Below are 47,949 nucleotides of genomic sequence, written 5' to 3'. Positions count from 1 at the left end.
GGTGGCGGACTACGGTGGTGGGCAGCCCCGGCGCGCCGCGTGAGAGGCGGCGCGCCGGGGTCCTGCTGCCCCCGCGGTCCGTGGGAGGTGCCTTCTTGCGGGCACGGTCGAACACGCCGAAGAGCAGACTCCCCCCGAGTTCGGCGTAGACGCTCGTCCGTGCGGTCTGTGGGTGTTACTTGAGCGCGCCGGAGGTCAGCCCGGCGCGGATCTGCCGCTGGAAGAAGACGTACGCGAGCAGGACCGGCAGGATCGCGATGATCAGCCCGGCGAACAGGCCGCTCCAGTCGCTGCGGTAGCCCTGGCTGACCGCCAGCTCGGCGAGGCCCTGGGCGAGCACGTAGTGGTCCGGGTCCGGGTTGAGCACCTTGGGCAGCAGGTACTGGTTCCACAGGCCGAGGAAGTTGAAGATGCCGACGCTGACCATGCCGGGGCGGGCCATCGGCAGCATGACCCGGAAGAACACCCCGGCGTGCGACGCGCCGTCGATGAACGCGGCCTCGGCGACGGCGCCGGGCAGCGAGCGGAAGAAGCCGTGCAGGAAGAACACCGTGAACGGCAGGGCGTACGCGGCGTACACGAGGATCAGCCCGTGGTAGGTGCCGAGCATGCCGAGGTTGTCGACGACGAAGAACAGCGGCACCAGGGCCAGGAACACCGGGAACAGCATGCCCGCGATGAGCGTGTAGTACAGGAACCGGTTGCCCGGGAACTCGTAGCGGGCCAGGCAGTACGCGGTCAGCGCACCGAGCAGCATGGTCAGCGCCAGCGCACCGCCCACCACGATCAGCGTGTTGAACAGGTACTGCCCGATCGAGGCCTGCTCCCAGGCCCGCGACCAGTTGTCGAAGCGCGGCGACGCGGGCGGCGTCCACGGGCTGTCGAAGATCTCGGCGTCGGTCTTGAACGACGACATCAGCGCCCACAGCAGCGGCAGCGTCACCAGCGCGGCCCACAGGGTGAGGAAGGCGTGTTTGACCCTCATGCCAGCTCGACCCTTTCCCGCTTGGTGACCCGCAGCAGCAGCACGGCGATGGACAGGGTCAGGAAGAAGATCGCCACCCCCATCGCCGAGGCGTAGCCGAACTTGCCGAAGGTGAACGCGGTCCGGTACAGCCCCAGCCCCATGACCTCGGTGCTGTTGTCCGGGCCGCCCGGCCCGACCGTCATGATCTGCACCAGGGCGAACCCGTCCAGCGCCGCGATGCCCAGGTAGATCCAGCCGACCTGCACGCTCTCCCAGATCAGCGGGAGCGTGATGCGCCGGAACACGGTCATCGGGCCGGCCCCGTCGATGGCGGCCGCCTCCATGATGTCGTCGGGCACCGACTCCATCGCGGCCGAGAACAGCACCACGTAGAAGCCCACCGACGACCAGATCATCACGGCCATCACGCACCACAGCGCCAGGTCCGGCTCGGCCAGCCAGGACTTGCGCCAGGAGTCCAGGCCCACCGCCGACAGCGCGCCGTTGAGCAGCCCGCTGTTCGGGGTGTACACGAACTGCCAGAGCACCGCGATGATCGCGACACTGAGCAGCTGGGGGAAGAAGTACACCACCCGGTAGACCTTGGTGCCCTTCGTGGCGGCGGCCAGCGCCAGCGCCAGCACGATGACGGCCAGCGGCACGACAAGCAGCATCAGCCCGTTGTGGCGCAGCCCCGCCAGGAACAGCGGGTCATCCAGCAACCGGACGTAGTTGTCAAACCCGGTGAACTCCGGTGCGCTGTCGACCCCGTTCCAGCTCGTGAACGACAGCTGGAACGCCTGCAGGTACGGCGACAGCACGAACACGCCGTACAGCGCCAGAGGCACGATCAGCGCCCCCACCAGGAACCGGTACTTGCCGTGCCGCATGGCCGATCACCGCTGGTGCTTGACGATGGAGCTGTCCTTGGCGACCGCGTCGGCGGCCTTCTGCACCCGCTCGGCCCACTGCTGCGGGTTGATCCGCTTGGTGGCCAGCTCGCCGGTGGCGTCGTCGAGCGCCTTGCTCAGCGGGGCGTACCAGGTCCGGAACTTGTAGCTGAACACGTTCGGACCGGCCGCCTTGACCGCCTCGGCGACCGAGCCCAGGCCGCTGCTCAGGCTCAGCCCGTCGGTCGCGCCGGTGACCACCGGCAGCGCCTTGGCGCTCTCGGCGAAACCGCGTGCCACCTTCTGCGAGAACAGGTGCCGCAGGAACTCCAGGCCGCCGGGCACGTTCTTGGCCTTCGCCGGCACGATGAACGACTCGCTGCTGGCCGCCATGACCGCCCCGTTGGGCAGCTTGTCCGAGCCGGTCAGCGCGGGCACGGTGCCCATCACCATGTCGAACCCGGCCGGGGTGACCGCCTGCTGCTCACCCTCCAGCCACGACCCGCACGGGATGAACGCGACCTGGCCCTTGCACCAGGCGTTCTGCGCCTCGGTGTGGGACAGGCCCTCCGAGCCGGGCATGATGTGCCCGCGTACCGCGAGCTGGTGGACGGCTTCGGCGGCGGCCAGCATCGCCGGGCTCTGCCACGCCCCGGGCTGCAGGTTGTCGATCGACTTCACGAGGTCGAAGCCGCCGGCCTTGGCCGCCAGCGACACCAGCGGGTCGTTGAGGTACTCCGGGTACTTGCCCTGCCAGGTCCACGGGTGCAGGCCGGCCTTGGAGATCTCGTCGTTGAGGGTGAGCATCTCGTCCCACGTCTTCGGGAACGTCCACCCGTGCTTGGCGAACAGCGACTTGGAGTACCAGACGCCCCACAGCACCGACGAGTAGTTGAGCACCAGCGGCTTGCCGTCGAACGTGCCGTCGGAGATCACACCCGGCATCAGGGTGTCGCGGACCTTCTTGGCCGGGTCGTCCAGGCTCGGCGCGTCCAGCAGCGACGTCAGGTCGGTGAGCTTGCCGGCCGAGACGAGCGTGGCCAGGTCGAGGCGGCCCGCGCCGCTGTTGTCGACGACGTCCGGCGGGCTGTCGGCGACGAAACGGGGCTGGAGCACCTCGCCGACGCCCTGGATGCCCTTGTGGTCGACGGCGACCTTCGGGAACTTCTGCTTCAGGCTGGTGCCGGCGTCGATAGCGTACTGGTCGCCGTACCCACCTTTGAAGATCACGACCTCCAGCGCGGCCTCGCCGGAGACGCCCAGCGGGTTCTCCGCGCTGGTGTCGCCCTGCTTGACCCTGTCGCCGTCATCGCCGCCCGCGGTGGCGCAGGCCGCCAGGCCCGTGCTCGCCGCGACCGCGGCCACGCCGGCCAGCGCGGTGCGTCTTGTAAGGTTCATCGTGTCGCCCTTCATGCACTTCAGGAGGGGTTGATGGGTTAGGCGATACGCCGGATGCGCCCGGCGTATCGCGCTTCCAACTGCTGGTTGTGCTCATAGCCGCCCGCGATGTTCGCGGACAGGTAGATGGGCGGGGTCTGCCCCGCCTCCGAAAGGCGCCGGACCACCTCGGTGACGACCATCTGGGCCAGCACGGCCGCGGTCACCGACGACACCGCGCCGGACTGGTTCTCCAGGATCACGTCGCCGTATGGAGCGCCGTTGTCCAGCACCACGTCGGCGATCTCGCTCAGCCGCCTGCCGGACGGGTGCCGCGGCTCCGAGCGCGCGGTGTGCTCCAGCGACGTCACCGCGATCAGCCCGTGCCCGCGCTCCTTGATCAGTAGCGCCAGCTCGACCACGACCCCGTTGATGCCGGAGTTGGAGGCCAGCACGAACACGTCCGCGGGCTCGATCGGGGCCAGTTCGTAGAGCCGGTGCGCCACCTCGGTGCGCCGCTCCAGCAGCTGGTCTTCGAGGACCTCGACCGGCTCGCCGCCCCACAGCACGATGTCGCGCAGCGCGATGCGGTTGGTCGGCACCAGCCCGCCGGCCCGTCCCGCGATCTCCATCGCGAGGGCCTCGGAGTGGCCGCTGCCGAAGGCCTGCACCACCCCGCCCGCGTTCAGGCTGTCGGTGATCAGGTCCGCGGCCCGCTGCACGTTGCCGGCCTGCTCGGTGCCCACCTTGCCGACCAGCTCGGTGATGGCTTCCAGGTACGTCTGCGCGTTCATCTCGCTCCTTCGTTGTGCTGTCTTGCCCGGTCGCCCCACCGGGACCGGTCCGCCACGCGGCCGCCTGACGTTCTCCCCCGGCGGCCCCGGTCCCCGGCGGCCCGGTCCCGGCTGTCCGCCCGCGATCAGTCCGCGGCGCTGCGCGGGACGACCGGCCGCGACAAGTCCGCGGCCTCCCGCGCCGCGCGGCGGCGGTGCGAGGTCGGCTCGTCGTGCAGCCGGTGCGCCTGCACGGCACGGGCCGTGACCTCGAAAGCCTCGGTGGTACGCGCGTACGTGCGCTGCGCCACCGCGACGTAGATCAGATCGAGGGCCACCAGCTGGCCGTGTAGCGCCGACAGCGCCGCGAGCCGGAACGTGGTCTCGTGCACCGCCGTGGTCAGCACCACGTCGACGGCCTCGGCCAGCGGCGACTTGTCGAACGAGGTCACCGCGACGGTCAGCGCGCCCTGGTCGGCGGCCTCGGCGAGCACCTCGATGACCTCGCGGGTGCGCCCACTGTGCGACAGTCCGATCGCGACGTCACCCGGCCCGAGCAGCGCCGCGTTGGTCAGCGCCTTGTGCGCGTCCTCCCGGTGCCAGCAGGGCACCCGGATGCGCTCCAGCCGGAAGGCCAGCTCCCGCGCGGCGGTGCCGCTGCTGCCGAGCCCGAACAGCTCCACCCGGTTGGCCCCGGCGATCGCGTCGGCGACCCGGGCCACCTGGGCCAGGTCGAGCCGGGCCGCGGTCTCCTGGATGGCACGGGCGTCCGCACTCGCGATCACCCCGAGCACCCGGTCCATCGGGTCGTCGGGCTCGATCTCCCGGTCGATGTCGGTCTCCCAGCGCGCCTGCGCCTCGCGCCCGCTCTCGGTCGCGATGGCCACCCGCAGCGCCGCGTATCCCTTGAACCCCAGCACCCGGCAGAACCGGGTCACCGTCGCGGTCGACGTGCCCGCTCGCTCGGCGAGGTCCACGATGGAGGCCTGCGCGGCGATGGCCGGGTCTTCCAGGATCTGCTCCGCCACCCGCTGCAACGCGTCGGGCAGGTTGGGCAGCTCCATCCGCATCCGGCCGATCACACCCTGCACAACAATTCCCTTCATCGCGGTCCGTTGATGAAGAAAATTACGACCCACACTCCAAAGTGTCAATCCCACCCAACAAAAATTTTGACCCCCAACCCCGTTACACCCCAGCAATAATTTTGACCACCACTCGCGACGGGACCCACCCCGCGCCGCAACTCTTAAAGACTTGCGCCCTCAGGACGGTCCTGAGGGCGCAAGTCTTTAAGAGTTGTCGCAGGTGGGGCGGGCGGCGGGGCGGCCGGTCGAGGCGGGTAGTCGGGGTGGGGCGGTCGGTCAGATGCGGACGAAGCCGATCATGGCGGAGCCGATGCCGGCCTGGAGGACGGCGGCGGAGAGGACGACAGCTGCGGGCCAGAGGCGTTCGGTGCGGGCGCAGAGCCAGGCGGCGGCGATCTGGAGGTACACGGCCAGGAAGATCCAGAGGCGGACCGTCTCGCCGCGGTTGATGCCCCACAGGTCGAGCACGATCAGCACGGCGACGCCGGACAGGGTCAGCACCGCGGCCGGGTGCGCCGACCGGCTGCGTACCGCGTCCCAGGTCGCGGCCGCGAGCAGCACGCAGGACGCGATCCCGGCGGCCAGCGCCAGGTACCACAGGTTGCGGGTGACCCACATGCCGTACGGCCGCCAGCGCGCGTTGAAGTCGTTGGCGTCGGCCAGCACGTACGCGAAGTTGTCGAACAGGTCGTAGCCGAACAGCCCGCGCATGGCCACGTAGCACGCGGCGAACCCGGCCAGCGCCGACCCGACCAGGCGCAACGTGTCCCGCCAGCTCAGCGTGCGCTGCCGCAGCGCGACGCCGAGCAGCGCCGCGAACACGATGCCCAGCACCAGCGGCAGCGCCTCGAAGAACACGACCAGGTACAGCGCCCCGCCCAGCCCGAGCGCGTACCCGTACCGGTGGGTCTTCAGGAAGCGCACGTGCAGCCACAGCGCGAGCAGGATCGGCACCGGGGAGACGGCGTTGAGCACCGGCGCGAAGTACAGCACGCCGGGCAGGAACAGGCCCAGGACCAGGGCGTACAGCGCGATCCGGCGGTCGCCGGTCAGGTCGCGCACGATGAGCCACAGCAGCACGGCGGACACGTTGGCCAGCGCCAGCACGGCCACACCCATCGCGGCCGGGCCGAGTCCGAGCGCGTCGAGCAGGAAGTACAGCAGCGTCTTGCCGGGCATGTTGGTGCGCGCGTGCGGCGGGAGCTGCTCGACCAGCCCCATGTAGTTCCCCATGAACTCGCCGATCCCCCAGCGCTGCGACGGGGAGTAGAACGAGTTGGCGCGGTCGCTGGCCACGATGTCGCCGAGCGAGGGCAGCGCGTACACCCGCAGCAGCAGCTGCAGCGGGATCACCGCGAGGAACCACCCCGCGACCACGGCCCCGTCGAAGCGCTCGGGCAGACGGCGCGACAGCCAGAGCAGCCCGAGCGCGACCGGCGCGACCACGAACGCGGGCCACACCACGTGCCACTCCCCCGCCGCACGGTCGTACGGGTACGTCCACCCGGCCAGGCGCGAGCCGGTCGGCAGCCGCCGCAGCAGCATCGCGACCAGGGCGAGCACGGTCAGGCCCGCTCCGGCGAGCACCGCCCAGGCCACCAGGCGCGGCACAGCCGGCGTGACCGGGGACGTGGTGCCGGCGGGCCGCTTCTCGACGAGAACCCTGTTCACGTGTCGCCTCTCCTCACCCGTGCGTGCAGTCCGCAGGGGCTAACGAGTCAGCAGGCGAAGATGGCCCCGACCGAGGTCGGGGCCATCTGTCAGCAGGTATTCAGGTTCGGCGGACGGCAACGGGAGCGACACTGCTCCCGGCCCGGATCACCCACGCGACGGCGGGGTGCTCCACGGACTCCGGGGCGACTTTCGCGGCACGCCCCGTCCGCCATGTGCCTTGATCGTTTCCACGTCCACGCCGGCGGCCGATGCCGGCGCGGGTTCTGCGGAGGCCCGCAGAGAGAAGGCGAACATCGCCTCGGTACGGACGGCCGGGGTCACGCCGGCACGACCTGGGTCTCGCTCACGATCGAGAGGATCTCCTCGATCGAGACGTTTGCCCTGCTCGCCACATGTTCGATCGGAACATTGCACGCGATGGCCTCACGGATCGCGGAACGCCACACCTTGTCGGCGTCGTCGGCGCGACCGGCAGATGCCTCGTCCACCAGACACAGCGCCAGATCAGAGTTGACGTACACAGTCGATCTCCTCCTCCATGGGCGCCCGGGGTCTCGGAGCGCCCGAGGGCCGCCCGGCTGACCGGGTGCCCTCACCTGAACAAGACTCCGCCAGCCGGGGGTCCGAAACATCCGCCACCACGCGGAAAGCCCGAACCGGAAGAACCGGATGAATCACCCAGTCAGGCCCGATCAACCTCGCGAGATCATCAGAATTGCCCGGCAGGTGGGGGTATTCCGCACCATGATTCGCACATCTGCCCGGCAAGTCGGACGATCTTCGCGGCGCGACCACGACGGGCGGGAACGGTACAGCGTGGGACAGGTACGTCGGGGGTGGCGGTTAGGCTCCGGCGCATGGTCGATGATCAGGAACTCGCCCTGGCCCGCGCCCGGGGCGACCGGTGGCTGCCCGAGACCAGACCGGAGACCGTCGAGGACGCGGGCCGGTTCGTCGACGGCGTCGGGTGCGCGCTGCTGTTCCCCGCCGCGAACGCGCTCGCGCCCTCGTTGTACGAGACCGTCGCCGACGAGGACGCCGTGGCCTGGGCCGACGGCATGGGCGAGGCCGAGTCCACCGTCTGGACCTGGAAGGACACGCTGCCCGAGGCCGGGCTCGCCTGGTACGGCAAGTTCCTCTTCCGCCGCGCGAGCCTGCTCTCCCCCGACCTGCTCCGGGCGCTGTACACAGGCCCCGGCGAGCCCGACGACCACGAGGACCTGGACCTGCCCCGCGAGGCGCACGAAATCGCGCGGGCACTGCTCACCGGGCCGCTGACCTCGCGCGCGCTGCGCGAGCTGATCGGCGACCGGGCCGCGTACGAGCGCGCCATGACCGACCTGCAGCGCCGCCTGCTGGTAACGTCCGCTGGCGTGCGCGAGCAGCGCGCCGGCTGGCCGGCCTCCATCGTGGACCTGACCTGCCGCCGTTTCGACGTCGGCGGCGGGCACGATGCCCCCGCGGCCGCGCGCCGCTACCTGGAGACCGCCGTCGAGGCGAGCCCGGGGCAGCTCGCGCGGGCGTACGGCTGGACCGCCGCCGTCGCCCGGTCCCACCTGGACGCCCTGGTCGCCGCCGGACAGGCGCGGCGGCGGGGCAACTCCTACCGCAGCCAAGGAGCACCCGATGTGCCACAGTGACGACAGCCAGGCCCCGCAGGCCCCGAACGCGGGCGCGGTCGCCGGGCACGGCCCGCTCGAACTGCACGCCGAGGACGGCAACACCCTCGCGGCATACCGGGCGATCCCGCAGACCCCGAACGGTATGAAGATCGTCGTGCTGCCGGACGTACGCGGCCTGCACCCGTTCTACGTGGGGCTGACCCAGCGTCTGGCCGAGGCCGGGTACGAGGCGATCGCGATCGACTACTTCGGCCGCACCGCCGGGGTGTCCCAGCGTGACGAGAGCTTCCCGTTCATGGAGCACATCCCGCAGGTCACCCCCGCGCACGTGCGCGCCGACACGGCGGCGGCGATGGCGGTGCTGTGCGAGTCCGAGCCGGACGCCTCGGTGTACACGATCGGCTTCTGCTTCGGCGGCAGCCACTCGTGGCGGCTGGCCGCCTCGGACCTCGACCTGGCCGGGGTGATCGGCTTCTACGGCAAGCCGGAGCGGGTCGCCGACGTCGTCGACGAGGTGGACAAGCCGATCCTGATGCTGGTCGCGGGTGCGGACTCGACGCCGGTGAGCGAGTTCGAGAAGCTGGCCGCGCAGTTGGAGGAGGCCGGCGTCGCCCCCGAGATGCACGTCTACGAGGGCGCTCCGCACTCGTTCTTCGACCGCTCGTTCGCCCAGTGGGCCGACGCGTGCACGGACGCGTGGAACCGCATCATGTCCTTCACCACCCGGCATCGGCACTGACACTCTGAGCCATCGATACCGGCCCTGTGAGAGCGCTCTCACATGGCCGGTATTACGTTATGCCGTCCCGCGACCGTCACGCTCCGTCCACGTCGCGGGATTAACTCAGATGCCATGGCCCGGAAACATTGACGTATCGAGGGGTTGCCCGATAGTTTGCGCGCAGAGAGCGCTCTCACAGTGTTCTCCGCACACCGTTCCTCCGCTTCTCCCGCCATGCCAGCCCCAGCCCCGGAGGCCATGCACATGGAACCGTCCATCCGGTCCGTGACCCCAGGCGTCGCACGCCGCGCGGGTCACCGACGCCACTCCTGGGCGCGCCACCGCGCCCTCGTCCTCGGCGCGGTCGCCGTCCTGTCCGCCGCCCTGTTCGGCATCGCCGTCGCGCAGACCGCCCAGGCGGGCACCGTCGGCGCCGGCAGCTACCTCGACAGCCTGCCCGCGGGCCGCTCGCTGCCCGTCGGCTGCGGATCGCTGTCGACCAACCCGCGGCAGTACGTCACCGCCAACGCCCCGGCCGGCGGCGTGCCCACCAACGACTGGTGGTCCTCGCTGCTGTTCAAGAAGTTCGACTGCAGCTACAGCGAGCCGCTGCACGCCCACCCGATCTCCTACGACACCCTCGCGGGCGGGCTCGGGTTCTCCTACAACACCACCGCCGCGATCAGCGGCAGCGCGACCGGTCCCGGCGAGTTCCACTACCCGTACGTGCAGGACATGCTCGTCGGTGTGGCCGGGCTGAACTCCCCCGACACCAAGGTCGACGGGTGGAGCGACTGGACCGTGACGCCGTACTGGAGTGACGGCGCGCGGACCATGAAGGCCACCATCGGCCACGGCCTGCCGTTCGCGTACTTCCAGATCACCGGCGGCAACGCTCAGCTGACCACGGCCGCGACGCCGACCGTGTGGTCCAACAGCGGCGGCCAGATCGGCTTCAACGTCAACGGGCGCGACTACGTCGCGTACGCCCCGACCGGTTCGACCTGGACCGTCAGCGGCACGTCGATCAGCTCGACGCTGAACGGCCAGGGCTTCTTCTCGGTCGCGGTGCTGCCCGCCGGAGCCGACCGGGCCGCGCTGGCCACGACCTACGGCCAGTACGCCCACGCGCACGTCACCGGCACCCGGGTGTCCTACAGCTACAACCAGGCCGCCAGCACGCTGAACACCACGTACACGTTCACCACCACGGCGCGGCAGGGCTCGCAGACGGCCACCGTCGCGGCGCTGTACCCGCACCAGTGGAACAGCCTGACCGGCGCGTCCCCGCTGGCGAACACGTACACCAGCGCCCGCGGCCAGATGAAGATCCTCACCGGGATCGGCTCGTTCACGACCTCGATGAAGTACACCGGCGTGCTGCCGGAGATCCCCGCGGTCGCCGACAGCTCCGGCGCGGACCTGACCACGATCACCAACTACCTCAACGCGGTCGCGGGCAACCCGGCCGACTTCCGCGGCGACGACACCTACTGGACCGGCAAGGGCCTGGGCCGGGCGGCGCGCATCGCGGAGATCGCCGACCAGCTCAACCTGACCTCGATCCGCGACACCGCGCTGAGCACCATCCGCACCCGGCTCAACGACTGGTTCACCGCCTCGGCGGGCAAGACCACCCGGGTCTTCTACTACAACAGCGCCTGGGGCACCCTGCTCGGCTACCCGGCCTCGTACGGCTCCGACCAGGAGCTCAACGACCACCACTTCCACTACGGCTACTACGTGGCCGCCGCGGCGACCCTGGCCAAGTTCGACCCGACCTGGGCCACCAACAGCCAGTACGGCGGCATGGTGGACCTGCTGATCCGCGACGCCAACAACTACGACCGCACCGACACCCGCTTCCCGTACCTGCGTGACTTCGACATCTACGCCGGTCACGACTGGGCGGCCGGGCACGGCGCGTTCGGCGCGGGCAACAACCAGGAGTCCTCGTCGGAGGGCATGAACTTCGCCAACGCCCTGATCCAGTGGGGCCAGGCCACCGGCAACGCCGCCGTGCGCGACGCGGGCATCTTCATCTACACCACGCAGTCCGCGGCGATCGCCGAGTACTGGTTCGACGTGCGCAACCAGAACTTCCCGGCCGCCTTCGGGCACAACACGGTCGGCATGGTCTGGGGCGACGGCGGCGCGTACGCGACGTGGTTCTCCGGCGAGCCGGAGATGATCCAGGGCATCAACATGCTGCCCATCACCGGCGGCCACTTCTACCTCGGCGACAACCCGGCCTACGTGCAGACCAACTACAACGAGCTGGTCACCAACAACGGCGGCGCGCCCACGGTCTGGCAGGACATCCTCTGGGAGTTCCTGGCCCTGGGCAACGGGCAGACGGCGCTGAACAACTTCAACGCCAACAGCGGCTTCACCTCCGAGGAAGGCGAGTCCAAGGCGCACACCTACCACTGGATCCGCAACCTGGCCGCGCTCGGCAACGTGGACAACACGATCACCGCGAACCACCCGCTGGCCAAGGTGTTCAACAAGAGCGGCGTGCGCACGTACGTCGCGTCGAACATCGCCAACACGGCGATCACGGTGACCTTCTCCAACGGCACCACGCTGAACGTGCCCGCCTGCAAGACGGTCACCTCGGGGGCGTTCACCTGGACCGGCGGCAACGCCTGCGGCGGCGGCAACCCGTCGCCGTCGAACCCGCCGTCGTCGCCGCCCGCCTCGCCGAGCCCGTCGCCGTCGGCTCCGCCGTCGCCGAGCCCGTCCACCTCGCCGAACCCGCCCGGCACCTTCGCCGCCACGCGTTACCTGGTCTCCGGCGGCGGCCTGCCCGGCACCGCGGGCGGCGCGGGCACGGCCACCGTGGCCGCGGCCAACGGCAACTGGGACGGCGTGCCCACCAACCCGCAGGTGTTCACCGCCACCGGCCTCAACGCCACGCACAACGGCGGCGCCACCAACTTCGACATGTACGTCGACGCGGGCGCAGGGGTCGGCAACGCCACCCAGGTCCGGGTGTCGTACGACTTCACCGGCAACGGCAGCTGGGACCGGCTGGAGACGTACAACTACTTCCCCACCGACCCGGTCGCCGGCTACGAGCACTACACCCACGCGTCGGGGGTGAAGACCAGCACCGGCTCGTTCGCCGCGCTGGCCAACGGTTCGGTCCGGGTGGAGGTGTGGAGCGCCATCGGCAACGGGGCGACCACCCTCGGCATCGGCAACCAGTCCCGGGTCGTGCTGCCCTACACCGGCACCACGAGCCAGCCCTCGGTCAACGTGGCCCTGAACAAGCCGGTCGTGGTCTCCAGCACCGAGAACGCGAACTTCCCGGGCTCGGCGGCGGTGGACGGCAACACCACCACCACCCGCTGGTCCAGCGCGTTCTCGGACCCGCAGACGATCCGCGTCGACCTGGGCCAGACCTACTCCATCAGCCGCGTGCGCCTGGTCTGGGAGGCCGCCTACGGGTCGGCGTACCAGATCCAGACCTCGCCCGACGGCAACACCTGGACCACCATCCGGTCCGTCACCGGCGGTGACGGCGGCGTCGACGACCTCACCGGCCTGACCGGCTCCGGCCGCTACGTCCGCGTCAACGCCACCACCCGCGCCACCGCCTGGGGCTACTCCCTCTTCGAATTCGAGGTCTACGCCCCGTAGCAGTTGGTGAAAGGCAAGGAAGGGCACCTTCTTATCGCTACGCGTATAAGAAGGTGCCCTTCTTCACGCCCATTGCGTGTGACCTGCGCATAGGGCGCGGCCATAGCCGGGGGTGCGGGGGTGGGCCAGCGGCGCTGATGCGGCCCTGACGCCACCGTGACGCCCTACTCGGAACCTGTTGTCACCGCTCCATTCGACACAGGAGGAATCATGCGAAAGCTCCACCGGGCCGCGATGGTGATCGCAGCGTTCGCGATCGTCGGCCTCACCGCCCCGGCCGCGCCCGCCACCGCGGCGGAACCGGTCGACAAACACTGCGTCGCCCGCGCCAACGTGGCCGAGCCGCAGGCGATCTGCTTCGACACGTTCGACAAGGCGCTGCAGTTCGCCAGCGGCGGCGTGCTCTACGACCTGCCCAAGGGCAGCAGCGTCGCGGCGAAGGTCGACGCCCTGAACGCCAAGTTCGGCGTCAACGTCGTCAACACCGTAATCAGCATCGAGTACACCGGCAGCAACCACACCGGCTCGGACCTGATCTGGGTCGGACAGTCCGGCAACTGCAGCACGTCGACCGGCAACACCGACTACACCATCTCCAGCATGCCCGCCGGCTGGGACAACGTCATCACGTCGTACCGGGCCTACGCCAACTGCTGGATCAAGCACTTCGAGAACACCGGCCACGGCGGCGCGGTGGTCGGCTACGAGGGGACCCGGTCGTACATCGGCGGGGCCTTGGACAACCGCACCAGCTCGCAGCGCTGGAGCTGATCGTCGCAGCCGAGATCCGGGGCAGCTTCGCCGGCGCGGAGCTGCCCCGGCTCAGTACGACGGATGCACGGCCACGACCATCGCGGTCGCCGCCCAGTCGGACAACTCGTCGCCTTCCCGCCAGTCCTGGTAGCGGGCGGCGAGCAGGCGGCGAGGTGAAGCATGCTTGAGGTCAAGGCGCTGTGACGCGGAACAACACCGCGTCTCCGAAGTGGTCGGTGCGCGCCTGCGGGTAACGGCGGCGCAGCAGCGATCCGAAGAAGTCCGGGCTGGTCAGCGCGGGCACGTCGGCCGTGAACGCCTTCTCCGCCGGCCCGCCGGTGTAGACCAGCACCACCTCGCGCGCCTGGCGCAGCGCCAGCCGCAGGAAGCGCGACAGCTCCCGCTGCTCCATGAACCGCCACACGTCCACGCTCACCACCGCGTCGAACCTGCCATCCGGGTACGGCGACCACACCCCGAGCAGGTGCAGGTTGGTCGCCGACTCCGGCCGCCCGTGGTCGTAGGTCGCCGACCCCTCCCCGAGCGCCACCTCTTCGGTGCCGAACGCCTGGCACAGCACCGCCCCGGCCAGCTCGGCGGCCAGCAGCGACGACACGTCGGGCAGCCGGCCGAGCCCCAGCTCGGCGCAGCACGCCAGCGCCCGGCGGTAGTGCCGGATCTTCCGGGTGACGTCGCTGGGCGCGGGCATGTCCACCAGCTCGGCGGCCAGGCTGCGGTGCTTTCGCCGGAACAGCTCCAGGTTCTCCTGGTAGTCGCCCGCCAGGTTGGTCAGGTCTCGGACCGCGGGCACGTGGAACCCCGCGGCCAGTCCGTCGTAGCCGAACCCGGCGTCGCCGAGCACGTGGTGGATCCGGTACGCCAGGTCGGTGTCCTCGAACCCCCAGCGCGCCCCGTACGCCTCGTCGAACAGGCCCGCGTCGAGGACCACCTGCCGGGGCATGGACACGTTGTTGGTCAGCGCGAACACCCACGGCGCACCGGCCAGCCACTGGTCCGGCTCGCTGTCGCGGCCGGGGACCCGGAACCGGAAGTCCTCGTGCACCGGCCGCACCAGGTCGAGCGTGAGCGGTTCACCGGCCTGCGCGGCGGCAAGCACCGCCCAGTCGCCCTCGTAGCGCTTGCCGATCAGCACCGAGGGTCCGTCGCGCCCGTCGTGGAAGGCCAGGTGCCGGGCCAGCAGGTGCGGCTCGGCCAGCACGTCGCTGTCGAGGAAGCAGACCAGCTCACCGGTGGCAAGCCGCACCGCCTGGTTGCGCGCCGCGGCTCGCCCCAGGTTCGCGGGCAGGCTGTCGAACCGGAACCCGAAGGGGTACGCCGCGGCGGCCAGCTCGGCATACGGCGCCGGATCGGAGCCGTCGTTGACGACGACGACCTCGAACAGGCCGGGGTCCAGGGTCTGCGCGCGCAGCGTGGACAGGGTCAGCGCCAGCGTGTGCGCGTCGCCGAACGTCGGGATGAGCACACTCAGCCGCGGAACTCCGCCGGACATGTCACTCCTTCAGCGGCGGGGCCGCGCTCTCACGGGGCTTACCGTCCGATCCTGAAGGTTTCGGGAGAGCGCTTCAACAACTACTCATCCAGTGGAACATGTCGATAGGTCGACATCGAAAACCATTTCGCGGGCAGGACCGCCCGGTGCTACCTTGACGGCGTGATCTTCTCGTCGTGCCAGGTGATGATGCCCCGCTTCCGGGGCTGCTGACACGCGCGTTCACGACCGCGAGGCCCGAGTCCGGGGCCTCGGCACGGGTCGACGCTCCGGCTTCGTACAAGCCAGGAGGAAACCATGACCCGCTTCTACCTCACCACCACCATCCCGTACGTCAACGCCGCCCCGCACCTCGGTTTCGCCCTGGAAGCGGTGCAGGCCGACGTGCTCGCCCGGCACCGGCACGCCCTCGGCGACGAGGTCAGGCTGCTCACCGGCACCGACGACAACTCGCTGAAGAACGTGCTCGCCGCCGAGCAGGCGGGCGTGGGCGTGCAGGAGTTCGTCGACGCCAACGCGGCCGCGTTCGCGGGGCTGCGCGAGCCGCTCGCGCTGTCGTACGACGACTTCATCCGGACCAGCCGCGACCCGCGCCACCGGCCCGGCGTCGAACGGTTCTGGCGGGCCTGCGCGCACGACCTCTACCGCGACACCTACACCGGCCTGTACTGCGTGGGCTGCGAGCACTACCTGACCCCCGACGAGCTCGACGGGGCCGGGCACTGCCCCGAGCACGGGGCGCCGCCGCAGCGCATCGAGGAGCGGAACTGGTTCTTCCGGCTGTCGAAGTACGCCGCGCCGCTGCGGGAGGCGATCACGAGCGGGCGGCTGCGCATCGAACCGGAGTCGCGGCGCAACGAGGTGCTCGCCTTCATCGACGCCGGGCTGCGGGACTTCTCGATCTCGCGGTCGCAGCAGCGGGCCCGCGGCTGGGGCATCACCGTGCCCGGCGACCCCGACCAGGTGATCTACGTCTGGTGGGACGCGCTGGGCAACTACCTGACCAGCCTGGACTACGGCGGCGACGGGGAGGCGTACCGCACCTGGTGGGAGGGCGCGGACCGGCGGGTGCACGTGATCGGCAAGGGTGTGCTGCGCTTCCACGCCGTGTACTGGCCGGCGATGCTGCTGTCCGCCGGGCTGCCGCTGCCCACCGACATCCTGGTCCACGACTACCTCACCGCCGACGGCCGCAAGATCAGCAAATCGTCCGGGGCGACCGTCGACCCCGTGGCGCTCGCCGAGACCTACGGCACCGATGCGCTGCGGTGCTGGCTGCTGCGCGAGGTGCCCCGGGTCGGCGATGCCGACTTCACCGTCGACCGGCTGGTCTCCCGCGCCAACGAGGACCTCGCGGGCGGCGCGGGCAACCTGGTCAACCGGATCGTCACCATGGCCCACCGCTTCCGCGCCGGCCGCGTCGACCTCTCGGTCCCCGCCGCCGCGGACGCGAAGAACCTGGTCGCCGCCTGCACGGACGCGCCCGCGCTGATCGCGGCGGCCCTGGAGGACTTCGACTTCCGCCGCGCCACGGCCGCCGCCTGGGCCGTCGTCGAGGAGGCCAACCGCCACATCGACCGGGTCCGCCCCTGGGACCTGGCCAAGGCCGAACGCGGCGGCGACCCCTCCGCCGGACCACAACTCGACGCCGCCCTGTCCGTACTGCTCGGCGCGTGCCTCACCTTCGCCGACCTCCTGGCCCCGTTCCTCCCCGGCGCATCCGCACTCATCACCGCCCAGTGCACCGCCGCCCCCAACGGCCCCCTACCCCCGATCACCCCCCTCTTCCCCCGCCTGGATTCCCCCTGATCCTCACCCACGCCCCACCGCGTTGATCATGAACTTATGGCACGGCTCGGCGGCGTGTCCTGCCCACAACTTCATGATCGATCCGCCGGGCCGGTGCCCATGGGACAGGTGGGGCGCGGAGCGGGGCGGCAGGAAGTGACCGGCTGGTCGGACAGGCAGAAAGGCGCCGAGGCCGTCGGGCGGGCCGTCGGAGATCGCTGTTTCCGGTCAGAACCTTCAGCCAGGCCACAGATCCTGACCGGAAACAGCGATCTCCACCCGACCACCGGGCAACACGCAGATCGATCATGAACTTGTGGACGCGACACGCCGCCGAGCCGTGCCATAAGTTCATGATCAACGCGGTGGGGGCGTGGGTCGGGGCTGGGCGGGGTATGCGGGGAGGGTGGGCGAGATCCGGGTGGGGACCGCTTCGTGGACGGACAGCACGCTGCTGGCGTCGGGGTGGTATCCCGAGACGGCCAAGACGCCGGAGGAGCGGCTGCGGTACTACGCGCGCAAGTTCCCGCTAGTGGAGGTGGATGCGACCTATTACGCGTCGCCGGCGCAGAGCACGGTGGAGCTGTGGGCGGCGCGTACGCCGAAGGACTTCGTGTTCAACATCAAGGCGTTCAGCATGCTCACGGGGCATCCGACCAAGGTGAGCGCGTTGCCAAAGGATCTGCGTCCGGAGACCGACAAGGCCAACGTGTACCCGGACGGGCTGACGGCGCAGGCTTACGAGGAGGTCTGGAGCCGGTTCCTGTCCGCACTGGATCCGCTGGTCGAGGCAGGCAAGCTCGGCATGGTGCTGTTCCAGTTCCCGCCGTGGTTCACCATCCGCCGCGACAACAAGCAGTACCTGATCGAGGTCGCCAAGCGCTGCGCGCCGCTGCGGGTGGGCATCGAACTGCGCCACGAGTCGTGGTTCAAGGGCGACAACGCCGCCGAGACGCTGGACTTCCTCCGCGAACACCGGCTGCCCTACGTCTGCGTGGACATGCCGCAGGGGCACAAGAACTCGGTCCCGCCCGTGCTGGCCGCCACGGCCGACCTGGCCGCGGTGCGCTTCCACGGCCACAGCGACAAGTGGACCAGCAAGGACATCCACGAGAAGTTCGGCTACCTGTACTCGCCGCGCGAGCTGAAAGACTGGGCGCCGAAGCTGCGTGAGCTGGCCGGCGAGGCCGAACAGACCCACGTGCTCATGAACAACTGCTACTCCGACTACGCCCAGCGCAACGCGTCCCAGCTCATCGACCTGCTCGGGGCGAAGTGACCGTCCGCAAGCAGTGCAAGGAATTGACGAATGTCGGTTAAGAACAGAATGTGCACGGTGTAAAATACTTAGATCTATGATAGACAATGTCCTATGGACATTGCCTTCGCCTTCGACGAGGCATACGCCGACCACGCCCAGGTCGCCGTCGAATCCGTGCTCGACTGCCACCCCGGGCGCGACGAACTCACCTTCTGGCTGCTCACCACGGCCGACGTCGCCAAGGAGCGGGAGCCCGCGCTGCGCCGGCAGCTCGCCGGACGCGGCAGGCTGCGGCTGCTCACCACCGGCGACGACTTCCGCGACCTGCCCGTCGTCGACGAGGACTGGCTCGCCTACGTCAGCACCGGCATGTACCTGCGGCTGCTCCTGCCCGACCTGATCGGCGACCAGGCGCGGCGGCTGCTCTACCTCGACGCCGACGTGCACGTCTGCGGAGACCTGTCGCCGCTGTGGGAGGTCGACCTCGCCGACGCGCCACTGGCCGCCGTACGCGACGCGTTCACCGCCACGTTCGCCACGCACGGCGGCGTGCCCGGGTCGGGTCCGGAGCACGATCCCGACGCGCCCTACTTCAACTCCGGGGTGCTGCTGATGAACCTGCCCGTTTGGCGGCGCGAGCGGGTGTCGGCGCGCTGCATGGACTATCTGGCCGCGTACGCCGGCCGGTTGCGCTTCCCGGACCAGGACGCGCTCAACCTCGTGGCGTACGGCCGCTGGCTGCGCCTGCCGCACCGCTGGAACAACATGCGCAGCTTCCTGCTGGAGCAGTCCCCGCAGCCGGCTGACGCGGACGTGCGCATCATGCACTTCGCGGGCCCCCGCAAACCGTGGACCGAGGGCTTCCGGCCCGGCTTCCGCCAGCAACGCCACCACGCGCTGGCCGCCAGGGTGGCCGGCTACGCGTAGCGCAGCGCTCAACGGTCGAGGATGCCACGCACGCCGTGGCTGACCAGCAGGACACCGAAGACCACCAGCAACCCGGCCATGACCAGCAGATGGTGCTTGGACAGCCAGGTCTTGAGCCGGTCGAGCCGGCGCGCGGCGCGGTCGCCACCGGCCAGGTAGAGCACCACCGGCACCGCCACCGGCAGGCACGCCACCACCGCGAAGACGCTCAGCGCCGTCGCCGCGACGATCGTCGACGCCGCGGCCAGGCTCTTGGCGGCGCCGACGCACAGGGCGAGATTCTTCGGGTCGACGCCGTACATCAGCAGCGCCAGGATCGCCGCCTTCACCGGTGACCAGCGGTCGGCGCTCGCCATCCACTTCGGCATGGCGTGCTGCCCGTTGCTGCGGCGATGCCGGACGACGTGCAGGTATGCGGCGAACAGCAGCACCAGCCCCAGCGCGATGCGCACGACCTGCGAGACGGTGCCGCCCTGGTGTTCGCCCTCCAGGTAGCCGTAGCCGGTGAGGATGTAGACCGCCGCGCCGACCGCGATCACCCCGGCCAGCGCCCCGGCCAGGAAGGCGGGCCCGGCGATCCGGGCCCGGTCGGAGAACAGCACGAGGATCACCGCGATGATCGGCAGCGGGCTCGCCGCCACCCCCAGCGCGTACGGCACCACCCCCGCGACCGCCCCGCCCACACCACCATCCTGGAGGGACTCCGCCCTGGCCGCAGGCGGTTCCCTCTGACGATCTTGCAGGTCAGAGGGCGGAGACGGCCGTGACCTTCCAGGCGCCACCGGTGCGGACGAGGGTCAGCACGACGCGGTTCTGGTCGACCTTCTCGCCGGTGATGTTCACGTTGCGCCGGTACTGGTTGACGAACAGCAGCAGCTCGACACGGTCGGGCGCGGCGGTCACCACGCTGACACCGGTGACCTGCGCGGTCACCACGGCCTGCTCCTTGACCGCCGCCTCCTTGAGCGAGGCGGTGGTGCGGGCGTACTCGTCGGCGAACGCGCCCGCCGCGAAGGCGCGCCCGCTCGCCGCGCTCTCGTCGAAGGTGCGGTAGTCGTACGAGAACAGCGCCACCGCCGCCGCCGGGGCCACGGCCGCGCACTCCCGCGCGGCCGTCTCCGCCTCGCCTGCCCGCTGCTGGTCGAACCAGAGGAACCAGCCGACGCCCACGACGACCGCGATCGCCAGGGACAGCGCGAGCACCGCCCGACGCGGGCGGCGCGCCGGCTCGTCGCGGGACTCGTCGCCCGGCGCGTCGTCGAGGTGCACGTCCGTCACGGCCATGTCCATGGTCACCGTCTCTCCCCTATCCCACGAACTGCAGCTTGGCGACCAGCCACGTGCCGCTGCCCGCGTCGCGGGCCAGGTCGAGCTGGATGCGGTAGTGGGCCACCCGGCCCTCGGGCGCCTTCACGTTCTTCACCGTCGCGTCGGCGGCGACCAGCACCACGGCCGAGTCGGCGTCCGCGGACACCAGCCCCGCGCGCAGCGCCGAACCGGTGGACTCGACCTTGTTCTCCAGCACGGCCGCGCGCACCGCGGGCATGCCCTGCTGGAACTGCTCGCCGAACTCGCCGGTAGCGGCGACCGCGACCCGGGCCAGGTCCTGGTCGATGGTGGCGGCGCTGACCGACACGAAGTCCACGACGAACTGCCGGGCCGCGGCCACCGCCTGCTCGCGCGCCCGCTCCTGCTGCTGCGCCTCGTACCGGCGCCAGCCCAGCCAGCCGGCCGCGCCGAGCGCCACCACCAGCACCGCCACCAGCACCGCGGTCAACCTGTGCCTCATCGTCGTCTCCTCCATCGGCCGGTCAGGGCGCGAGCCCGTTGAGCAACAGCAACTTCCAGGACTGCCCGCCGGCCGTCGCGGCCTGCCCGCCGGTGCCGCCGAACTGCAGCGGCAGCCCGTCCGGCCCGATCACCAGCCCGGTCACCGGGTCGTACCCGGCGACGGTGGTGCCGGGCGCCGGCGCGATGGGGCTCGCGCCGACGCCCGGGCCCGCGGGCGCCGCACCCGCGCCCAGAGGCGCGGGGGACGGAGGGGCACCACCCCGCGGGGCTTGAGTGGAGCTGCGTACGCCCGAACCGCGTCCCAGCTCGGCATTGGTGCACCGCAGGGACTGCCCGGACTTCGTGTAGTTGCACGCCGCCGGGTCGCCCACGTTGAGCACCAGGCCCAGGTGCGCGGTGCCGTCGCCGGGCGCGACGGTGAACCCGCCCGCGACCACCAGCGGGTACGTCACCAGGATCTGCTCGATCCCGTTCAGCCGCCGCACGGCGACCCCGTTGACCGTGATCAGGTTGCCGAGCAGCGGACCGAGCGACGGGTCCACGTCGCGCAGCAGCGCCAGCAGCTCCGCCGAGGCGGGCGGGCCGTTGACCAGCAGCCGGCGCAGGTCCGGGTCGGCGGCGCGCACCGTCGCCGACAGCTGCGCGAGCGCCTTGGCGAACCGGCGGATCTCGTCGGCGGAGCGTGCCTGGGTCTCCAGCACGGTGGCCGAGTCGCGGATCAGCGCGAGGGTCTGCGGCAGGTACCGGTTCGCGTCGGTGAGCAGAGCGTCGCCGGAGTCGAGCAGCGTGCGCAGCGCGCTCTCGTTGCCCGCGAACGCCGTGCCCAGCTCGTCGACCAGCACCCCGAGCTGCTCCGGGTCGACGGAGGCGACGAGCGCGTCCAGGTTCGACAGCAGCGTCTCCACCGGCAGCGGCACCCCGGTCCGGTCGGCCGGGATGACGTCCCCGCCGGCCAGGTACGGGCCGGCGTCGGTGTTCGGGCGCAGGTCGACGTACTGCTCGCCGACGGCGGAGCGGTGCGCCACCACCGCGCGCAGGTCGGCCGGCACCCGCGTGCCGCCGTCCAGGCGCAGGTCCACGCGCACTCCGTCGCCGTGCAGCCGCACCGCGTCGACCCGGCCCACCGGCACCCCCCGGTAGGTGACCGAGGCGTTGGCGAAGATCCCGCCCGCCACCGCGAAATCGGCGTGCACGGTGTACTTGCCGGTCAGCCCGTCGCCGACGCCCACGTAGCGGACCGCGACGTAGCCGACGCCGAGCACCGCCACCAGCGCGAACACCAGCAGCTGCAGCCGCGCGAGCCGAGTGAGGATCATGCCTGGCCTCCGCCGGTGGCCGGGCCGCCGGCCGTCGGGAACTCTCCGGCAGCGGTCAGCAGTTCGTTCAGGCCACCGCTGACGCGGACCACCTCGCCCGTCGCCGGGTCCCAGCGGCCGTCGCGGCTCGCGGCCAGACCGAGTGGTAGCCCCGGCAGGCCCGGCAGGATCCCGCTGGGCAGTGGGAGCGGCAGCGACGGCAGCGGCAGTGCGGGCAGGCTGGGCAGCGGCAGAGGTAGCTCCGGCAACGGCAGGCCGGGCTTGGTCGGTGTGCCCGGCGTGGACGGGCCCGCGGCGAGAGCGTTGGCCAGGATCGAGGCGGCGTCGAGGTCGAGCGTGGCGTGCAGGCGTACGAAGTCGCCCGCGATCGCCTTGCCCGCGTTCGGCGGGAACGGGTAGGACAGCGCGAAGTCCAGCCCGCGCGGCAGCGCGTCACCGGCCTTGACGAGCTGTTCCAGCAGCGGTTGCAGGGCGCGCAGCGAGCGCAGCGTGTCGTCGCGGCTGTCGGCGATGACGCGTTCGCCGACCGCGCCCAGGTCGCGCAGCGCGGTCAGCATCGCGGTGAGCTGCGGGCGCTGCTCGGCCAGCACGGTCAGTCCCGGCTCCAGCGCGTCGACGGCGCCGGCCAGCGTCCCGGTCTGCTCGGCCAGCCGGGCCGAGAATCGGTCCAGCGCCTCGATGGCCCGGACGATGTCGTCCCTCTGCGCGTCCAGCCCGGCCACGAACCGGTCCAGTTCCCGCAGCGCGCCCTTGGCGTCGCCCTCCCTGCCCGACAGCGCCTTCGTGACCTCCGCGTTGATCGTCTTGAGCTGCCCGAGGCCGCCGCCGTTGAGCAGCAGCCCCAACGCGCCGAGCACCTCCTCGACCTCGGCCCCGCGCCGGGTCCGGGCCAGCGGGATGGTGTCGCCGTCGGACAGCGTGCCCTGCGCCGCCTCGCCCTGCGGGCCGGCCAGCGCCACGAACTTCTCGCCGAGCAGGCTCGACTGCCGGATCGCCGCCGTCGCGTTGTCGGGCAGCGCGACCGTGTCGGCGACGTCCAGCCGCACCACCGCGGTCCAGCCGCGCAGCTCGATGCCGGTGACGCTGCCGACCGTCACGTCGTTGACCTTCACCGCGGCCTGCGGCACCAGGTCGAGCACGTCGGCGAACTCGACGGTCACCCGGTAGGACGGCCCGTCCGGCCCTCCACCGGGCAGGCCCACGTCACAGCCCGAAAGCAGCGCCAGCACCGTCAGGGCGGTCGTCACCCGAACCCCGGCCCTCATTTCTTCACCACCGCCTTGAGCAGCTGCTGCAGTTCGGCGGTGAGCGGCAGCTTCGCCGTCTGCAGCGCCTTGGCCAGCTCCGTGCAGGCGGCGGGCACCTGCGCCACCGGGACGCTGCTGACCAGCAGCGAGCACACGAAACTGGCCGGCTCGTACGGGCCGAGCGCGTTGTCGCGGGTGTCGATGGTGCCCGAGCGTGGGTTGTAGGCCAGGTTCAGGTTCGACAGGGCCAGCGGGGCCACGTCCAGCACCTGGGCCAGCGCCCGCTGCTGGCGGGCCAGCACCCCGGTCAGGTCGGCCAGCGCGGCGACGTTCGCCTTGAGCTCGGCCCGGTTGGCCTTCACGAACTCCGACACGTCGGCCAGCGCCGGTGACAGCGCCCGCACGGCGGCGGCGAGGTCCTCGCGCTCGGCGGCCAGCTGCTCGGCGACGTCGGCCAGCCGGTCGTTGAACTGGCGCACCGTGGCGTCGCTCGCGGCCAGCATCGTCGTGAACTGCTGCAGGTCGGCGACGGAGCCGAACAGGTCGTCACGCCCGGCCGACAGCGTCGACATCGCCTGCGACAGCCCGGACAGGGTCTGGTGCAGCTCGTCGCCGTTGCCGCGCAGGTTCGCCGCGCCGGTGCGGACCAGGTCGCGCAGCGCGCCGTCGGCGTTGGCCCCCTGCGGCCCGAGCGCGGTGCTCAGCTCGTCCAGGGACCGGTAGACCTCGTCCAGCTCGATCGGCACCGAGGTGCGCTCCATCGGCAGCTCGGCCCCGTCGGCCAGCTTCGGTCCGCCGGTGTAGGCCGGTGCGAGCTGCACGTACCGGTCGCTGACCACGCTCGGCGGGACGATCAGCGCGGTGGCGTCGGCGGGCACCGGCCAGTCGGGGTCGTAGCGCAGCTCGACGCGTACCCCCTTGCCCTGCGGGGTGACCGCGACGACCTCGCCGACCTCGACCCCCAGCACCCGCACCTCGGATCCGGCGTGGATGCCGACCGCGGCCGGGAAAAGCACGGTCAGCCGCAGCCGGTCCGGCTCCTGCCGCACCACCAGCGCCGCGGCCGCCACGGCCACCGCCAGCACGGCCGCGCCCGCGATCCGCCGTCCTCGCCGGTTCATCGGCGACCTCCCGTCGTCGGGGTGAAGCCCTGCACGAGCCCGTCCACGTACGAGTCGAACCACCGGCCGTTGCCCGTCACGTTCGCGAACGCGGTGACGAACGGGGCGAGGCTGGTCAGCGTCGCCTCCAGCCGCGTCCGGTTGCGCTGGAGCACCCCGACGACGGTGCGCAGGTTGCGCAGCGCGGGGCCGAGCGTGTCGCGGTTGTCGGCGACCAGCCCGGACAGCTGCTTCGACAGCTCGACGGTCGCCTCCAGCAGGGTGTGGATGGCGTCGCGGCGGCGCTGCACCTCGGCCAGCAGCAGGTTCGCGTCGCCGAGCAGTCTGCGGAACTCCTCGTCGCGGTCGGCCAGCACCTTGGTGACGCCGCGGGTGTACGACAGCAGCTCGCGCAGCTGCTGGTCGCGGGAGGCGACGGTCTGCGAGAGCCGGGACAGGCCGGACAGCGACGCCTGCACGCTGGCCGGGGTGTCGGCGAACGTCTCCGACAGCACCGTGAACGCCTGCGCGAGCTGCCCGGTGTCGATCTGCTGCAGCGTGCCGGCCAGCCCCTCCACCGCCTGCATCACGTCGAACGGCGACGAGGTGCGGGTCAGCGGGATCTCGGCATCCTCGGCCAGCCGCCCGTCGCCCTGCGGCGCGAGCGCCAGGTACTTCTGCCCGAGCACCGTCTTGATCCGGATGGTCGCGCCGGTGTCGGCGCCCAGTTCGGCGTCGCGGACCCGGAAGGTGACCCGCACGTACGGCCCGGACTCGCCGCGGGCCAGCGCCACCTTCGTGACCTTGCCTACCTTGACCCCGGCGATGCGCACCTCGTTGCCCTCGGCCAGCCCGGACGCGTCCCGGAACGCCGCGTGGTACGTGTCCCCACCGCCGATCAGCGGCAGGTCGTCGATCCGGAACGCGGCCAGCAGCAGTCCCGCCGCGACGGCGAGGCCGACCGCGCCGACCAGCGCGGGCCGGGGCCTGCGCGGCGGCCTGCCGGTGCGCCGCAGACCCCCGCCGATCGCGCGGGCGGCCGCCGCCCGCAGGCGGGTCAGCGGCCGGGTCGGGAGGAGGCGCTTCACCGCCCACCGCCGGAGCACTTGGCGGAGGTGCCGTTGAGCGTCGCCGGGTTGAGGGTCTGTCCGGCGGCGACGACGCGGCCGTCGAAGTCGCACAGGTAGAAGTTGAACCAGGACCCGTACGAGGCGGTGCGGGTCAGCGCGTCGAGCCGGCCGGGTGCGGTGGCCAGGGTCTGCTCGATCACCGCCGTGTTGTCGATCAGCGTGCCGGCCAGCTTGTTCAGCGCGGCGATGTCGGCGGCGACGCTGGGCCGGGCGTCGCGCAGCAGCGACGACGTCGCGTCGGCCAGGCCGCTGAGGTTGGTCAGCGCGTCGCCGACCGCCTTGCGGTCCCCGGCCAGCCCGGACACCAGCAGCTGCAGCTGCTTGACGGTCTCCGACAGGCGGGCGTCGCGCTCGTCGAGCGTGCCGAGCACCGTGTTCAGGTTGGTGATGACCCGGCCGATGACCTCGTCGCGGTCGGCGAGCGTGCCGGTCAGCGACGCGGTGCGGCGCAGCAGGTCGGCCACGGTGCCGCCCTCGCCCTGCAGCATCTTGATGATCTCGTACGCGAAGCCGTTGACCTCGTCCGGCGACAGCCCGGCGAACAGCGGCCGGAAGCCGTTGAACACGACCGTCAGGTCCAGCGCGGGCGTGGTCTGCGCGAGCGGGATCAGCCCGTGCTCGGCCAGCGGGGCGGTGCCGCCGGGCCCCTCGGCCAGGGCCAGGTAGCGCTGGCCGACCAGGTCCCGGTAGCGGATCTTCGCGCGTACGCCCGCGGCGACCACGACCTGCTCGTCCACGGTGAACTCCAGCTCCGCGACCGTGCGGTCGACCAGCCGGATCGCCGTCACCTCGCCGACCTTCACGCCCGCGACGCGCACGTCGTCGCCGACCAGCAGCCCGGTCACGTCGGTGAACCGGGCGCGGTAGGTATGCCGGCCGCCGAACCCGAACGAGCCCAGCGTCTGCGCCAGCGCGCCGGTCAGCACCAGCGTGACCGCGGCGAACGCCAGCAGTTTGAGCAGCGGACCCCGCACGCCCGTCATGACGCGTTCACCACCGTTCCACGCAGCAGCGGGCCCCACAGCAGGACCGCGACATCGGGGACCTGCTCGGGCCCGGCCCCCTGAGCCAGGCCGAGCAGGGGTTTGAGCAGCGCCTGCTCCTGCGCGGTGCCGGCCGAGCCCATGTCGGCGTACGGCAGCGGCGAGCGCTTCGCGCCGTATTCGTAGCCGTCGTCGATCGGGTGCTGGGCCGCCGGGACCTTCGGGTCGGGCAGGCCGCGGCACTGCGGGCCGTCGTCGGCGCCGTAGACCGGCCGGTCGGCGGCGGTGTACTTGCCGTTGTCGCGGCCCACTTCGAGGGTGATGTGCATGCGCCCGGTGCTGAACACCTTCTCCACCCGGGGCTGCAGGGCGACCAGGCCGCGCAGCAGGCACGGATACTCCGGGGCGTACGCCGCCAGCAGTTCCAGCACCGGGCGGCTGACCTGCCCGACCTGGACGATGCGCGCGTCGTGCCGGTCCAGGAACTCCCGCCCGCGCCCGGCCAGGTCGGTGGTGTCGGCGAGGAAACGGCTCAGCTCCGCGCGCTGGTCGACGACGGTCCGCGCGGTGACGGTGACGTCGCGCAGCAGCGCCAGCAGGTCCGGCAGCGCCCCGTGGTAGACGTCGAGCACCTGCGCCAGCCGCTTGACGTCGGTCGCGATGACCGGCATCTGCTCGTTGAGCGCGGCCAGGTACGCGTTGGCGGTCGTCAGGTTCCGGCCGAGCTGGTCTCCGCGGCCCTCCAGGGCGTACGCGAGCGCGCCGAGGGTCGCGGCGAGCTTGTCCGGTTTGATCGACTGGAGCACGGGCAGGGCCCGGTCGAGCACCTGCTCCAGCTCGACGGCGCTCGCCGACCGGTCCTCATCGATGACGGCCCCGGGGCGCAGCCGCGGCCCGGCGGGAGCCGCCGGGGACACGAGTTCCACGTAGCGCTCGCCGAACAGCGTCTTGGGCAGCAGCCGGGCCGTGACGTCGGCCGGGACGAGGCCGATCAGCGCCGGGTCCAGGGCCAGCCGCAGCGTGGCCGCGTCGCCGTCGGCGCTGACCTCGCGCACGTCGCCGATGACGACGCCGCGCAGTTTCACGTCCGCACCCTCGGACAGCTGCATGCCGACGTGGCCGGTGCGCAGCGTCACCCACTCCACCGGCGTGAACGCCCGCTGATACACCAGCACCGACAGCGCCAGGGCGCTCACCAGCCCCAACACGAACCCGGCCCCCAGCAGCCGTTGACGCATCGCCGTCACCCCGCGATCCGCACGGTCGTGCCCGCGCCCCAGATGGCCAGGGACAGGAAGAAGTCGACGACGTTCACCGCGACGATGGCGGTGCGCACCGCGCGACCGACCGCGATGCCGACGCCCGCCGGGCCACCGGTCGCGGTGAACCCGTAGTAGCAGTGGATCAGCACCACCAGCACGCTGAACACCAGCACCTTGCCGAACGACCAGAGCACGTCGCCGGGCGGCAGGAACAGGTCGAAGTAGTAGTCGTAGGTGCCCGGCGACTGCCCGAAGTACACGGTGGCGATGCCGCGGGTGGCGATGTAGCTGGCCAGCAGGCCGAGCACGTACAGCGGGATCACCGCGACGAAACCGGCGATCATGCGGGTGGTGACCAGGAACGGCACCGAGGGGATCGCCATCACCTCCAGCGCGTCGACCTCCTCCGAGATCCGCATCGCGCCAAGCTGCGCGGTGAACCCGCAGCCCACCGTCGCCGACAGGGCCAGTGCCGCGACCAGCGGCGAGATCTCCCGGGTGTTGAAGTAGGCGGAGATGAAGCCGGTGAAGGCGCTGCTGCCGAGCTGGTTGAGCGCCTGGTAGCCCTGCAGCCCGACCTCGGTGCCGGTGAAGAAGGTCAGAAAGCAGATCACGCCGATGGTGCCGCCGACCACGGCCAGGCCGCCGGTGCCGAAGCTGATCTCGGCGAGCAGGCGGGCCACCTCCCGCTTGTACCGGCGCAGCGTGCGCGGCGTCCACGCCGCCGCCTTCAGGTAGAAGGCGAGCTGACCGCCGAGGTCGTCCAACAGCCGCCACATGTCAGGACCCCTTCTGCGGGACGACCTGGAAGTACACCGCGGTCAGCACGAAGTTCAGCGCGAACAGCAGCATGAAGGTGATCACCACGGACTGGTTGACGGCGTCGCCGACGCCCTTGGGCCCGCCCTTCGCGTTCATCCCCAGGTACGTCGCCACCAGCGCGGCGACCAGGCCGAAGACCAGCGCCTTCAGCTCCCCGGAGATCAGGTCGGGCAGCTGCCCGAGTGCCTGGAAGCTGGCCAGGTACGACCCCGGCGTGCCGCCCTGCATGATCACGTTGAAGAAGTAGCCGCCGGACACCCCGACGACGCTGACCACGCCGTTGAGCAGTACCGCGACCAGCATCGACGCGAGCACCCGCGGCACGACGAGCCGGTGCACCGGGTCGATGCCCAGCACCCGCATCGCGTCCAGCTCCTCGCGGATCTTGCGGGCGCCGAGGTCGGCGCAGATCGCCGAGCCGCCCGCCCCCGCGATGATCAGCGCGGTGACGATCGGGCCCGCCTCGCGCACCACCGCCAGCACCGACGCCGCACCGGTGAACGACTGCGCGCCGAGCTGGCGCACCAGCGACCCCAGCTGCAGCGCGATCACCGCGCCGAACGGGATCGACACCAGCGCCGCCGGCAGGATCGACACCGACGACAGGAACCACGCCTGCTGCACGAACTCGCGCACCTGCCACGGCCTGCGGAACACCGCCCGCAGCGCGCTGCCGCAGAAGATCAGGAAGTCGCCGACGGCGACCAGCGCCCTCATGCCTTCTCCTCGCTGCGCTCGTCGGCAGCATGAACGCGGGCCTGCACGATTCGCTCGCTGCGCTCGCTCATGCGCGGTCCTCATAGGCCGGCGGCTCGAACGAACCGGGCGGCGGGTTCACCCCGTGGGCGGCGCACCACCGGCCCGGGGGCCGCTCGGCGCGGCGCGGGCCGCCGTCGGACGGGCGCAGTTGCGTCGGGATCGGCGGCAGGGCGGCCAGGCGGCGGCCGGAGGCGGCCTCGGCGGCCAGCTCGTCGGCGTCCTTCTCCTCGGACATCCCGATCGGGCCGACCCGCTGCGCGTTCAGGAACTGCCGCACCACCGGCTCGGTGCTCGACAGCAGCATCTCCCGCGGCCCGAACATGGCCAGGTGCCCGTGGTAGATCAGCCCGATGTTGTCGGGCACCGTGCGGGCGGTGTTGATGTCGTGCGTGACGATCAGGAACGTCGCGTCGAGCTGCTGGTTCAGATCCACGATCAGCTGGTTCAGGTACGCGGTGCGCACCGGGTCGAGGCCCGAGTCGGGCTCGTCGAACAGCACGATCTGCGGGTCGAGCACCAGCGCGCGGGCCAGGCCCGCCCGTTTGCGCATGCCCCCGGAGATCTCGCCGGGCAGCTTACGCTCCGCGCCGGTCAGGCCGACCATCTCCAGCTTCTCGCCCACGATCACCCGGATCTGCGCCTCGGTCATGCGGGTGTGCTCGCGCAGCGGGAACGCCACGTTGTCGTAGATGTCCATCGAGCCGAACAGCGCGCCGTCCTGGAACAGCACCCCGAACAGCTTGCGCACCTCGTAGAGCTCCCGCTCGGGCAGCGCGGGCAGGTCCCGGCCCTCGATCCAGATCGAGCCGCGGTCCGGGCGCAGCAGTCCGACCAGGGTCTTCAGGAACACCGACTTGCCCGTCCCGGAGGGCCCGAGCAGCACCGAGATCTCGCCCGCGGGCAGCGTCAGGGTCACGTCCGACCACACGGGCGTACGACCGAACGACTTGGTCAGCCCCTCGACCCGCACCTCGACGCCCACCGCGCTCCCTCCGTAGTCCGCCCTCACATATCGCTGCGGGGGCGCTCGGTGTTACACGAGAATTTCGCGCGATCGTTCGGCTCGGGTTTCTGTGCCCGGCCGCAGGCCGATAAGGTGCACGTACTCGTACGTGCGGCGCGGCGGTCGGGGACCCGGGGAGGAGGTGTCGTCGCCTTGACCTGGTCGGAGACCGAACTCGTGGCACGCGCCACCCGCGGCGAGGCCGACGCCACCGCGACCCTGCTGGCCGACGTGCGCCCCGGCGTGATCCGCTACTGCCGGGCCCGGCTCGGGCCGGTCGGCGGCGCGTACACCACCGCCGACGACGTCGCCCAGGACGTCTGCATCGCGCTGCTGCAGGCACTGCCCCGCTACCGGCAGCAGGGCGTACCCTTCTCCGCCTTCGTGTACGGCATCTCCGCCCGCAAGGTCGCCGACGCGCAGCGCGCCGCGATGCGCCACCTGTCCGCCGCCGTGCCGTCGCCGCGCACCGAGGCCGACCCGCTCGACCAGCCCGACGACACCCCCGGCCCGGAGCAGCAGGCCCTGGAGAACGACCAGGCCCGCCGCCTGGCCCGGCTGCTCGACCTGCTCCCCGACCCCCAGCGGGAGATCATCGTGCTGCGCGTCGCCGTCGGCCTCACCGCCGACGAGGTCGGCGTCTCCCTCAACATGTCGGCCGGAGCCGTCCGCGTCGCCCAGTCCCGGGCCCTGGCCCGCCTGCGCGCGCTCGCCGACGACCTGCGCGAGGACGTCGCACAGCAGCCCACGCTGGAGAGGAGGCCGGCATGAGCGACCAAGCCTGCCCGGCTTCCGGGCGCGACGGCGACGAGCGACGGGAGGAGGTGGCATGAGCACGCTGGACCGCGATGACGCGCTGCTGGACGGGCTCGGCCTCGGCGGGGCCGCCCACACCGACGACCCGCTCGCCGGGATGCTGGCCGCGTGGCGGGACGACCTCGTCGAGCCGCCGTTCGCGCCCACCCTCGACCTGGACATCGTCGAGCAGGCCGCCCTGGCCGACCCGATCGACCTGGACTCCGACGACGACGAACCGCCAGCCACCGTGCTCCGGCCCGCCGCCTCGGGTCACTCGGACGCCTCGACCGCCGCGAGCCACGTGGTCGCCGCGGGAGCACCCGCGTCCACGGGCCCGGCGGGATCGTCGCGCCCGCCCGGCCGCCGCGCCGGCCCGGCCCGGCCCGTGCGGGGTGCGCGCCTGCGTCCAGGGCGGATGCTGCTTGCCGCCGCGCTGCTCGTCGCCGTCTTCGGCGGCGGGGTCGTCCTCGGGGCCGGGGCAGGGCAGCCCGGCACCCCGCTGTGGCCGGTCACGCAGCTCGTCTACGCCGAGCGCGCCGACTCCCGCGTCGCCGCGCAGGACACGGCGGAGCTGCTGGCACGGGCTGAGCGCGCGCTACGGGAGCAGCGGCACGGCGACGCCGAGACGCTGCTCCGCCAGGCTTGGGACCGGCTCGGCGAGGTCCGCGAGAAGTCGGACCACGAGCGGCTGCGCGCCGAGCTGACGCGCCTGCTGACCGCGTTCGCCGCGGACACCACGCCGACCACCGCCCCGCTGCCGACGCCGACCCCGGCCGGCTCTCCCGCACCGTCCGCCGGAACCGCCACGCCGACCCCGGGCCGGACCGACAGGCCATCGCCCAGCCCCACCCCGGCCTCCGGCAGCCTCCTGCCGGGTCTGCTGCCCTCGCTGCCGCCGATCCTGCCGTCGCTGCTGCCGGACCTGCCGCTGCTGTGAAACGCCGGAGCTCCACCCGTGGGACACGGGCGGAGCTCCGGACTGCCGAGCGCTGGGATCAGGGGCAGCTCAGGACCCCGTCGAGCGGGTCGGAGCTGCACAGGTCGAAGCCCGGCCCGCCGTCGGCGTTGTCGTTGCCGGCCACCCCGTCATCGATCTTGATGAAGTCGGTGCCTTCCTCGCCGTACACCATGTCGTCGCCCTTGCCGCCGCTGAGCAGGTCGCGGCCCGGCCCACCGTAGATGACGTCGTTGCCGCCCTTGCCGTTGATGATGTCGTTGCCGCCGAGGCCGCAGATGACGTCGTCGCCGAGGGTGCCGTTGATGATGTCGGTCCCCGCGGTGCCGGTGATGGTGCACCCCGGCACGGTCGGGCCGACGGTGGTGAACTCGGTGTCGGCGTTGTTCGTGGTGTCCTGGTCCGGGGTGGCGCTGGTGATGCCGCCGCTGTTGCGGATCCTTCCGGTCGCGGTCGGGTCGACCCTCACCACCAGCGTGAACTGGGCCGTGTCGCCGGAGCCCAGGCTCGCCCGGGTGGCCGTCACCTCACCGGTGCCGCCCGCCGGCGGCGTTGACAGCGTCCAGCCGGCGGACGGCGTCGCGAACGACACGAAGGTGGTGCCGGCCGGGATCCCGTCGCGCAGCACGACCGACTGGGCGGTGTTCGGCCCGGCGTTGCGTACGGCGATGGTGTAGGTCAGGTCCGAGCCGGCGGTCACCGGGTCCGGTGCGTCGATCTTCGTGATGGCCAGGTCCGCCGACGGCTGCTGCACCGTGGTCGTCGCCGTGGCGCTGTCGTTCGTCGCGTCGGGGTCGGTCGTGGCGCTGCTGACGGTCGCCGTGTTGGTGAGCGTGCCGGTCACGCCCGTGCCGACGTTCACGACGATGGTGATCACGGCTCCGGCCGCGTCGGCCGCGAGTGTCGACGCGCTCGCGGTCACCGTGCCGCCGCTGCCCACGGCGGGCGAGTCGAGCGTCCAGCCGCCCGGCGCGGTGGCCGACACGAACGTGGTGCCGGCGGGCAGGGTGTCGGTCAGCTCCACCGACTGCGCCGCACCGGGACCGGCGTTGGCCACGGTGATCGTGTAGGTGAGGCTCTGCCCTGCCGTCACCGGGTCCGGGTTGTCGGTCTTGGTCACCGCGAGGTCCGCCTCGTCGGTGGCGGGCGGGCTGTTGCGGGGGCTCGGCGTGCCGGCCGAGAAGTCGACGCTGTTGTTGTCGGTGTCGACCTGCCCGCCGTCGTCGCGCAGCGCGGCGGTGGTATTGGTCAGCGTCGGCGCGGGGCTGGCCTCGGCGGACGACGCCGAGGTGCCGTAGCCGACGAAGTCGCGCACTCCCGCGACGGTGTCGCAGCCTGTGGCGCAGGCGAGCGGCGTCTGGTTGGTGACCAGGGCGACCTTGCCGGAGCTGAGGCTCATCGAAACGTTGCCGACGGCGTTCGGGGCGGGCAGCGGCGTCGTGCCGCCGGGACCCTGAGCTTCCTGGACGAGGTAGTACGTCCCCGGGAGGATCTCGCCGCTCAGCGGGGTCGTCTGCCACGTGTTGCCGGCCGCGCTGGCGTACTGGACCGTCCACCCGGTCACGTCGACTGCGGCCGCGCCCCGGTTGTACAGCTCGATGAAGTCGTTGGTGTAGGTCGCGCCGGTGTTGCCGCCGCCGCCGTACACCTGGCTGATCACGATGTCGGGCGAGACCGCCAGCGCGGGCGTGGGCAGGGACAGACCCGCGACCCCCACCGACAGGCTGACCACGGCGGCCGACGCCGCCCTGCGGACCCACTGACGCATGCGTACCTCCTCGAGCCCCGGACCGGGGACCTGCTGCTCCTGTCCGATCAACTGGGGAGGTTCGAGTTAGTTACTTATTGCAACTATCTGACTACTTAACGTCCAGTCGATGATGCCGTTGCAGCGCGCCTGCCACAGCTCGCGGCGCGCGTCCCTCGCACGGCTAACCCGCAGCGACTGCGGGCTCCCCGTGGATTTCCGAGGGCCAGTCGCCGAGCAGGTGGCGGCACAGCAGCGCCGCGTGCGACAACGGGGTACGCAGGTCGGTTGGGTCGCCGTTGAGCGTGTAATCCAGCAGCACCAGCGGGCCGCGCTCGGCCAGCTCACGCAGCCGCGCCACCTCGGCGGCGGCAGCGCCTTCCAGCACGTGCCGGTACGTCGGCAGGTAGATCTCGCGGCGTGCGTGCTCGTAGCCGAGCAGGACCGTCCCGTGCAGACCGCGGCGGTGACCCAGCGGCGGGCCGTAGGAGGCCGCGGTGCGTTTGAGGCCGCGCATCGCGGTGACCGCGAGTTTGCTCTGGTCCACATCGGCGCGCATGAAGACCTTCAGGGCCTGCCAGACGCCCTCGACGGACTGGCTGGTCACGCCGGGCGTGAACGGCACCGGGATGTCGCCGTGCGGGTAGAACGGGCTCAGCCGCACCCACGGCTGCGGTCCACGCGAGGTCACATCGACGACTACGGCTCCCGGATACGCCGCCTCGATCGACGCCGCAGCTCGACGCCTGCTCGCCAGCCGCACATGCATGAACGCCTCCCGTCGCCACGACTCTCACATGATGTCGAGCCGGTATGACACCAAAGCGCTCCCGGTACCGCACATGACAACGCAAACTGTGCCGCGTAACATGACGCACATGCCAACGCTCAACATCACCCTCTCTCTACCGCAAGATGAGATCGACAGCATCCGGGAGGCGGCTGGCACCGAGTCGCTGGCTAGCCTGACAGCCCAAGCGCTTCGCCGCGAGTTGCGGGCCCGCAGTGCTGAGGCATACAGCGCCTGGAACGAGTCGCTGCCCACCGAGGTCAGGGCTGATCTGGACGCGTGGGACACCGCACCCATGCCCGGGTGGGACGCATGAGGCGCGGCGACGTACACGAGTACGCCATCGGCTCTCGCGTCCTACGGGCTGTCATCGTATCTGCGGACCAGTACCACCCCGGTCGAATCGCCATGGCACCTGTGGTAGAGGTAGACCCTCAGGGAAAAACATTCGGCCTCAGCGTGCCCACCGGCGCTAATGATCCACTCACCGGCAGCGTCGACGTGGGCAGGCTGCGCCCAGCCGACCCTGATCTCATTCGAGCACGGGTGGGAAGAATGTCGACGGCCACCATGGGCCGCGTCTCCTCAGCTCTGCGGGACTTCCTCGACCTGGATTGAACACCACTCAGTCAGGCAGGCCCAGCTTGCTCCCGAGGGCTTGCCCGACTCGACCTATCGTGCTCAGACTTCGGTGACCGTCAGCACGCGGGCGTTCGGGGCGAGGTCGCCGATCTCGGCGCGCAGCTTGGCGCGGTCCGGGTCGGCCATGTAGTCGTCGAGTCCGGCGCGTGAGGCGAACGAGATCACGTGCACCTCGGCCTCCGGGCCGCGCAGCCGCTGCTCCAGCAGGCCGCCGTGGCGCGGCAGCAGCGCCAGCACGTCGTCCTCGTACCGCTGCACGGTCTGCTCGTGCCCGGCCGGATAGTCGACGACGGCCACCAGCCGCAGCCGCGGTGCGACGGTCGGCCCGTCGAGGCGCTTCCAGAAGTGCACGTCGGACACGTCGCCGGGATACCCCTCGGTGCGGCCGGTGGCGACGTACCCGTGGCGGCGGTAGAACTCGGGGGCCTGGAACGTGAACGACGAGACGCTGATCCGGTCGCAGCCGCGGGCCCGGGCCTCGTCCTCGGCGGCGGCCAGCAGGCGGCCGCCCCAGCCGTCGCGACGGTGCTCGGCGTGCACCCACACCATCGAGATCCCGGCGCTGGTGCCCCAGGTCCAGCCGGTCAGCCCCGCGATCACCGCGCCGTCCGGGCCGGTCACCCGCACGGACAGGGACCGTTCCTCGTGTACGCCCACCGCGGCGTTGTTGAACGCGGTCAGCTCCCGGTCCAGCAGCTCGGTGAGTTCCTCGTCCTTGTCCCCCACCACCAGCAGCGCGGACGTGTATGCGTCGGTCACCCGCGGAGTATCCCCATCCCGATCATCACCGAGCAACCCGGTTCTCACACCGGGTTGGGCTGGAAGCTGGCCGTGATCAGGGCGAACTCGTCGAGGTTGTCCTGCCACTGCGACTCCGGCGTCGACCAGTAGATGGCGTGCGCCTGCTTCGGCCCGGTGACGAACCCGCGGTTGATCACGTGGACCCGCCCGGAGGTGCCCTGGTAGGTGAACTCCCAGTCCGCGCAGGCGAGGAAGTAGTCGACCTTGACGATGCGCACCCGCCGGTAGTCGTTCCAGTGGCCCGCGCGCACGCGGTTTCCCTCCTGGCGGGTCCAGTCGGCGACCGGGTCCTTCTTCGGGCTGTCGGACTGGTCGATGAGCAGCAGGCGGCCGCCGTCGGGCTCCTTGAACCGCACGATGGTGCGGTCGCGGGTGACCTTCCACGAGCGCGGCACGGCCACCGCGAAACCGGTGCGGTCCTTGTACAGGTACCAGCCCTCGGGCAGCACCAGCCCGCTCGGCGACGGCGAGGGCGACGGGCTCGGCGAGGCCGCCGTGGACGGGCTCGCGGCCGCCGAAGGCGCCTGGCCGGCGGCGGCGTCACCGCGCGGCTTGCCGCCCAGGCGCGGCACGACCACGACCGCGATCACGGCCAGCACCACGGCCGCCGCCGCGGCGATCGCCAGCAGGCGGCCCTTGCGGGGTCGCGCCACCAGCGCCCCCTCGGGCGGGCCTGGCACCTCGGCCGAACCCACCGCACGATCGCCCAGGCCAGACCCGGCCCGCTGACCGGGCACGGCTGCCGCCGCCGAGGCGGGCTTCGGCTTCGACGCGGTCGACCCGGCCCCCGCTGCAGCGGCGGCGACTGCAGGTGCGATTCCCGGCACAGCCGTGGCACCGCCACCGGCGGCGGGCAACTTCGGTTCGGCAGGCGTCTTGGCCTTGGCCGATGCCTTGGGCTTGGCAGATGCGTCGGCCTTGGCAGGCGCATGGGAGTCGGCGGGTGTCTGCGGCTCGGCGGGTCGCTGCGGGTCGGGCAGTGTCCGGGCCGGTCGCTCGGCCTCGGGCGCGGCCGGCGTGGCGGCGGCTCGTGCGGGCAGCGCCAGGGGCGGCGAGGTCCGCCGCTGGCCGGGAACACCACCGGGGCGTACGCCCGAAAGGAATCCCCCGCCGCCGCGGCGGCCGACGGCCACCCGCAGCAGCACCTGCTCGGCCTCGGCCGCGGTCATGCGCAGGCGCGGGTCCTTGCGCAGCAGGCCCGTGAGCAGCGGCTTGAGCGGTCCGGCCAGGCGGGGCGGGGCGGGTTCCTCGGTGGCGAGCGCGGCGAGTGTCGCCATCGCGTTCGGCCGCGCGTACGGGGACTGGCCCTCGACGGCGGCGTAGAGCGTCGCGCCCAGCGACCACAGGTCTGCGGCCGGCCCGACCTCGCCGCCTTCGACGCGTTCCGGGGAGATGTAGGACGGTGAGCCGAGGATCAGGCCGGTCCGGGTCACGGCGGGGTCGCCGGGCAGGGTGGCCAGGCCGAAGTCGGTGAGCACGACGCGGCCGTCGTCGCCGAGCATGACGTTGCCGGGCTTGACGTCGCGGTGCAGCATGCCCGCCCCGTGCGCGGCGCGCAGCGCGGCCAGCACGCCGAGGCCGATGTCGGCGACCTTGACCGGGGCCAGCCGTCCCTGCTCGCCCATCAGCGCGGCCAGGGACTTGCCCTGCAGGTACTCCATGACGATCCAAGGACGACCGTCGACGGTGACGACGTCGAAGATGCGTACCACGTTGGGGTGGCTGAGCCGGGCGATCGCGCGGGCCTCGCGCAGCGAGCGGGCGTTCATCTCGGCGCGCTCGTCCTCGGTGAGGCCGGCCGGGGGGACGACCTCCTTGACCGCGACGTCGCGGTGCAGGGTCTCGTCGCGGGCCAGCCAGACCATGCCCATCCCGCCCTGGCCGAGGGGTTCGAGCAGCCGGTACCGGTCTGCGAGGACACGAGGTGGCACAGCGGGCATTCGAGGACCCTACCCAAACGGGTGAAGCCCTACACCACGCAGGGAACCAGAGTGTGATCCAGATCCGACGAGACCTTCAGCCGTATGATGCCAACCGTTCGGCGCACCGGAGCCACCGTTCGGCGCGTGTCAGGACGACGAACGGCAAGTCCGACGGCCCGAGCTGCGTATCCTCCCTCGCACCGTTGATCCGTCCCCTTCGTGCGAGGAGGCACGTGCCATGGGTGAACCCGCACCCGACCGGCGACCCGGCGATCGCGATCACAGTCCGTGGAACTGGCTGCTGATCATCCCGATCGTGCTCCCGCTGATCACGACCTTCTACAACGCGTCCAGTCCGGACCTGCTCGGCTTCCCGCGTTTCTACTGGCAGCAGCTGGCCTACATCCTCGTCGGCGTCAGCACCACGACCCTGGTGTACCGGATGACCAAGCGCCGGAACAGGGAGGGCTGACCATGTGGCGTGACCATCTCACCGAGATCATCGTGTTCGCGGTGCTGTTCGTCGGCGTCAGCGTGCTGGGCTTCGTGGCCGCCAAGTGGCGGCGGCCGACCGACATGGAGCACCTCGACGAGTGGGGCCTGGGCGGGCGCAACTTCGGCTCGTGGATCACCTGGTTCCTGGTCGGCGGCGACCTCTACACGGCGTACACCTTCGTCGCCGTGCCCGCGCTGGTCTTCGGCGCCGGGGCGATGGGCTTCTTCGCGGTGCCGTACACCGTCATCATCTACCCGCTGTTCTTCCTGGTCCTGGTGCGGTTGTGGTCGGTGTCGCACCGGCACGGCCTGGTCACCCCGGCCGACTTCGTGCGCGCCCGGTTCGGCTCCCCGACGCTGGCGCTGCTCGTCGCGATCACCGGCATCGTCGCCACGATGCCCTACATCGCGCTGCAGCTCGTGGGCATCGAGGCGGTGCTCAAGACGATGGGCGTCACCGGCGAGTCCACCCTGGCCAGGCACGCGCCGATCATCATCGCGTTCGCCATCCTCGCCGCGTACACCTACCAGTCCGGGCTGCGCGCCCCCGCGCTCATCGCGTTCGTCAAGGACACGCTGATCTACATCGTGATCCTGGTCGCGGTGTTCTGGCTGCCGTCGCAGCTCGGCGGCTGGGGCGCGATCTTCGGCGCGGCGCAGGCGAAGTACGACGCCAGTCCCGCGGCCGGTGACGGGCTGCTGCTCAACGCCAACAACCAGCTGCAGTACATCACGCTGGCGTTCGGCTCGGCCCTGGCGCTGTTCCTCTACCCGCACTCGGTCACCGGCGTGCTCGCCTCCCGCAACCGCGACGTGATCAAACGGAACATGTCCGCGCTGCCCGCGTACTCGCTGCTGCTGGGCCTGCTCGCGATGCTCGGCTTCGCCGCGATCGCCGCCGGGGTCAAGCCGCTGCCCGGCGCGAACCCGGGCTCGGTGGACACCAACACCATCGTGCCGGTGCTGTTCGACAAGCAGTTCCCGGACTGGTTCGCGGGCGTCGCGTTCGCCGCCATCGGCATCGGCGCGCTGGTCCCCGCCGCGATCATGTCGATCGCCGCGGCGAACCTGTTCACCCGCAACATCTACAAGGAGTACCTCAACCGCGAGGCCAGCCCCGCCCAGGAGGCCAAGGTCAGCAAGGTCGCCTCGCTGGTGGTGAAGGTCGGCGCGCTGCTGTGCATCGTGCTGCTGGACCCGCAGTTCTCCATCGACCTGCAGCTCATCGGCGGCGTGATCATCCTGCAGACGCTGCCGTCGGTGGCGCTGGGCCTGTTCACCCGCTGGTTCCACAAGGGCGCGCTGATCACCGGCTGGGTCGCGGGCATGGGCCTGGGCATGTGGATGCTCTACCAGATCGCCAACCCGGCGACCGGGCGGATGCACTTCGCCGGCTCGGCGTTCCCGCTGGAGAAGTTCGGCTTCGGCACCAAGGCGACGATCTACGTCGGCTTCGTCGCGGTGCTGGTCAACATCATTTTCGCGGTACTGGCGACGCTGGTGCTACGGGCCGGGAAGGTCACCGACGGGCCCGACGCGACCGAGCACGACGACTACTTCGTCGACGAGGACTCGCCCCGGCGCGGCATCGACTCCGAAGGGGAGCCGGTGGCCGTCGCCTGAGCCGTGCGGGCCGCCGCGGGCATCGTACGCGGCGGCCGGGCACGGCCGAGGGTGGGCGCGGAGGTCCCCCGCGCCCACCCTTTTCCCGTCTCTACTGCAGGTAGCCCTCGACCTGCTTGACGTCGCCGGCCTTCGCGTCGTCGGGGTTCTCCCCCGCGTCCTTGAGCGCGCGGCGGCGGCGCAGCAGGTCCCAGCACTGGTCGAGGGTCTCCTCCAGCGACTGGAGCCGGGCGGACTCGGTCTCGGGGTCGATCGCGCCCTGCACGCGCTTGGTCCGCAGGTCGTGCTCCTCGGCGACCAGCGAGTCGATCCGCGCGAAGATCTGCTTCTCGTCCATACCCCCCAGCCTGACACGCCCCGCGCCCGCCTGCCCGCCGATCCGGCCGGGCGGGGTCAGCCGAGCCAGCCGTAGAGGCGGTCGACGTGGATGCGAACGGCCAGGCGGCCGTCGGCGACCATCGCGGCCCGGTACTCGGCCCAGTCGGGGTGCTCGCCGCGGATGTCCCGATACAGCCCCACCAGCTCCTCCACCGCCGCGTCGAACGGCTCCGCGGCGGTGGCCGACAGCTCGGCGAGCCCTTCCGCGACGGCGTAGGTCCCACCGCCAGGCGTGGTCACGTAGAAGCTGGCCCGGGGGTCGCGGCGCAGGTTGCGCACCTTGGCCCGGTCGGCGGTACTGGAGAACCGAATCACGCCGTCCCCGGCGAGGTAGTCGACGTTGGACAGCTGCGGCCGCCCGTCGCGCTTGACCGTGGCCAGCACACCCCGGCCGGTACGCCCGATGACCTGCCACAACCGGTCCTGCTCGCTCATGCCCATGCCCTTTCCCCGCGGCCCCGGTGCTTCACGCCGCGACCCGGGCGGCCGACATCAGCTCGGCCATCAGCCGCAACTCGTCCAGCATGCCCCGGGCCGCGGCGTCCATGGCGGGGTTCGGCACGAGCGCGCCGTCCGTGTCGACGGCCTGGCGCAAGTGGATGTTGACCGACTCGGCCAGCGGCAGCATGCGCAGCGCGCCGAGCACCGGCTTGAGCTGCTCGACCGCGCGCATGCCGGCCGAGGACATGCCGTAGCTGACGAACCCGGCGGGCTTGTGGTGCCACTCCCGGTAGAGGTAGTCCAGGGCGTTCTTCAGGGGCGCGCTGTAGCCGCGGTTGTACTCGGGCATCACGAACACGAACGCGTCGGCGGCGTCGGTGGTCTCGCTCCAGCGCCGGGTGTGCTCGTGAGCGTACGGGCCGCCGTCGACGGGCTGGCCGGGCTCGTCGTGGAACGGCAGGTCCAGCTCGGCCAGGTCGACGACGTGCACGTCGAACCCGCCATGGGCGGCGGCGACACCGGCGAACCAGCCGCCGATGAGGTGGCCGACCCGTCCGGGGCGGGTCGAAGCGACGACGACGTTGAGGCGGGGCGCAGCAGACTCTGTTGACATGTCACCAACCTAGCGGCGCGGTTGGTGACATGTCAACAAGGGGGTATGGTGCTCCCGTGACCGAACCCCGCTGGCTCGACGAGAAGCAGGCTCGCGCCTGGCGCGGCTACCGGCGCATGCGCGCCCTGCTCGACCTGCAGATCACCCGCGACCTGGCAAACGACAGCGGGCTGTCCGACGCCGACTACGACGTGCTGTCCAACCTCTCGGAGACCTCACCGCACCGGCTGCGGCTCACCGAGCTGGCCGGCACCATGCTCTGGTCCAAGAGCCGCCTGTCGCACCACCTCACCCGGATGCAGCAGCGCGGGCTCGTCGACCGGGAGGAGTGCGTGGGAGACGCCCGCGGCTCGATCATCGTGCTGACCGAAGCCGGGCTCCGCGCCATCGAGGAGGCGGCCCCCCACCACGTCGCCTCGGTACGCCGCCACATGATCGACCTGCTCACCGAGGACGAGATCGCCGCCCTCGACGCCCTCACCCACCGCGTCATCACCCGCCTCACCACCCCCACCTGACCCCCGCCACCGCCAAACCCCCAGCCCACCCGCTCCGCGAGGATGGCAAGGTGCCCTTCCGCTACGAATAGCGATAAGAAGGTGCCCTTCCCTTCGTTTCGGGTCGTCTAACCTGGACCGGCGGGTCGGCGGTCAAGTGTGAAGGGGACGGGTATGGGCAGGACGGCGCTGGTCACTGGCGGTACGGGTGGGCTCGGGTCGGCGGTGACGGCGGCGCTGCTGGAGCGGGGCTGGCGGGTGGTGGTGCCGTGGTACGCGGAGGCGGAGCTGTCCCGGCTGCCCGCGGGGGCGGACGGGCTCGTGCTGGTGCAGGCCGATCTGACCGACGCCGCTTCGGTGGGCGTGTGCGCGGCGCGCGCTGCCGCCGACGCCGACCGGCCGTTGCGGGCCGTGGTGAACCTCGTCGGCGGGTTCGCGATGGGCGGGCGGGTGCACGAGACGCCCGTCGAGCAGTTCGAGGCGCAACTGCGGCTGAACCTGCGCCCGGCGTACCTGGTCTGCCAGGCGACACTGCCGCACCTGGTCGGGGCGGGTGGAGGGTCGGTGGTGCTGGTGTCGAGCCAGGCGGTGCGCAAGCCGTTCAGCGGCGCGGCCGGTTACCTGACCGCGAAGACCGCGGTGCTGGGCCTGGCCGGAACGCTGCACGCCGAGTACGGCAAGGACGGCGTACGCGTCAACACGATCCTGCCCGGGGTCATCGACACCCCGGCCAACCGCGCGGACATGCCCGACGCCGACCGCAAGGGCTGGACCGCCCCCGCCGACATCGCCGACACGGTCGCCTACCTGTGCTCCGACGCCTCGCGGGCCGTCCGCAACGCCCAGATCAACGTCTGAGGCGTCGTCAGGAGTCGCCGCCACGGTTGTAGAGGCCGCCCTCGACGAACATCATCCGGGCCACCGGGTGGCCCGACTCCGATGCCATCCGGAACCACTGCTCGGCGGCTTCGAGCCCGCTGCGCTGCTCCGCCAGGCGGCCCATGTCGAACATCGCCTCGCGGTCACCGGCCCAGGCGGACTTGCTCAGCCAGTGCTCGGCCCCGTCCCAGTCGCCGGTCACCTTGAGCATGCTGCCCAGCGCCCGCATCGCGACGGCATCGCCCTTCTCCGCGGCCGCGCGCATGAGGTCCATGTCGCGCAGCATGCGCCGGGTCATGATCGCGCGCAGGCCGAACCGGCCGGCCGAGCGCATCCAGACCACGATGACGCCGAGCGCCCAGGCGATCCAGCCCACCGTGGTCAGGGTGCCGTTGTCGATCGACAGGCCCCAGACGACGAGCACGGTGCCGAACACCAGGAACAGCATGACTTCCTCCCCAGGACCCGCTGTAACGTTCCCAACACGATGTGTCAGTGTCAAGTGGACGGTGGCCGCCGAGGACAGCATCGCATCGGCCACCGACCAAAAGGACGCCTGTTCAAGGCGGTGGCCGACACCACGGCGCAGGTCCCCGCCCCGGCCCGGTCCGGGACCTGCTCAGCCGAGGTCGGGGTGCGGCAGGTAGCGGTCCAGGGCCATCGAATCGCCGCCACTGGACAGGAACTGGTCCAGGTCGGCGATGGTGAACCGGGCCTCGAGCAGCAGCGGTAGCAGCGGGTTCGGGCCGAGCATGCACAGTTTGGCCGTGCCCGCCGCGCGGTGCCGGGCCAGCACGGCCAGCACCGCGTCCGCGCAGGCCCGGGTGGTACGCCCGCCCGCCGGCCCGACGAGCAGCGCCCCGCCCGACTCGCGCACCATCGCGTAGCCGTCACCGAGCCGGTAGGCGCTCACCCCGGGCAGGGCGGCATACCAGGCGAGTTCGGCGTCGCGGCGGCCGCCTGACGCGTCGGCGTCGAGGTCGGCGATCTCCGCCGGGGTCGCGGGAGCCGGGCGCAGCCCGTGGTCGGGCAGGGCGGCCAGCGGGCCGCGCAGGTACAGCAGCGGGCTCACCGGGCGCATGCCCTGCCGGACATAGAGCGCGAGCGCTCGCGGGTCCGACGAGGCGAAGGTGACCCGGGGCGCGTCACGGGGCAGCAGCGACTCCAGCAGTGACCGGCCCAGACCCGAGGACTGGTGTTCCGGCAGCACGAACAGGTCGGCCAGGTGCAGCAGGCCGCCCCGGGCGAACGTCGCCCCGAACCCGGCCACGGTGTCCCCCGCGAGCCCGGCGTGCAGGCGGCCGTTGGCCAGTTCGCGGTCCAGGTAGTCGGGGCGCTGCGGCCAGCCGCCCAGGTTGCCGAAGCGGTTCGCGACGGCGCGCACGCCGGCCAGATCGGCCGCGCTCGCCTGCCGCACGGAATACACGCTGCGCAGCCTAGACGCCCACGCCCGGCACCGGGCTCCGCCGCGCCATCCACCGCGACCGAGGTGCGGGATCGACGGATGCCCCTTGACGATGTCTATTCACTCAGTGAATAGTGGTGCCATGTCAGCGTCCTATGTGTTGCTGGGGCTGCTGGCGCGGGGGCCGATGCACGGTTACGAGCTGAAACACGCTTACGACCAGCGGTTGCCCCGCGCCAAGCCGCTCGCGTTCGGACAGGTCTACAGCACCCTCGGCCGGCTCGAACGCGACGGCCTCGTCACCCAGGCCGGGCAGGACCAGGCCGGCGGGCCGGAGCGCACGTCCTTCGCCATCACCGGCGAGGGCCGCGGCGCGCTCGAAGCCTGGCTGAGCGAGGTCGAGGCGCCCGCCCCGTACGTCACCAGCGCCCTGCTCAGCAAGGTCGTCGTCGCACTGCTGGTCGCCGACCCCGCCCGAGCCACCACGTACCTGAGCGCGCAGCAGCAGGCCCACACCGCCCGCATGCGCGAGCTCACCCGCCTCAAGTCCGAACAGGACCTCACCGTGGGCGACCACATCGCCGTGGACTACGCCCTCACCCACCTCGACGCGGACCTGCGCTGGCTGCAGAGCGCCCTGCACCGCGTCGCCGACCTGCACCGGGAGGTGCGATCATGAGCCCGATCCTGACCGCCCGCGACCTGACCAAGACCTTCGGCGTGCAGCCCGCGCTGCGCGGCGTCGACCTCGACCTGCACGAGGGCGAGATCGTCGCGGTACGCGGCCGCAGCGGCTGCGGCAAGTCCACCCTGCTGCACTGCCTGAGCGGCATCGTCCGGCCCGACGGTGGGCAGGTGCACTTCCGGGGCGAGCGCCTCGACGACACCGGCGAGGCATACCGCAGCACGCTGCGCCGCACCCGGTTCGGCGTGCTGCTGCAGCACGGCCACCTGGTCGCGGAACTCACCTCGGCGGAGAACGTGGCGCTGCCGCTGCTGCTCGGCGGCGGTTCGCGCCGGGCCGCGCTGGCCGCGGCGGACACCTGGCTGGGTCGGCTCGGCGTGGCGGAGGCCGCCGAGCAGATCCCGGGCCGGCTGTCCGGCGGGCAGTTGCAGCGGGTCGCGCTGGCCCGTGCCATGGTCACCCAGCCCGAGGTGCTGTTCGCCGACGAACCCACCGGGGCGCTGGACTCCCTGGCCGGAGAACTGGTGATGCAGCTGCTCACCAGGGTCGCCCGGGAGCAGGGCACGGCCGTCGTGGTGGTCACCCACGACGCGACGATCGCCGCGTACGCCGAGCGGGAGCTGGTGCTGCGCGACGGCGCGGTGGACCCGACCGGACTCGGTGTCGCCGTCGGGGCGGGCGCATGAGGCCCGGGGTGCTGGTGCGGCTGGCCCTGGCGGGCACGCGCACCGACCTGGTGCGGGTGGTGCTGACCACCGTCACCGCGACCCTGGCGACCGCGATGCTGCTGGTCGCGGCGACCGTGCTGGCCGTCGACACGCCCGAGCCGCAGTACCAGGTGGTCCTGCTGAACCACTTCGACCTGCGGCAGACCGTCGCGGCGACCCTGCTGCTGGTGAGCCTGCCGGTGCTGGCGCTGGCCGCGCAGGCTGGCCGCATCGGAGCGCTGGCCCGGCAGCGCCGCCTCGCCGCGCTACGGCTGGCCGGGGCGACCCCGCGCCAGGTCGTCACCATCGCGGCGGCGGAGACCGGCGTCGCCGCCGCGCTCGGCAGCGGGCTGGGACTGGCCGCCTGCCTCGCCGGGCGGGTGCTGCTGCACCAGCGCAACCCGGAGGGCCGGCTCTGGCTGCCGACCGACGTGTCACCGTGGCCCTGGCTGCTCGTGCTGATCCTGGTGGGGTTGCCCATGGCCGCCGCGTCGGTCGCCGCGTTGCTGCTGCGGCACATGCAGCACTCGCCGCTCGGCGTGGTCCGGGCCGCCGATACGCCGAAGCCGAAGCCGTGGCCCTTGCTGTTCGTGCCGCTGGGTTTCGCGATCTTCGCGGTGACCGAGACCCGCGGCGGCATGAGCGGATCGGTGGTGCTGCGGCTGTTCTTCGGTGGCGCGGTGACCGCGGCCGGGCTGGTGCTCGGCATGGCCTGGCTGAGCTACCAGGCGGGCCGGCTGCTGCACCGGGCCGGACGGGGACCCGCGACACTGCTGGCCGCCCGCCGGCTGATCACCGACCCGTGGAGCGGCAGCCGCACCGTCGGCGTCCTGCTGGTGTGCGCGCTGGTCGCGGGCGGCGGCCTCGGCATGCGCGACCACTACGCGGCGCAGCTGCGCATCTGGCTCCGCCATGAGCCGCCGCCGGAGCTGGTCGACCGGGTCCGGCAGGGCGAGCCGATCGATCCCTTCTTCGCCAGCGGGCTCAAGGGGATCAGCCTGGCGGTCGGTGTCGCCGCCGCGATCGCCGCGATCGGCGTGCTGACAGCACTGCTGGAGGCGGTCGCGGCGCGACGGCGCGCCTTCGCGGCGCTCACGGCCGTCGGCGTGCGGCGGCGCGTGCTGGCGCGGGCCCTGCTCTGGCAGGCGCTGCTGCCGGTCGCGCTGATGATGCCCGCCGCCGTCGTCCTGGGCGCGGGCATGGTCCACCAGATCCTGCCCGAGATGTACAACATGGTGTTCACGGCGCGCATGATTCCCGGCTGCACGGTCGGGGACTGCGTCACCGGGGACTTCTCGTACCAGCACGAGACGTGGTTCGCCGACTGGGCCGAGGTCGCCCTGGTCAGCGCCGCGGGCATCGGGCTGGTGGCGCTGATCGCGGGCCTGGCCGCGGCGACCTTGCGCACCCGCACCGACCTCCAAGACCTGCGGGCCGCCTGAGCCGCGCCCGTTCCCGGATCATGCCGTCACGGGGCGGCATGATCCGGGAACGGGCCGATGAGCGTGGCGACCGCGGCGCGCAGGTTGTCGCGGGCCGCCTCGGGCGCGCCGAGGTAACCCGCGACCATCGCCCCGTCGCGCAGCATGACCAGGGTGTCCGCGCCCAGCCGCGGGTCCGCGTACCCCATGGTGGTCAGCAGGTCGACCAGGGCCGCGCGGAACCACCCGCGGTGAGCCACGACCGCCTGGTGCACGGGGTGAGCCGGGTCCGGGAACTCGGCCGCGGCGTTGATGAACGGGCAGCCCCGGAACCCGGGCGCGCAGATGTCCTCGCCGATGCCGTCGACCAGCAGCCCGAGCAGCTCCGACGGATCGGGCACCTGCGCGACGGCCGCGGCGAGGCGGGCGCGGATGGCCGCGTCGGCGTGCTCGACGTACGCGCGGACCAGGTCGTCCTTGCCGGGGAAGTGGCGGTAGAAGGTGGCGCGGGTGACCTGCGCCTGCTCGATCACCCGGTCCACGCCCACCGCGTGGATGCCCTCGGCGTAGAAGACCTGTGCCGCGCCCGCGAGCAGGCGCTCGCGGGCCGCGGAAGGCCGTACGGTCATCTCGGTCACCTGACCAGGGTAGGGACCCGGACTCAGCGCGCGTTGCGCACGGCCCAGGCCAGGGACTGATCGGCCACTTCCTGCCAGCCGTCCTGCCCGACGGTGTAATGGC

At 71.7% G+C, this 47,949-nt stretch carries 48 protein-coding genes (1 of these 48 cut by a window edge); 17 read left to right on the top strand and 31 right to left on the bottom strand.

Translation table 11 applies throughout. The features are described 5' to 3' along the window. Positions 1-175 precede the first annotated feature (175 nt). The 7 genes from ACFQO7_RS18230 to ACFQO7_RS18200 all read right to left on the bottom strand — a co-directional run bounded on the left by ACFQO7_RS18230 (position 176) and on the right by ACFQO7_RS18200 (position 7,290). The gene (locus ACFQO7_RS18230; RefSeq protein ID WP_376807461.1) at positions 176-985 is read right to left on the bottom strand and encodes a carbohydrate ABC transporter permease; all 810 of its coding nucleotides are present in this window, start codon (positions 983-985) and stop codon (positions 176-178) included. Then, the gene (locus tag ACFQO7_RS18225; RefSeq protein WP_376807460.1) at positions 982-1,857 is read right to left on the bottom strand and encodes a carbohydrate ABC transporter permease; all 876 of its coding nucleotides are present in this window, start codon (positions 1,855-1,857) and stop codon (positions 982-984) included. Before ACFQO7_RS18225 ends, ACFQO7_RS18230 begins: the two co-directional genes overlap by 4 nt. Before the next feature lie 6 nt (positions 1,858-1,863). Further along, the gene (ngcE, locus tag ACFQO7_RS18220; RefSeq protein ID WP_376807459.1) at positions 1,864-3,255 is read right to left on the bottom strand and encodes an N-acetylglucosamine/diacetylchitobiose ABC transporter substrate-binding protein; all 1,392 of its coding nucleotides are present in this window, start codon (positions 3,253-3,255) and stop codon (positions 1,864-1,866) included. A gap of 38 nt (positions 3,256-3,293) precedes the next feature. Next, on the bottom strand, positions 3,294-4,028 hold the full coding sequence (locus tag ACFQO7_RS18215) for a sugar isomerase domain-containing protein (RefSeq protein WP_376807458.1): 735 nt from the start codon (positions 4,026-4,028) through the stop codon (positions 3,294-3,296). 125 nt (positions 4,029-4,153) lie between these two features. Next, positions 4,154-5,113: a MurR/RpiR family transcriptional regulator gene (locus tag ACFQO7_RS18210; RefSeq protein WP_376807457.1), complete on the bottom strand. Its 960-nt coding sequence runs from the start codon at positions 5,111-5,113 to the stop codon at positions 4,154-4,156. A 258-nt stretch (positions 5,114-5,371) separates the two neighbouring features. After that, complete coding sequence (locus tag ACFQO7_RS18205) at positions 5,372-6,766, bottom strand: hypothetical protein (protein WP_376807456.1); 1,395 nt, start codon at positions 6,764-6,766, stop codon at positions 5,372-5,374. 320 nt (positions 6,767-7,086) lie between these two features. Next, a complete protein-coding gene (locus tag ACFQO7_RS18200) occupies positions 7,087-7,290 on the bottom strand; it encodes a hypothetical protein (RefSeq protein WP_360535056.1) in 204 nt (67 codons plus the stop codon). A gap of 336 nt (positions 7,291-7,626) precedes the next feature. On the opposite strand from ACFQO7_RS18200, the gene ACFQO7_RS18195 reads away from it, so the two are divergent. The 4 genes from ACFQO7_RS18195 to ACFQO7_RS18180 all read left to right on the top strand — a co-directional run bounded on the left by ACFQO7_RS18195 (position 7,627) and on the right by ACFQO7_RS18180 (position 13,528). Next, positions 7,627-8,409, top strand: a complete 783-nt coding sequence (locus ACFQO7_RS18195) for an AlkZ-related protein (protein ID WP_376807455.1) — start codon at positions 7,627-7,629, stop codon at positions 8,407-8,409. After that, positions 8,396-9,130 carry a dienelactone hydrolase family protein gene (locus ACFQO7_RS18190; RefSeq protein ID WP_376807454.1) on the top strand — a complete coding sequence of 245 codons (735 nt, stop codon included), beginning with the start codon at positions 8,396-8,398 and terminating at the stop codon, positions 9,128-9,130. The genes ACFQO7_RS18195 and ACFQO7_RS18190 overlap by 14 nt, the downstream gene beginning before the upstream one ends. 240 nt (positions 9,131-9,370) lie before the next feature. Continuing rightward, positions 9,371-12,757, top strand: coding sequence for a glycosyl hydrolase (locus ACFQO7_RS18185; RefSeq protein WP_376807466.1), 3,387 nt, complete (start codon positions 9,371-9,373; stop codon positions 12,755-12,757). 210 nt (positions 12,758-12,967) lie between these two features. Next, positions 12,968-13,528 carry a hypothetical protein gene (locus ACFQO7_RS18180; RefSeq protein WP_376807453.1) on the top strand — a complete coding sequence of 187 codons (561 nt, stop codon included), beginning with the start codon at positions 12,968-12,970 and terminating at the stop codon, positions 13,526-13,528. 172 nt (positions 13,529-13,700) lie between these two features. On the opposite strand, the gene ACFQO7_RS18175 is transcribed toward ACFQO7_RS18180, so the two are convergent. Next, on the bottom strand, positions 13,701-15,020 hold the full coding sequence (locus ACFQO7_RS18175) for a glycosyltransferase family 2 protein (protein ID WP_376807452.1): 1,320 nt from the start codon (positions 15,018-15,020) through the stop codon (positions 13,701-13,703). 297 nt (positions 15,021-15,317) lie between these two features. Between ACFQO7_RS18175 and metG the strand changes: the two genes are divergently transcribed. The 3 genes from metG to ACFQO7_RS18160 all read left to right on the top strand — a co-directional run bounded on the left by metG (position 15,318) and on the right by ACFQO7_RS18160 (position 18,996). Beyond that, on the top strand, positions 15,318-16,829 hold the full coding sequence (gene metG / locus ACFQO7_RS18170) for a methionine--tRNA ligase (protein WP_376807451.1): 1,512 nt from the start codon (positions 15,318-15,320) through the stop codon (positions 16,827-16,829). Between the two features lie 385 nt (positions 16,830-17,214). Further along, on the top strand, positions 17,215-18,087 hold the full coding sequence (locus ACFQO7_RS18165; RefSeq protein WP_376807450.1) for a DUF72 domain-containing protein: 873 nt from the start codon (positions 17,215-17,217) through the stop codon (positions 18,085-18,087). 93 nt (positions 18,088-18,180) lie between these two features. Then, positions 18,181-18,996 (top strand): glycosyltransferase family 8 protein, encoded by an 816-nt coding sequence (locus ACFQO7_RS18160; RefSeq protein WP_376807449.1) that lies wholly within the window; start codon positions 18,181-18,183, stop codon positions 18,994-18,996. 8 nt (positions 18,997-19,004) lie between these two features. On the opposite strand, the gene ACFQO7_RS18155 is transcribed toward ACFQO7_RS18160, so the two are convergent. From ACFQO7_RS18155 to ACFQO7_RS18100, 12 genes are all read right to left on the bottom strand, one after another. Next, the gene (locus ACFQO7_RS18155; RefSeq protein ID WP_376807448.1) at positions 19,005-19,679 is read right to left on the bottom strand and encodes a GAP family protein; all 675 of its coding nucleotides are present in this window, start codon (positions 19,677-19,679) and stop codon (positions 19,005-19,007) included. Between the two features lie 61 nt (positions 19,680-19,740). After that, a complete protein-coding gene (locus ACFQO7_RS18150; protein WP_376807447.1) occupies positions 19,741-20,292 on the bottom strand; it encodes a hypothetical protein in 552 nt (183 codons plus the stop codon). Positions 20,293-20,302: 10 nt separating this feature from the next. After that, positions 20,303-20,785: a hypothetical protein gene (locus ACFQO7_RS18145; RefSeq protein ID WP_376807446.1), complete on the bottom strand. Its 483-nt coding sequence runs from the start codon at positions 20,783-20,785 to the stop codon at positions 20,303-20,305. A gap of 22 nt (positions 20,786-20,807) precedes the next feature. Beyond that, positions 20,808-22,103 carry an MCE family protein gene (locus tag ACFQO7_RS18140; protein WP_376807445.1) on the bottom strand — a complete coding sequence of 432 codons (1,296 nt, stop codon included), beginning with the start codon at positions 22,101-22,103 and terminating at the stop codon, positions 20,808-20,810. Further along, a complete protein-coding gene (locus ACFQO7_RS18135) occupies positions 22,100-23,368 on the bottom strand; it encodes an MCE family protein (RefSeq protein WP_376807444.1) in 1,269 nt (422 codons plus the stop codon). Before ACFQO7_RS18135 ends, ACFQO7_RS18140 begins: the two co-directional genes overlap by 4 nt. Then, on the bottom strand, positions 23,365-24,471 hold the full coding sequence (locus ACFQO7_RS18130; protein WP_376807443.1) for an MCE family protein: 1,107 nt from the start codon (positions 24,469-24,471) through the stop codon (positions 23,365-23,367). The genes ACFQO7_RS18135 and ACFQO7_RS18130 overlap by 4 nt, the downstream gene beginning before the upstream one ends. Beyond that, positions 24,468-25,538, bottom strand: coding sequence for an MCE family protein (locus tag ACFQO7_RS18125; RefSeq protein WP_376807442.1), 1,071 nt, complete (start codon positions 25,536-25,538; stop codon positions 24,468-24,470). Before ACFQO7_RS18125 ends, ACFQO7_RS18130 begins: the two co-directional genes overlap by 4 nt. Beyond that, entirely contained in the window at positions 25,535-26,563 is a 1,029-nt protein-coding gene (locus tag ACFQO7_RS18120) for an MCE family protein (RefSeq protein WP_376807441.1), read from the bottom strand. Before ACFQO7_RS18120 ends, ACFQO7_RS18125 begins: the two co-directional genes overlap by 4 nt. Next, a complete protein-coding gene (locus ACFQO7_RS18115; protein WP_376807440.1) occupies positions 26,560-27,801 on the bottom strand; it encodes an MCE family protein in 1,242 nt (413 codons plus the stop codon). The genes ACFQO7_RS18120 and ACFQO7_RS18115 overlap by 4 nt, the downstream gene beginning before the upstream one ends. Before the next feature lie 5 nt (positions 27,802-27,806). After that, a complete protein-coding gene (locus tag ACFQO7_RS18110) occupies positions 27,807-28,604 on the bottom strand; it encodes an MlaE family ABC transporter permease (protein WP_376807439.1) in 798 nt (265 codons plus the stop codon). Between the two features lies 1 nt (position 28,605). Then, positions 28,606-29,364, bottom strand: coding sequence for an MlaE family ABC transporter permease (locus ACFQO7_RS18105; RefSeq protein WP_360535096.1), 759 nt, complete (start codon positions 29,362-29,364; stop codon positions 28,606-28,608). Positions 29,365-29,431: 67 nt separating this feature from the next. Then, a complete protein-coding gene (locus ACFQO7_RS18100) occupies positions 29,432-30,388 on the bottom strand; it encodes an ABC transporter ATP-binding protein (protein WP_376807438.1) in 957 nt (318 codons plus the stop codon). A 174-nt stretch (positions 30,389-30,562) separates the two neighbouring features. Between ACFQO7_RS18100 and shbA the strand changes: the two genes are divergently transcribed. Continuing rightward, complete coding sequence (gene shbA / locus ACFQO7_RS18095) at positions 30,563-31,180, top strand: RNA polymerase sigma factor ShbA (RefSeq protein WP_376807437.1); 618 nt, start codon at positions 30,563-30,565, stop codon at positions 31,178-31,180. Between the two features lie 58 nt (positions 31,181-31,238). Further along, the gene (locus tag ACFQO7_RS18090) at positions 31,239-32,144 is read left to right on the top strand and encodes an anti-sigma-D factor RsdA (RefSeq protein WP_376807436.1); all 906 of its coding nucleotides are present in this window, start codon (positions 31,239-31,241) and stop codon (positions 32,142-32,144) included. A 58-nt stretch (positions 32,145-32,202) separates the two neighbouring features. Here the strand turns inward: ACFQO7_RS18090 and ACFQO7_RS18085 are convergent, their stop codons facing one another. Both ACFQO7_RS18085 and ACFQO7_RS18080 read right to left on the bottom strand, forming a co-directional pair. After that, positions 32,203-33,930: a lamin tail domain-containing protein gene (locus tag ACFQO7_RS18085; protein ID WP_376807435.1), complete on the bottom strand. Its 1,728-nt coding sequence runs from the start codon at positions 33,928-33,930 to the stop codon at positions 32,203-32,205. A 163-nt stretch (positions 33,931-34,093) separates the two neighbouring features. Beyond that, positions 34,094-34,678 (bottom strand): DUF6939 family protein, encoded by a 585-nt coding sequence (locus tag ACFQO7_RS18080; RefSeq protein WP_376807434.1) that lies wholly within the window; start codon positions 34,676-34,678, stop codon positions 34,094-34,096. Positions 34,679-34,787: 109 nt separating this feature from the next. On the opposite strand from ACFQO7_RS18080, the gene ACFQO7_RS18075 reads away from it, so the two are divergent. Beyond that, positions 34,788-35,015, top strand: a complete 228-nt coding sequence (locus tag ACFQO7_RS18075; protein WP_376807433.1) for a hypothetical protein — start codon at positions 34,788-34,790, stop codon at positions 35,013-35,015. 365 nt (positions 35,016-35,380) lie between these two features. Here ACFQO7_RS18075 and ACFQO7_RS18070 read toward each other — a convergent pair whose 3' ends face one another. Beyond that, on the bottom strand, positions 35,381-36,100 hold the full coding sequence (locus ACFQO7_RS18070; protein WP_376807432.1) for a GNAT family N-acetyltransferase: 720 nt from the start codon (positions 36,098-36,100) through the stop codon (positions 35,381-35,383). A 44-nt stretch (positions 36,101-36,144) separates the two neighbouring features. Further along, entirely contained in the window at positions 36,145-38,082 is a 1,938-nt protein-coding gene (locus ACFQO7_RS18065) for a serine/threonine-protein kinase (RefSeq protein ID WP_376807431.1), read from the bottom strand. Positions 38,083-38,302: 220 nt separating this feature from the next. Here ACFQO7_RS18065 and ACFQO7_RS18060 point away from each other — a divergent pair, with 220 nt between their 5' ends. Both ACFQO7_RS18060 and mctP read left to right on the top strand, forming a co-directional pair. Continuing rightward, positions 38,303-38,536, top strand: coding sequence for a DUF3311 domain-containing protein (locus ACFQO7_RS18060; protein WP_376807430.1), 234 nt, complete (start codon positions 38,303-38,305; stop codon positions 38,534-38,536). Between the two features lie 2 nt (positions 38,537-38,538). Then, positions 38,539-40,182, top strand: coding sequence for a monocarboxylate uptake permease MctP (mctP, locus tag ACFQO7_RS18055; protein ID WP_376807429.1), 1,644 nt, complete (start codon positions 38,539-38,541; stop codon positions 40,180-40,182). A 91-nt stretch (positions 40,183-40,273) separates the two neighbouring features. On the opposite strand, the gene ACFQO7_RS18050 is transcribed toward mctP, so the two are convergent. Genes ACFQO7_RS18050 through ACFQO7_RS18040 form a run of 3 tightly spaced genes read right to left on the bottom strand, consistent with a single transcriptional unit; the run spans position 40,274 to position 41,614 of the window. Then, a complete protein-coding gene (locus tag ACFQO7_RS18050) occupies positions 40,274-40,519 on the bottom strand; it encodes a DUF2630 family protein (RefSeq protein ID WP_360535124.1) in 246 nt (81 codons plus the stop codon). A 56-nt stretch (positions 40,520-40,575) separates the two neighbouring features. Further along, a complete protein-coding gene (locus tag ACFQO7_RS18045) occupies positions 40,576-40,995 on the bottom strand; it encodes a PPOX class F420-dependent oxidoreductase (RefSeq protein WP_376807428.1) in 420 nt (139 codons plus the stop codon). Between the two features lie 31 nt (positions 40,996-41,026). Continuing rightward, a complete protein-coding gene (locus tag ACFQO7_RS18040; RefSeq protein ID WP_376807427.1) occupies positions 41,027-41,614 on the bottom strand; it encodes an NADPH-dependent FMN reductase in 588 nt (195 codons plus the stop codon). A 56-nt stretch (positions 41,615-41,670) separates the two neighbouring features. Between ACFQO7_RS18040 and ACFQO7_RS18035 the strand changes: the two genes are divergently transcribed. After that, on the top strand, positions 41,671-42,132 hold the full coding sequence (locus ACFQO7_RS18035; protein ID WP_376807426.1) for a MarR family winged helix-turn-helix transcriptional regulator: 462 nt from the start codon (positions 41,671-41,673) through the stop codon (positions 42,130-42,132). Positions 42,133-42,285: 153 nt separating this feature from the next. After that, complete coding sequence (locus tag ACFQO7_RS18030) at positions 42,286-42,969, top strand: SDR family NAD(P)-dependent oxidoreductase (protein ID WP_376807425.1); 684 nt, start codon at positions 42,286-42,288, stop codon at positions 42,967-42,969. A 7-nt stretch (positions 42,970-42,976) separates the two neighbouring features. On the opposite strand, the gene ACFQO7_RS18025 is transcribed toward ACFQO7_RS18030, so the two are convergent. Both ACFQO7_RS18025 and ACFQO7_RS18020 read right to left on the bottom strand, forming a co-directional pair. Beyond that, entirely contained in the window at positions 42,977-43,438 is a 462-nt protein-coding gene (locus ACFQO7_RS18025) for a tetratricopeptide repeat protein (protein WP_376807424.1), read from the bottom strand. 171 nt (positions 43,439-43,609) lie between these two features. Then, complete coding sequence (locus ACFQO7_RS18020; RefSeq protein ID WP_376807423.1) at positions 43,610-44,416, bottom strand: GNAT family N-acetyltransferase; 807 nt, start codon at positions 44,414-44,416, stop codon at positions 43,610-43,612. Positions 44,417-44,537: 121 nt separating this feature from the next. Here ACFQO7_RS18020 and ACFQO7_RS18015 point away from each other — a divergent pair, with 121 nt between their 5' ends. From ACFQO7_RS18015 to ACFQO7_RS18005, 3 genes are read left to right on the top strand one after another with little or no spacing between them, the layout of a single operon-like run. Next, entirely contained in the window at positions 44,538-45,074 is a 537-nt protein-coding gene (locus ACFQO7_RS18015) for a PadR family transcriptional regulator (RefSeq protein ID WP_376807422.1), read from the top strand. Next, positions 45,071-45,766 carry an ABC transporter ATP-binding protein gene (locus ACFQO7_RS18010; protein ID WP_376807421.1) on the top strand — a complete coding sequence of 232 codons (696 nt, stop codon included), beginning with the start codon at positions 45,071-45,073 and terminating at the stop codon, positions 45,764-45,766. The genes ACFQO7_RS18015 and ACFQO7_RS18010 overlap by 4 nt, the downstream gene beginning before the upstream one ends. Beyond that, entirely contained in the window at positions 45,763-47,229 is a 1,467-nt protein-coding gene (locus tag ACFQO7_RS18005) for an FtsX-like permease family protein (protein WP_376807420.1), read from the top strand. The genes ACFQO7_RS18010 and ACFQO7_RS18005 overlap by 4 nt, the downstream gene beginning before the upstream one ends. A gap of 26 nt (positions 47,230-47,255) precedes the next feature. Here the strand turns inward: ACFQO7_RS18005 and ACFQO7_RS18000 are convergent, their stop codons facing one another. Both ACFQO7_RS18000 and ACFQO7_RS17995 read right to left on the bottom strand, forming a co-directional pair. Continuing rightward, positions 47,256-47,837 (bottom strand): TetR/AcrR family transcriptional regulator, encoded by a 582-nt coding sequence (locus ACFQO7_RS18000; RefSeq protein WP_376807465.1) that lies wholly within the window; start codon positions 47,835-47,837, stop codon positions 47,256-47,258. Positions 47,838-47,869: 32 nt separating this feature from the next. Next, on the bottom strand, positions 47,870-47,949 hold the 3' portion of the coding sequence (locus tag ACFQO7_RS17995) for an alpha/beta hydrolase (RefSeq protein WP_376807419.1). Its footprint extends 718 nt past the window's final position; only the last 80 of its 798 coding nucleotides appear in the window; the start codon falls outside the window, past its right edge — the gene reads right to left on this strand; it ends in the stop codon at positions 47,870-47,872.

It is taken from the genome of Catellatospora aurea (assembly GCF_042663325.1).
GTDB classification, from domain to species: Bacteria; Actinomycetota; Actinomycetes; order Mycobacteriales; family Micromonosporaceae; genus Catellatospora; species Catellatospora aurea.
The sequence above is the reverse complement of the archived record's forward strand: the minus strand, read 5'-3'. Positions and strand labels throughout refer to the sequence as shown.

Coding starts and splice junctions, on each gene's coding strand:
- ACFQO7_RS18085 (WP_376807435.1), bottom strand. CDS start 33,930: ATGCGTCAGTGGGTCCGCAGGGCGGCGTCGGCCGCCGTGGTCAGCCTG.
- metG (WP_376807451.1), top strand. CDS start 15,318: ATGACCCGCTTCTACCTCACCACCACCATCCCGTACGTCAACGCCGCC.
- ACFQO7_RS18195 (WP_376807455.1), top strand. CDS start 7,627: ATGGTCGATGATCAGGAACTCGCCCTGGCCCGCGCCCGGGGCGACCGG.
- ACFQO7_RS18190 (WP_376807454.1), top strand. CDS start 8,396: ATGTGCCACAGTGACGACAGCCAGGCCCCGCAGGCCCCGAACGCGGGC.
- ACFQO7_RS18025 (WP_376807424.1), bottom strand. CDS start 43,438: ATGCTGTTCCTGGTGTTCGGCACCGTGCTCGTCGTCTGGGGCCTGTCG.
- ACFQO7_RS18080 (WP_376807434.1), bottom strand. CDS start 34,678: ATGCATGTGCGGCTGGCGAGCAGGCGTCGAGCTGCGGCGTCGATCGAG.
- mctP (WP_376807429.1), top strand. CDS start 38,539: ATGTGGCGTGACCATCTCACCGAGATCATCGTGTTCGCGGTGCTGTTC.
- ACFQO7_RS18215 (WP_376807458.1), bottom strand. CDS start 4,028: ATGAACGCGCAGACGTACCTGGAAGCCATCACCGAGCTGGTCGGCAAG.
- ACFQO7_RS18030 (WP_376807425.1), top strand. CDS start 42,286: ATGGGCAGGACGGCGCTGGTCACTGGCGGTACGGGTGGGCTCGGGTCG.
- ACFQO7_RS18120 (WP_376807441.1), bottom strand. CDS start 26,563: ATGACGGGCGTGCGGGGTCCGCTGCTCAAACTGCTGGCGTTCGCCGCG.
- ACFQO7_RS18135 (WP_376807444.1), bottom strand. CDS start 23,368: ATGAGGGCCGGGGTTCGGGTGACGACCGCCCTGACGGTGCTGGCGCTG.
- ACFQO7_RS18010 (WP_376807421.1), top strand. CDS start 45,071: ATGAGCCCGATCCTGACCGCCCGCGACCTGACCAAGACCTTCGGCGTG.
- ACFQO7_RS18075 (WP_376807433.1), top strand. CDS start 34,788: ATGCCAACGCTCAACATCACCCTCTCTCTACCGCAAGATGAGATCGAC.
- ngcE (WP_376807459.1), bottom strand. CDS start 3,255: ATGAACCTTACAAGACGCACCGCGCTGGCCGGCGTGGCCGCGGTCGCG.
- ACFQO7_RS18130 (WP_376807443.1), bottom strand. CDS start 24,471: ATGAACCGGCGAGGACGGCGGATCGCGGGCGCGGCCGTGCTGGCGGTG.
- ACFQO7_RS18005 (WP_376807420.1), top strand. CDS start 45,763: ATGAGGCCCGGGGTGCTGGTGCGGCTGGCCCTGGCGGGCACGCGCACC.
- ACFQO7_RS18230 (WP_376807461.1), bottom strand. CDS start 985: ATGAGGGTCAAACACGCCTTCCTCACCCTGTGGGCCGCGCTGGTGACG.
- ACFQO7_RS18225 (WP_376807460.1), bottom strand. CDS start 1,857: ATGCGGCACGGCAAGTACCGGTTCCTGGTGGGGGCGCTGATCGTGCCT.
- ACFQO7_RS18090 (WP_376807436.1), top strand. CDS start 31,239: ATGAGCACGCTGGACCGCGATGACGCGCTGCTGGACGGGCTCGGCCTC.
- ACFQO7_RS18015 (WP_376807422.1), top strand. CDS start 44,538: ATGTCAGCGTCCTATGTGTTGCTGGGGCTGCTGGCGCGGGGGCCGATG.
- ACFQO7_RS18065 (WP_376807431.1), bottom strand. CDS start 38,082: ATGCCCGCTGTGCCACCTCGTGTCCTCGCAGACCGGTACCGGCTGCTC.
- ACFQO7_RS18180 (WP_376807453.1), top strand. CDS start 12,968: ATGCGAAAGCTCCACCGGGCCGCGATGGTGATCGCAGCGTTCGCGATC.
- ACFQO7_RS18210 (WP_376807457.1), bottom strand. CDS start 5,113: ATGAAGGGAATTGTTGTGCAGGGTGTGATCGGCCGGATGCGGATGGAG.
- ACFQO7_RS18185 (WP_376807466.1), top strand. CDS start 9,371: ATGCACATGGAACCGTCCATCCGGTCCGTGACCCCAGGCGTCGCACGC.
- ACFQO7_RS18105 (WP_360535096.1), bottom strand. CDS start 29,364: ATGAGGGCGCTGGTCGCCGTCGGCGACTTCCTGATCTTCTGCGGCAGC.
- ACFQO7_RS18045 (WP_376807428.1), bottom strand. CDS start 40,995: ATGAGCGAGCAGGACCGGTTGTGGCAGGTCATCGGGCGTACCGGCCGG.
- ACFQO7_RS18060 (WP_376807430.1), top strand. CDS start 38,303: ATGGGTGAACCCGCACCCGACCGGCGACCCGGCGATCGCGATCACAGT.
- ACFQO7_RS18175 (WP_376807452.1), bottom strand. CDS start 15,020: ATGTCCGGCGGAGTTCCGCGGCTGAGTGTGCTCATCCCGACGTTCGGC.
- ACFQO7_RS18140 (WP_376807445.1), bottom strand. CDS start 22,103: ATGATCCTCACTCGGCTCGCGCGGCTGCAGCTGCTGGTGTTCGCGCTG.
- ACFQO7_RS18145 (WP_376807446.1), bottom strand. CDS start 20,785: ATGAGGCACAGGTTGACCGCGGTGCTGGTGGCGGTGCTGGTGGTGGCG.
- ACFQO7_RS18110 (WP_376807439.1), bottom strand. CDS start 28,604: ATGTGGCGGCTGTTGGACGACCTCGGCGGTCAGCTCGCCTTCTACCTG.
- ACFQO7_RS18050 (WP_360535124.1), bottom strand. CDS start 40,519: ATGGACGAGAAGCAGATCTTCGCGCGGATCGACTCGCTGGTCGCCGAG.
- ACFQO7_RS18000 (WP_376807465.1), bottom strand. CDS start 47,837: ATGACCGTACGGCCTTCCGCGGCCCGCGAGCGCCTGCTCGCGGGCGCG.
- ACFQO7_RS18160 (WP_376807449.1), top strand. CDS start 18,181: ATGGACATTGCCTTCGCCTTCGACGAGGCATACGCCGACCACGCCCAG.
- ACFQO7_RS18115 (WP_376807440.1), bottom strand. CDS start 27,801: ATGCGTCAACGGCTGCTGGGGGCCGGGTTCGTGTTGGGGCTGGTGAGC.
- ACFQO7_RS18040 (WP_376807427.1), bottom strand. CDS start 41,614: ATGTCAACAGAGTCTGCTGCGCCCCGCCTCAACGTCGTCGTCGCTTCG.